48 protein-coding genes, 2 tRNA genes and 1 pseudogene (2 of these 51 only partly in view) are annotated in these 57,671 nt (G+C 57.7%); 26 read left to right on the top strand and 25 right to left on the bottom strand.

The genetic code is table 11. The features are described 5' to 3' along the window. A protein-coding gene (gene pheT, locus ABWH92_RS01115) for a phenylalanine--tRNA ligase subunit beta (protein WP_375571362.1) crosses the window boundary here: on the bottom strand, positions 1-311 show its 5' portion. 2,098 nt of this gene lie to the left of the window's left edge; the window shows 311 of its 2,409 coding nt (coding positions 1-311); its start codon is at positions 309-311; its stop codon lies beyond the left edge, outside the window. A gap of 144 nt (positions 312-455) precedes the next feature. On the opposite strand from pheT, the gene fmt reads away from it, so the two are divergent. Further along, positions 456-1,382: a methionyl-tRNA formyltransferase gene (gene fmt / locus ABWH92_RS01110; RefSeq protein ID WP_375571360.1), complete on the top strand. Its 927-nt coding sequence runs from the start codon at positions 456-458 to the stop codon at positions 1,380-1,382. A 57-nt stretch (positions 1,383-1,439) separates the two neighbouring features. After that, a complete protein-coding gene (truA, locus tag ABWH92_RS01105) occupies positions 1,440-2,177 on the top strand; it encodes a tRNA pseudouridine(38-40) synthase TruA (protein ID WP_375571358.1) in 738 nt (245 codons plus the stop codon). A 6-nt stretch (positions 2,178-2,183) separates the two neighbouring features. Here truA and ABWH92_RS01100 read toward each other — a convergent pair whose 3' ends face one another. From ABWH92_RS01100 to ABWH92_RS01090, 3 genes are all read right to left on the bottom strand, one after another. Then, entirely contained in the window at positions 2,184-2,762 is a 579-nt protein-coding gene (locus ABWH92_RS01100; RefSeq protein WP_375571357.1) for a dihydrofolate reductase family protein, read from the bottom strand. An 88-nt stretch (positions 2,763-2,850) separates the two neighbouring features. Next, positions 2,851-3,249 carry a hypothetical protein gene (locus ABWH92_RS01095; RefSeq protein WP_375571356.1) on the bottom strand — a complete coding sequence of 133 codons (399 nt, stop codon included), beginning with the start codon at positions 3,247-3,249 and terminating at the stop codon, positions 2,851-2,853. A gap of 3 nt (positions 3,250-3,252) precedes the next feature. After that, positions 3,253-3,609, bottom strand: a complete 357-nt coding sequence (locus ABWH92_RS01090) for a VOC family protein (protein ID WP_375571354.1) — start codon at positions 3,607-3,609, stop codon at positions 3,253-3,255. Positions 3,610-3,703: 94 nt separating this feature from the next. On the opposite strand from ABWH92_RS01090, the gene ABWH92_RS01085 reads away from it, so the two are divergent. Next, positions 3,704-4,147 (top strand): winged helix-turn-helix transcriptional regulator, encoded by a 444-nt coding sequence (locus tag ABWH92_RS01085; RefSeq protein WP_375571352.1) that lies wholly within the window; start codon positions 3,704-3,706, stop codon positions 4,145-4,147. Between the two features lie 552 nt (positions 4,148-4,699). Here the strand turns inward: ABWH92_RS01085 and ABWH92_RS01080 are convergent. From ABWH92_RS01080 to argB, 7 genes are all read right to left on the bottom strand, one after another. Then, positions 4,700-4,843 carry a hypothetical protein gene (locus ABWH92_RS01080; RefSeq protein WP_375571350.1) on the bottom strand — a complete coding sequence of 48 codons (144 nt, stop codon included), beginning with the start codon at positions 4,841-4,843 and terminating at the stop codon, positions 4,700-4,702. A gap of 127 nt (positions 4,844-4,970) precedes the next feature. Next, complete coding sequence (dapE, locus tag ABWH92_RS01075; RefSeq protein ID WP_375571348.1) at positions 4,971-6,167, bottom strand: succinyl-diaminopimelate desuccinylase; 1,197 nt, start codon at positions 6,165-6,167, stop codon at positions 4,971-4,973. Continuing rightward, the gene (locus ABWH92_RS01070; protein ID WP_375571346.1) at positions 6,164-6,640 is read right to left on the bottom strand and encodes a DUF805 domain-containing protein; all 477 of its coding nucleotides are present in this window, start codon (positions 6,638-6,640) and stop codon (positions 6,164-6,166) included. The genes dapE and ABWH92_RS01070 overlap by 4 nt, the downstream gene beginning before the upstream one ends. A 116-nt stretch (positions 6,641-6,756) precedes the next feature. Continuing rightward, entirely contained in the window at positions 6,757-7,179 is a 423-nt protein-coding gene (locus tag ABWH92_RS01065) for a DUF805 domain-containing protein (RefSeq protein ID WP_375571344.1), read from the bottom strand. A gap of 18 nt (positions 7,180-7,197) precedes the next feature. Continuing rightward, positions 7,198-8,049: a 2,3,4,5-tetrahydropyridine-2,6-dicarboxylate N-succinyltransferase gene (dapD, locus tag ABWH92_RS01060; RefSeq protein WP_375574302.1), complete on the bottom strand. Its 852-nt coding sequence runs from the start codon at positions 8,047-8,049 to the stop codon at positions 7,198-7,200. A 38-nt stretch (positions 8,050-8,087) separates the two neighbouring features. Beyond that, positions 8,088-8,810 (bottom strand): pyrimidine 5'-nucleotidase, encoded by a 723-nt coding sequence (locus ABWH92_RS01055; RefSeq protein ID WP_375571343.1) that lies wholly within the window; start codon positions 8,808-8,810, stop codon positions 8,088-8,090. A gap of 14 nt (positions 8,811-8,824) precedes the next feature. Further along, the gene (argB, locus tag ABWH92_RS01050; RefSeq protein ID WP_375574301.1) at positions 8,825-9,739 is read right to left on the bottom strand and encodes an acetylglutamate kinase; all 915 of its coding nucleotides are present in this window, start codon (positions 9,737-9,739) and stop codon (positions 8,825-8,827) included. Positions 9,740-9,898: 159 nt separating this feature from the next. Here argB and ABWH92_RS01045 point away from each other — a divergent pair, with 159 nt between their 5' ends. Beyond that, positions 9,899-10,363 (top strand): thiol-disulfide oxidoreductase DCC family protein, encoded by a 465-nt coding sequence (locus ABWH92_RS01045; protein WP_375571341.1) that lies wholly within the window; start codon positions 9,899-9,901, stop codon positions 10,361-10,363. Positions 10,364-10,366: 3 nt separating this feature from the next. Further along, complete coding sequence (locus tag ABWH92_RS01040; protein WP_375571339.1) at positions 10,367-10,957, top strand: DUF4166 domain-containing protein; 591 nt, start codon at positions 10,367-10,369, stop codon at positions 10,955-10,957. Here ABWH92_RS01040 and yihA read toward each other — a convergent pair. From yihA to rpmH, 4 genes are read right to left on the bottom strand one after another with little or no spacing between them, the layout of a single operon-like run. Then, the gene (gene yihA / locus ABWH92_RS01035) at positions 10,891-11,631 is read right to left on the bottom strand and encodes a ribosome biogenesis GTP-binding protein YihA/YsxC (RefSeq protein WP_375571337.1); all 741 of its coding nucleotides are present in this window, start codon (positions 11,629-11,631) and stop codon (positions 10,891-10,893) included. The genes ABWH92_RS01040 and yihA overlap by 67 nt on opposite strands. 8 nt (positions 11,632-11,639) lie before the next feature. Continuing rightward, positions 11,640-13,466 (bottom strand): membrane protein insertase YidC, encoded by a 1,827-nt coding sequence (gene yidC / locus ABWH92_RS01030; RefSeq protein ID WP_375571335.1) that lies wholly within the window; start codon positions 13,464-13,466, stop codon positions 11,640-11,642. A 35-nt stretch (positions 13,467-13,501) separates the two neighbouring features. Beyond that, the gene (gene rnpA / locus ABWH92_RS01025; RefSeq protein ID WP_375571333.1) at positions 13,502-13,900 is read right to left on the bottom strand and encodes a ribonuclease P protein component; all 399 of its coding nucleotides are present in this window, start codon (positions 13,898-13,900) and stop codon (positions 13,502-13,504) included. A 26-nt stretch (positions 13,901-13,926) separates the two neighbouring features. Continuing rightward, positions 13,927-14,061: a 50S ribosomal protein L34 gene (gene rpmH, locus ABWH92_RS01020; RefSeq protein WP_375571331.1), complete on the bottom strand. Its 135-nt coding sequence runs from the start codon at positions 14,059-14,061 to the stop codon at positions 13,927-13,929. A gap of 402 nt (positions 14,062-14,463) precedes the next feature. Here rpmH and ABWH92_RS01015 point away from each other — a divergent pair, with 402 nt between their 5' ends. From ABWH92_RS01015 to ABWH92_RS01000, 4 genes are all read left to right on the top strand, one after another. Continuing rightward, positions 14,464-15,288 (top strand): TVP38/TMEM64 family protein, encoded by an 825-nt coding sequence (locus ABWH92_RS01015; protein ID WP_375571330.1) that lies wholly within the window; start codon positions 14,464-14,466, stop codon positions 15,286-15,288. A 66-nt stretch (positions 15,289-15,354) separates the two neighbouring features. Next, positions 15,355-16,860, top strand: a complete 1,506-nt coding sequence (locus tag ABWH92_RS01010; RefSeq protein WP_375571328.1) for a dihydrolipoyl dehydrogenase family protein — start codon at positions 15,355-15,357, stop codon at positions 16,858-16,860. A 17-nt stretch (positions 16,861-16,877) separates the two neighbouring features. After that, the gene (locus ABWH92_RS01005) at positions 16,878-18,377 is read left to right on the top strand and encodes a sensor histidine kinase (protein ID WP_375571326.1); all 1,500 of its coding nucleotides are present in this window, start codon (positions 16,878-16,880) and stop codon (positions 18,375-18,377) included. Positions 18,378-18,475: 98 nt separating this feature from the next. After that, a tRNA-Arg gene (locus tag ABWH92_RS01000) sits at positions 18,476-18,552 on the top strand. A 125-nt stretch (positions 18,553-18,677) separates the two neighbouring features. On the opposite strand, the gene ABWH92_RS00995 is transcribed toward ABWH92_RS01000, so the two are convergent. The 4 genes from ABWH92_RS00995 to ABWH92_RS00980 form a co-directional block, all read right to left on the bottom strand. After that, positions 18,678-20,855 (bottom strand): putative bifunctional diguanylate cyclase/phosphodiesterase, encoded by a 2,178-nt coding sequence (locus tag ABWH92_RS00995; protein WP_375571324.1) that lies wholly within the window; start codon positions 20,853-20,855, stop codon positions 18,678-18,680. Between the two features lie 290 nt (positions 20,856-21,145). Then, positions 21,146-22,432 (bottom strand): NAD(P)/FAD-dependent oxidoreductase, encoded by a 1,287-nt coding sequence (locus ABWH92_RS00990; RefSeq protein WP_375571323.1) that lies wholly within the window; start codon positions 22,430-22,432, stop codon positions 21,146-21,148. Between the two features lie 4 nt (positions 22,433-22,436). Then, positions 22,437-23,825, bottom strand: coding sequence for an aspartate aminotransferase family protein (locus ABWH92_RS00985; protein ID WP_375571321.1), 1,389 nt, complete (start codon positions 23,823-23,825; stop codon positions 22,437-22,439). After that, complete coding sequence (locus ABWH92_RS00980; RefSeq protein ID WP_375571319.1) at positions 23,825-25,255, bottom strand: glutamine synthetase family protein; 1,431 nt, start codon at positions 25,253-25,255, stop codon at positions 23,825-23,827. Before ABWH92_RS00980 ends, ABWH92_RS00985 begins: the two co-directional genes overlap by 1 nt. Before the next feature lie 206 nt (positions 25,256-25,461). Between ABWH92_RS00980 and ABWH92_RS00975 the strand changes: the two genes are divergently transcribed. The 6 genes and pseudogenes from ABWH92_RS00975 (at position 25,462) to ABWH92_RS00950 (ending at position 31,912) form a co-directional block, all read left to right on the top strand. Then, entirely contained in the window at positions 25,462-26,751 is a 1,290-nt protein-coding gene (locus ABWH92_RS00975) for a glutamine synthetase family protein (RefSeq protein WP_375571317.1), read from the top strand. A gap of 180 nt (positions 26,752-26,931) precedes the next feature. Then, positions 26,932-28,030 (top strand): annotated as a pseudogene (locus ABWH92_RS00970) (polyamine ABC transporter substrate-binding protein). A 60-nt stretch (positions 28,031-28,090) separates the two neighbouring features. Then, the gene (locus ABWH92_RS00965; protein ID WP_375571315.1) at positions 28,091-29,266 is read left to right on the top strand and encodes an ABC transporter ATP-binding protein; all 1,176 of its coding nucleotides are present in this window, start codon (positions 28,091-28,093) and stop codon (positions 29,264-29,266) included. Next, positions 29,263-30,192 carry an ABC transporter permease subunit gene (locus ABWH92_RS00960; RefSeq protein ID WP_375571313.1) on the top strand — a complete coding sequence of 310 codons (930 nt, stop codon included), beginning with the start codon at positions 29,263-29,265 and terminating at the stop codon, positions 30,190-30,192. Before ABWH92_RS00965 ends, ABWH92_RS00960 begins: the two co-directional genes overlap by 4 nt. Continuing rightward, positions 30,189-31,112: an agmatinase gene (speB, locus tag ABWH92_RS00955; protein ID WP_375571311.1), complete on the top strand. Its 924-nt coding sequence runs from the start codon at positions 30,189-30,191 to the stop codon at positions 31,110-31,112. Before ABWH92_RS00960 ends, speB begins: the two co-directional genes overlap by 4 nt. Next, positions 31,109-31,912: an ABC transporter permease gene (locus tag ABWH92_RS00950; RefSeq protein ID WP_375571309.1), complete on the top strand. Its 804-nt coding sequence runs from the start codon at positions 31,109-31,111 to the stop codon at positions 31,910-31,912. The genes speB and ABWH92_RS00950 overlap by 4 nt, the downstream gene beginning before the upstream one ends. Here the strand turns inward: ABWH92_RS00950 and ABWH92_RS00945 are convergent. Beyond that, positions 31,909-33,738 (bottom strand): AsmA family protein, encoded by a 1,830-nt coding sequence (locus ABWH92_RS00945; protein ID WP_375571307.1) that lies wholly within the window; start codon positions 33,736-33,738, stop codon positions 31,909-31,911. The two genes, ABWH92_RS00950 and ABWH92_RS00945, sit on opposite strands and share 4 nt — an antisense overlap. Before the next feature lie 246 nt (positions 33,739-33,984). On the opposite strand from ABWH92_RS00945, the gene ABWH92_RS00940 reads away from it, so the two are divergent. Next, complete coding sequence (locus ABWH92_RS00940) at positions 33,985-35,715, top strand: ABC transporter permease (protein ID WP_375571305.1); 1,731 nt, start codon at positions 33,985-33,987, stop codon at positions 35,713-35,715. A 13-nt stretch (positions 35,716-35,728) separates the two neighbouring features. Here the strand turns inward: ABWH92_RS00940 and ABWH92_RS00935 are convergent, their stop codons facing one another. The 3 genes from ABWH92_RS00935 to ABWH92_RS00925 form a co-directional block, all read right to left on the bottom strand. After that, complete coding sequence (locus ABWH92_RS00935) at positions 35,729-36,934, bottom strand: MAPEG family protein (protein WP_375571303.1); 1,206 nt, start codon at positions 36,932-36,934, stop codon at positions 35,729-35,731. Between the two features lie 313 nt (positions 36,935-37,247). Beyond that, positions 37,248-38,318, bottom strand: a complete 1,071-nt coding sequence (locus ABWH92_RS00930) for an extracellular solute-binding protein (RefSeq protein ID WP_375571301.1) — start codon at positions 38,316-38,318, stop codon at positions 37,248-37,250. 340 nt (positions 38,319-38,658) lie between these two features. Further along, on the bottom strand, positions 38,659-42,207 hold the full coding sequence (locus tag ABWH92_RS00925) for a PAS domain-containing sensor histidine kinase (RefSeq protein WP_375571299.1): 3,549 nt from the start codon (positions 42,205-42,207) through the stop codon (positions 38,659-38,661). A gap of 240 nt (positions 42,208-42,447) precedes the next feature. Here ABWH92_RS00925 and ABWH92_RS00920 point away from each other — a divergent pair, with 240 nt between their 5' ends. The 10 genes from ABWH92_RS00920 (at position 42,448) to ABWH92_RS00875 (ending at position 54,559) form a co-directional block, all read left to right on the top strand. After that, positions 42,448-42,828, top strand: coding sequence for a phasin family protein (locus tag ABWH92_RS00920; protein ID WP_375571297.1), 381 nt, complete (start codon positions 42,448-42,450; stop codon positions 42,826-42,828). A 192-nt stretch (positions 42,829-43,020) separates the two neighbouring features. Continuing rightward, positions 43,021-43,527 (top strand): phasin, encoded by a 507-nt coding sequence (locus ABWH92_RS00915; protein ID WP_375571295.1) that lies wholly within the window; start codon positions 43,021-43,023, stop codon positions 43,525-43,527. 197 nt (positions 43,528-43,724) lie between these two features. Further along, positions 43,725-43,801, top strand: a tRNA-His gene (locus tag ABWH92_RS00910). A 213-nt stretch (positions 43,802-44,014) separates the two neighbouring features. Then, on the top strand, positions 44,015-44,992 hold the full coding sequence (locus ABWH92_RS00905; RefSeq protein ID WP_375571293.1) for a TAXI family TRAP transporter solute-binding subunit: 978 nt from the start codon (positions 44,015-44,017) through the stop codon (positions 44,990-44,992). Positions 44,993-45,144: 152 nt separating this feature from the next. Further along, a complete protein-coding gene (locus tag ABWH92_RS00900) occupies positions 45,145-47,799 on the top strand; it encodes a TRAP transporter permease (RefSeq protein ID WP_375571291.1) in 2,655 nt (884 codons plus the stop codon). Between the two features lie 20 nt (positions 47,800-47,819). Beyond that, the gene (locus ABWH92_RS00895; RefSeq protein WP_375571289.1) at positions 47,820-48,254 is read left to right on the top strand and encodes a universal stress protein; all 435 of its coding nucleotides are present in this window, start codon (positions 47,820-47,822) and stop codon (positions 48,252-48,254) included. Positions 48,255-48,389: 135 nt separating this feature from the next. Beyond that, positions 48,390-49,724 carry an aspartate aminotransferase family protein gene (locus ABWH92_RS00890; protein ID WP_375571287.1) on the top strand — a complete coding sequence of 445 codons (1,335 nt, stop codon included), beginning with the start codon at positions 48,390-48,392 and terminating at the stop codon, positions 49,722-49,724. A 134-nt stretch (positions 49,725-49,858) separates the two neighbouring features. Continuing rightward, positions 49,859-53,350 (top strand): pyruvate carboxylase, encoded by a 3,492-nt coding sequence (gene pyc, locus ABWH92_RS00885; protein ID WP_375571285.1) that lies wholly within the window; start codon positions 49,859-49,861, stop codon positions 53,348-53,350. A 149-nt stretch (positions 53,351-53,499) separates the two neighbouring features. Continuing rightward, positions 53,500-54,246: an AzlC family ABC transporter permease gene (locus ABWH92_RS00880; protein WP_375571283.1), complete on the top strand. Its 747-nt coding sequence runs from the start codon at positions 53,500-53,502 to the stop codon at positions 54,244-54,246. Further along, the gene (locus ABWH92_RS00875) at positions 54,239-54,559 is read left to right on the top strand and encodes an AzlD family protein (RefSeq protein ID WP_375571281.1); all 321 of its coding nucleotides are present in this window, start codon (positions 54,239-54,241) and stop codon (positions 54,557-54,559) included. The genes ABWH92_RS00880 and ABWH92_RS00875 overlap by 8 nt, the downstream gene beginning before the upstream one ends. Here the strand turns inward: ABWH92_RS00875 and ABWH92_RS00870 are convergent. Both ABWH92_RS00870 and ABWH92_RS00865 read right to left on the bottom strand, forming a co-directional pair. Then, a complete protein-coding gene (locus ABWH92_RS00870) occupies positions 54,551-56,185 on the bottom strand; it encodes an AAA family ATPase (protein ID WP_375571279.1) in 1,635 nt (544 codons plus the stop codon). The genes ABWH92_RS00875 and ABWH92_RS00870 overlap by 9 nt on opposite strands. A 169-nt stretch (positions 56,186-56,354) precedes the next feature. Beyond that, on the bottom strand, positions 56,355-57,671 hold the 3' portion of the coding sequence (locus tag ABWH92_RS00865; protein WP_375571277.1) for a bifunctional acetate--CoA ligase family protein/GNAT family N-acetyltransferase. The gene runs 1,428 nt beyond the window's last position; only the last 1,317 of its 2,745 coding nucleotides appear in the window; the start codon falls outside the window, past its right edge; its stop codon occupies positions 56,355-56,357.

Raw genomic sequence — 57,671 nt, 5'->3', positions numbered from 1 at the left:
GTCACGTCGATGCCCGGCACATAGGCACCTGGAGGCGCAAAAACGCCTGTCAGGCCTTCGCGCGCGTTGGGCGCGCCACACACCACCTGCACCAGGTCGCCGGACCCGGTGTCAACGTCAAGCACGCGCAACCGATCAGCATCGGGGTGCTGCTTGGCGCTCACCACCTTGGCGATCACAAAGGGCGCATAAAGCGCGCGGTCATCCACGTCTTCGACCTCAAGGCCGATGCGTGTGAGGGTGTCGACAATGGTGGCCAGATCGGCGTCGGTCTCAAGGTGATCCTTGAGCCAGGAAAGCGTGAACTTCATGGCGTAACAATATCCGCAAAGACGGGTGAAAATGCTGCTGTGCGAAATCGCATGGATCGTCGCGCCTTGCAATGCTTGGGGCGAGAGCGACGCGAACGCACCAGCGAAACTTGCAATGCTTGGCGCTTAAGCTACACCACGCCCATGCTGAAACTTCTCTTCATGGGAACGCCGGATTTCGCCGTTCCAACATTGCTGGAACTGGTTGGACAGGGCCACGAGATCATCGCTTGCTACACGCGTGCCCCCGCACCCGCCGGACGGGGCATGGAGCTGCGCCGCTCGCCTGTGCACGAACAGGCTGAGGCGCTGGGTATCCCCGTGCTGCACCCCCAAAGCCTGAAAAGTGATGAGGAAAAGGACCGTTTTGCCGACCTTGGTGCCGATGCGGCGGTGGTGGTTGCGTATGGCATGATCTTGCCCAAGGCCGTTCTCGAAGCGCCAGAACATGGTTGCTACAATCTGCATGCCTCGCTGTTGCCGCGCTGGCGGGGCGCTGCGCCAATCAATCGGGCCGTTATGGAAGGCGATGCTGAAACCGGCGTGATGGTGATGAAGATGGCCAGAGGCCTCGACACTGGCCCGGTCGCGATGGCCGAGCGGCTGACCATCACCGACACCATGACGGCGCAAGATGTGCATGACAGGCTAGCCCGGCTTGGGGCGGACTTGATGGGCCGGGCGATGGCGGCTCTCTCACGCGGGTCTCTGCAACTGACCGAGCAGGACGAGGACAGCGCCACCTACGCCGCTAAGATTGAGAAAGCCGAAGCGAAGATCGATTGGTCGCGCCCGGCGTTCAACGTTCTGCGGCACATTCACGGGCTTTCGCCTTTTCCTGGTGCTTGGACGGAGTTTGAGGCCAAGGGCAAGCGTGAGCGTTTAAAGGTGCTGCGGGTGGAACCGGCCAATGGATCCGGCACGCCTGGAACGCTGCTCGATGACCATGGCGTGGCGTGTGGTGACGGCGCCATCAAATTGATCGAGGTGCAACGCGCGGGCAAGAAGCCGATGGATGTGGCGACGTTTTTGAACGGGGCGGGGCTCAAGCCCGGTGATCAGTTGGGATGAGCCAACACCCAAGCGGTCGGGCCGAAGGCGCGCAGCGGCGTGTCCAACGAGAAAGCGATGCCTAGATACAAGCTTCTCATCGAATATGATGGCGGTCCCTATGCCGGGTTCCAACGCCAGGATGGCCCGCCCACTGTGCAAGGCGTTCTGGAAGCTGCGGTCACAGCCTTTTCCGGCGAAGAGGTCACGCTGAAAGCAGCTGGACGCACTGATACCGGCGTTCACGCCACAGGCCAGGTGATCCATGTCGATCTGCAAAAAGATTGGCCGGCCGACACGGTGCGCGATGCGATGAACGCCCATATGCGAGAAGAAAAGGTCGCCGTGCTGACTGCCGAAGAGGTCGGTGAAGACTTCGATGCCCGCTTCTCTGCCACCAAACGCCACTATCGCTATACGATCTTGAACCGTCGCCCCCAACCGGTGCTGGAGCGGGGCTATGTTTGGGGGGTGTCCAAGCCCTTGGATGAAGTCATGATGCAAGCAGCTGCCGACCGGCTGATCGGCCATCATGATTTTACAACCTTTCGCTCCGTGCAGTGCCAGGCCAACAGCCCGATGCGCACGCTCGATGTGCTGAATGTCCGGCGCGAAGGCGAGCATGTGGTGATCGAGGCGGCTGCTCGCTCTTTCTTGCACAACCAGGTGCGCTCATTGGTTGGGGCTCTGAAGCAGGCAGGGGAGGGCAGGCTCACCCCCGATGATGTTGAGGCCATGCTCAACGCGCGCGACCGTCATGCGTGTGCGCCCGTCGCGCCACCTGACGGGTTGGTGTTTACGAGGGTGGACTATTAGGCCCAGTTACGCCGTTCGATAGATGGTCATAACGACACCATTGGCACAGGCTTCAGATTTGATGAGGCGCAGACTGTCCAGTGGAGCACCGGTTTCGAAGACCCGCTTGCCAGCGCCGACGACCGCCGGAAAGGTCCACAAACGAAACTCGTCGATGAGCTGATGGCTGAGCAGGGTCTGAATCAGCTCAGCGCTGCCATGCACTTGGAGGAGAGGGCCTTCTTGCGCCTTGAGGGCTTTGATTTCAGCCGCCACATCGCCATGGATAAGGTGCGAGTTGGTCCAGCTCAAACTGGGCGATCCGTTCGAGACAACATATTTGCGAGCGGCGTTCATACGATCTGCTGCCGGATCGTTTTCGACGGTGCTCCAATGGCCTGCAAACTGATCATACGTCTTGCGTCCGAACAGCATGTCGTACGGTGCTGCCATCGCCTCGCGACCCACTTGAGCCATCACCTCTTCGAAGTAGGGCGCGGCCCAACCGCCTTTGTCAAAGCCACCTGAACGATCCTCATCAGGCATCATCGGCGCCTGCATCACGCCATCCAAGGTTTGAAACGTCAGGATCGCGAGGTCTCTCATGGTCTCTCTCTCAAAAAGGGTATCGTTCTCATCAGAATATCACTTCGATGGCTGGTTGAGGATTTCAACTGGCTGGATGACCAACTGTTCATCCCAGTCTGCGGTGAATGAGGCCCATCAGCACACCAGAAACCACGAACTGCACCAAGCTAGCGCTGCCCTCGACCGAAATCCAACCAAGCAGAGACGGCACGGCGTATTTCGATGGTTCCACGAGCGCGATGTAGCTGCCTAAGAACACGCCGAAGGCAAGTGCAACCACCAGCCCATCACGAACAGTGGTTCCCTTTGGGCTTATCTTGTCGAGTGCCACCGACATGATAGCGCCCTGCACCAGCATCACCGAAAGGCCAAGGATGAGGATCGGGTGAGGGCGCATGAACGCGATTGTGGCGAAATGCTCGGCGTTGATGACAGAGTGGGAAAACCCTTGCACGCCGAAGGAGACGATCAGGAACGCAAGGATCGACAAAGCGTGCTTGGCCACAGGTCACATGCCTTCGCCACGCTTCCACAACGCCAACGGTGCGCCGCCTGGGTCCGTGATGAAACTTGCCGTGCCCGCTGGTCCTTTTTGGTTCTCTGCAATCACCGTCGCACCATTGGCTTCGGCGGCTTTGGTCTCAGCCTCTAGATCATCGACCTCGATGTACGGCACCCATCCACGGACACCTGCCATCGCATCACATGTTGCTGAAAAGGGCAGGCCGTCGGGCGACGCGCCGTCGGTGAGAAAGGTCATCGGGCCGATATCCTTATCGGTCCAACCAAATGTTCGGGTCAGAAAGTCGGTTGTTTTGGTGCGATCAGGTCCGATGTTGTCGAACCATACAAACGGTGCTGCCATAAGGCCTCTCCATTTCACTTGTTTTTTGCAAGTGAATTGCTAGGCCAACAACTTGCCAATTGCAAGTGGAAAGTCAGCGCCTATATCTCGGCACATGACACAAGCAGACAAAAAAGCCTGGGTTGGCTGCCCAGCGCGGTATGCGGCGGGCATCTTTGGTGACAAATGGTGCTTTGTGCTGCTGCGCGATGTGCTGCTGCACGGCAAGCGGTACTACGGTGAGTTTCTGGCTTCAGACGAACGCATTGCCACCAATGTACTGGCGAACCGACTGACGCGTCTTGAAGACACCGGCATGCTCAGCCGCCATGTTGACCCGAAGAAAAAGAGCAAGGTGTTCTACCGCCCCACTCAAAAGGCCCGCGCGCTGTTGCCAGCCTTTCTGGGCATGCTGGTCTGGTCGACCGAGTATGATGAGCACACCGAAGCGCCGGAGTCCTTCGCCAAAGCCTTCCGCGACGACCCCAAAGCGACGATTGCCTGGTATGAGGCTGAAATCGACCGCGTGGATGGGCAGATTATGACGCAAAGCGCATAGCGCTGCGGGACAACCTCATCTTTCTTGCTCTGTGCCTATGCACAGCCGCCCCTGCTTTGGCTCTGTTCGCTGCGCGAACAACCGCGGGGCTTATCCCCGCCTCCATTTTCGTCCGGCATGATCGCCTTGCCTTCCATCACACCTAGGGAGGCTTGGGGTCGTTCCCCAGGCCGGTGGAAGGGCGAGCGCTCATCGTTGGTTTGGGGGTAACGGCCCATAGCTTCATGAGGGCGAAACCGGATGTGGTCTGGTCTGCGAGCAAAGGCTTGGACAACACGTGGCGGGTCGAGAGTGAAAGCGGTTGTGCGCCAAGCACAGAGCGTCACTCAAAAGTGGATTGGTTGGTACGCTTAGTGCGTAGCTTCCAAGACATGGCCAAAAGCCCCCGCATCATTTGTGGCTCGGCGGGGTGGGGAAACCTATGGCCGTCGTTTGTGCGCCTGGGGTGGAGAAAAAGCTAACTCACCCCGGATCCTCCGGATAAGCCAAAAAACGTCTCGTACGGGGTGCCATGCGGCATCGAATTTGTTTCTACAGTCATAAGGCGATGCTTCACGGCACCCCGTCTTCCTGCAGTGCTTTGTTTGAAAACAAGTCAGTCCTGCCATCGATCAGCCCACACTGCTCTCCTAAAGAGCGGTGGTTTTGGTGTTTCTCCAGCAACCACCAGACCTTGCCGGTGATTGGTTGATCCATCCATGTCCCACCCCTTACCGCTCCCAAAGGGGGGATCAAAGAGCCGGGAGCAATATGCCCTCTCTCCGCGCTGGGGAGGGATCGATGGTGGGGTTGTTGACCACAAATGGAGTCTTAAGGAGCGGATCTAACGCTCGAAAAAACGCTCCAGCACTTGGCCGTAAATGTCTGTCAGCGCTTCAAGATGGGCAATCTCAACATGCTCATCCACCTGATGCATGGTCTGGCCGACAAGACCAAACTCCACCACCGGGCAGTAGTCCTTGATGAAGCGTGCATCGGATGTGCCGCCAGATGTTGAGAGTTTTGGCGTGATGCCGGTTGCAGCTTCGATGGCATCCACCAAGCTATCCACGAACGCGCCTGGTGGCGTGTAAAACGCCTCGCTCGCATCTTGCTTAACGGCAAGCTCATAGCTGCAACCTTGCCAGTCAACGGCGTCCAGTCGGCCACGCAGCTCAGCCTCCAGGCTGGCTTTGGTCCAGGTCGAGTTAAAGCGCACATTCACCCGTGCGCTGGCGCGCTGCGGAATCACATTGGTTGCTGGATTGCCGGTGTCGATGGTGACCGGTTCAAGATTGGAAGGCTGGAAAAGATCGGTGCCCTCATCCAGTGGCGCTTTCAGTGCAGCGAGCGCGTTCACCAGAGGCGTCAGCGGGTTGGCGGCCAAATGCGGGTAAGCGACATGCCCTTGAACGCCTTCAACCGTGATCGTGGCGGTGAGCGACCCACGCCGCCCAACTTTGATCATCTCGCCCATAGTTTCTGGATTGGTCGGCTCGCCCAGAAGGCAGGCGTCGATCCGCTCACCCTTTTGGTCGATGTGCTTCATCAGCGGGTCGGTGCCGTTGACGGCGGGGCCTTCCTCATCACCGGTCAGGATAAAGGACAACCGTCCACCGAAGTCTGGCCCATGGGCGTCAAGAAATCGGGCGCTGGCGGCGATCATCGCTGCAACGCCGCCTTTCATATCCACCGCGCCACGCCCATACAGCTTGCCGCCCTCGATCATCGCGGCAAACGGGTCATGCGACCAATCGTTGGCATCGCCTTCCGGCACAACATCCAAATGGCCAGCAAAGGCAAAATGCTTGGCGTTCGTACCACTTACAGAACCGATGGCCGAAAAGAGGTTGGCAATATCGGGGGTATCAGGGGCGGAAAAAACCGGCTGGTCATTGTCTAAACCAAGGCCGGCCAGCATCGCTGCCACACCATCCAGAGCGCTGGCACTTTCAGGCGTGACACTTGGATAGCGGATCAAGGCCTGAAGAACGGCCACTGGATCGCGAACATCCAAGTTAGCCTCATCAGGCGTGCTCATTCCTTGTCCCCATCATCCGGCATGGTTGGTGGTGGTTGGGTGGGGCGCGCATCGCGCTGCCAACCAAACTTGTTGGGACCCTCATCGCCTTTGCGGATACCCAGCCACAGCGACATGATGATCGCCACCGGTGGAATGATCAGGCCAAGCGCGAAGAAGCCTGTCATGTTCAGATCGTGCAAGCGCTTGATGGACACCAAGATCGAGCAGATGGAGGACATCGTATAAATGAACGACGCCACCGGACTTGGCGTCAGAACTACACTGCCGGTGTCAGGGTCGACGACGAACAGCCCGCTCGCGCCTACCAGTGCGGCCAAGAACAAAACCGACAACCAGTACACTTGGCGGCCGACGCGCCCATCAAAACGAAAGAACAGCCAGAAAAATGTGTGCCAATCCACCGGTCCAGCTGGACCTGAAGGTGGCTGTTGTGAAGCGTTGGAGGGCGGCAAAGGCGGCGGGTTGGCCAAAGGGTTGGTCCTGCGAAGAAGAGAGCTGGTGAACAGGATCGCTCACCTGTCTCTCTAGATGTTTGGAAGAGCGCCCGCTTTCAAGGGTAAATCGCAAAGAGCCTCAGGTTGCGACCCTAGTTGTGGCTCGATGCGCTGTGTTCGCTGGTGCGCAGATAACGCTCTTCCTCGCGCGGATCGGGGCCAAAGCGATTGAGGCCGCGCGTTCCTGGCAGAAAGAGCAATGAAAAGTAGGCGTAGAGGTTCACGATCGGGACCATGCCCAGCAGAACAAACCAGCCAGATTTGTCGCGGTCATGCCAGCGTTTTATCCCCATGGCCAGGCACGGCCATAGAATGACAACGCCAGCCAATCCAAGAAACAAGGGAGCTGGCTCCAAAGTGTACTCACCCGGCGTGCCGGTGGGGATCATCTCAACGTCGCGGAACACAAAGTCAGCGCTGAGGCCAAGCGCGAGGATGATCATCACCACAAGGATGCCAAACCAATAGTCACGGCGCCGAAAACGACCTTTGGGCGACAGGAAGTAGGTGAACATGGAAAAGCGTCTCTGGTGTTAGTCGCGCAGCAGCTCGTTGATGCCGGTTTTGGAACGGGTTTTCTCATCAACCTGTTTGACGATCACCGCGCAGTAGAGGTTCGGTGCGGGCTGCCCATTGCCCATCGGCGTTGCACTCGGCATCGATCCAGCCACCACCACCGAATAAGGGGGAACTTCACCATAGGTGATTTCGCCGGTCATGCGGTTCACGATGCGTGTCGATTGGCCAATGAACACGCCCATACCAAGCACGGAACCTTCACGCACAATACAGCCTTCAACCACCTCAGAACGTGCGCCGATGAAACAATTGTCTTCAATGATCGTTGGCCCTGCCTGCATGGGCTCCAGCACCCCGCCAATGCCTACACCGCCTGAGAGATGCACGTTCTTGCCGATCTGAGCGCACGAGCCGACCGTTGCCCAGCCATCGACCATGGTGCCTTCATCCACATAGGCGCCCAGATTGACGAAGGAGGGCATCAGCACCACACCGGGAGCAATGAAAGCTGAACGTCTTGCCACTGCGCCTGGCACAGCGCGGAAGGCAGCTTTTTCAAAGTCCATGGCGCCCCAGCCATCAAATTTGGATGGAACCTTGTCCCACCAAACAGCATCGCCCGGCGCGCCCTTGATGACTTCCATCGGCGTCAAACGGAAGGAGAGCAACACCGCCTTTTTCAGCCATTGATGCACGGTCCACGTGCCGTCCTCGCCACGGGTCGCAACGCGCGCTTTGCCCTTGTCGAGCAAATCCAATGCTGCATCGACAGCATCGCGAACCTCACCACGTGTGTTCACATCGATCGTGTCCCGCTCGTCAAAGGCCTTGGTGACGGTGGCTTCAATGGCGGCGTGGTCGGTCATGGCATGGTGCATGGGGGAGGGTCCTTCCAAAAGGTCGGTCAGTGTGAAATGGCGGCGCGGATATCTTCAAGAAAGTCCGCAAGATGGTCGGTGACGTAGAGCACATGATTATCATCGCGGCCCTCCAGCTCCCAGTCCTCGTGAAAAACCTCACGGGTGCCACGCGGCACGATCAAGGTGGTCAGCATACCGCGCTCATGCGGCACTTTGAGGTTGCGCGAGAGGTCCTCGAACATGGCCGCTTTGGCGGGGTCAATGCCGGTGAGCTCAAGAAATTTGTCATAGGTCGAGCCGTTTGGCTTCGGGATAAGGTCGGCTGAGACGATATCGAAAATGTGCTGGAACTCGGTGGAGACGCCAAGCCGGTCAAGCACAGCCTCGGCATGCTTCACAGTCCCGTTGGTGAACACATATTTGTGGCCCGGCAGCGCCTCAATCATGGTGTTGAGCTTGGGGTCTGGTTCGAGCACCGAGTGATCAATGTCGTGCACATAGTCGAGGAAATCGTCCGGCGTGATGCCCTGCTCAATCATCAGACCACGCATCGTGGTGCCATAGGTTCTATAATAGCTCTTCTGAACTTTGCGCGCCTCGCCCTTTTCCAAATCCATCAGTTTGGAAAGGTAGGAGGTCATCTTCTCGTCGATCTGCGCAAACAGGTTCGAGTGATGCGGGTAAAGCGTGTTATCGAGATCAAAGATCCAGTTCTCAACGCGTGCAAACGCCTCAAGACCACTATGTTGTTCGTGTTCGGTTACCATAGTGGCTCAGCTTTCTATCGGGTGATCAGCGTGCCTGCGCCGTGGGCTGTGAAGAGTTCCAACAGCACGCAGTGCGGCACCTTGCCATTGAGAATAACAACGCCCTCTACGCCTTGCTCCACAGCCTGAATGCAGGTCTCAACTTTTGGGATCATACCGCCTGCGATCGTCCCATCGGCTATCAGAGTGCGCGCCTTCGCGATGGTGAGTTCGGGGATGAGGTTTTTCTCAGCATCCAACACGCCGTCGACATCGGTGAGGAACAAAAGCCGGGTTGCGTTCAGCGCGCCCGCCACAGCGCCAGCAAAGGTATCAGCGTTGACGTTGTAGGTCTTGCCATCAGCACCTGAGGCCACCGGTGCGATGACCGGTATCAGCGCTTCTTGCGTGACCATATCGAGCACGGACGGATTGACCGTTTCTGGTTCACCGACAAAGCCAAGATCGACCACTTTCTCGATGTTGGAATCGGTATCGCGCGTGGTGCGGGTGAGTTTCTTCACCGTCACCATCTGCCCGTCTTTGCCGCAGAGCCCGATGGCCTTGCCGCCAGCCGAGGTGATTTCTTGTACGATCTGTTTGTTGATGGAGCCGGCGAGAACCATCTCGACCACCTCGATGGTCTGTTCGTCCGTGACACGCAGACCACTTTCAAACCGGCTTTCAATGCCTAGCTTGTCGAGCATGGAGGCGATCTGCGGTCCACCGCCATGCACCACGATCGGCTTGATGCCCGATTGTTTCAGCAGGGCGATATCGCGAGCAAACGCGGCAGACAGTTCCGCATCGCCCATGGCGTGCCCACCATACTTCACCACAATGGTTTGATCTGTGTAGCGCTGCATGAAGGGCAGAGCCTGGCTGATCAGCCGGGCTTGGCGCACAGGCTTGGGTTCCAGCGGCACGTTGGGATCATCGTCAAAGGGCATGAAAAAGGCTTGAGGCTTCAGATCAGAGAAAGGCGAGTGGAGGAAGGACACTGTGTAGCGCCAAAGGTCAAGCTTTCCTAACAATCTGCGTCACCACGCCAGGTCGACTGCGACAACGTCATGCATCACTGTCGTATCGGTCTGGAGGTATGGCACACCATGACATCGCTTACGGTCCGCGAGGATTATTCCTACCGCGCCGATCCTGACGTTCCTGACTTTGACGACAGCGATCCGATCACCTTCATGGATGGCGAATGCGTTCTTTGCACTTTTGGAGCTAGACTCATTGCTCGGTTCGATCGCGATGATCGTTTCAAAATTTGTCGGGTACAGACACCGCTAGGACGGTCAATTCTTACACACTACGGCCTTTCTGTGGGTGACCCAGAAAGTTGGCTCCTGTTGGTCAACGGCAAAGCCTACACGTCATTGGACGCCATGATCCGCGCTGGGCGCTTGGTTGGAGGCATTGGGTGGCTCCTGCAGCCGCTGCGCCTGTTGCCGCGAGCGGTTCAGGATTGGCTGTATCTGCGGTTGGCGCGAAATCGCTATGCCCTGTTTGGGCGCACCGATATGTGTGCAGTGCCTGACCCTCGGCTTCGCGCTAAGTTGATGGACTAAGCCTTGGGCAGCCCTACACTCTTCCGTGCAGCTCTGGGTGATCGATGGCAAGAAATTCACCCGGCAGTCCAAGCCCTGCACAAAGACGGCCCAAAGGCCTCGTTCTCGGGCAAGGCGACGATCAAACGTGGCCGTGGGGTGATCGCAGGACTTGTCTGTTGGGTGTTCGGTTTCCCGCCGGTTGGCGATGACATACCCGTACAAGTCTCCAAAATGCGGTTTCAAACCCGCGAGCAATGGTCGCGACGCTTTGGTGAGCACGTGTTTCGCTCAACCTGCCTGTCATCGAAAAGGCCGTATCATGTTCGTGAGCGTGTCGGGCTGATGACATTTGAGCAGGAGCTGCTGCCCGTCCAAGGCGGTATGCAGCTCGCGTTGCGGCGAGGCTGGTTTTTGGTGTTACCAGTGCCTTCCCCACTGCTGCCCTCGGTGGACGCTCATGAGGGTGTCGACGATGGCCGCTTCACCTTTGATATTCGTCTAGCAACGCCGTCCTGGTTCCCAGGCGGCACGGCCTTGCTGGTGCACTACAAAGGGTGGCTGGTTCCTGAGGATGAGTTGCCTGCGCCGTCATCCACACCCGCCTCAAACTGAAGGGCACCCAGATCATTCAAAAGGCGGGCAATGAAGCCGCGCAGCGTGTCGATGCCCTGCTTCTTTTCGCTGCTGGTCACGGCGATAAAGGGATAGGCCGCGGGGCGTCGCTGGATGCCATCCAGTACGCTTTGCTTCACCCGTTCGATCTGGCCGGGTTTCAGCTTGTCGGTCTTGGTGAGCACGATCTGATAGCTCACCGCCGTCTCATCGAGCATTTTCAGGATGTCGAGGTCGTTCTTCTTCAGCCCATGGCGAGAATCGATCAGCACGAACACCCGTGCCAGTTCCACGCGGCCTTGCAGGTAGCGGCGGATGAGCTTGTTCCATTTTTCCACCGCATCAAGCGGTGCTTTGGCAAAGCCATAGCCAGGCATATCAACGATACGGAAGGGCATACCGTCAGCGGAGAACAGGTTCAGTTCCTGCGTTCGCCCTGGCGTGTTGGAGGTTCGCGCCAAACCCTTTTGGTTGACCAGCGCGTTGAGAAGGGAGGATTTGCCAACATTGGAGCGGCCGGCAAAAGCAATCTCAATTCGCCCATCGACCGGAAGGCCGGAGGCGGCAACCACGCCTTTTTCAAACAGCCACTCGCGGGCAAACAGCTGATCGCCCGCGTCCAGCAATCCTTCTGACAGGCCAATCGCCTCCAGATCAGCCTCATGCGCAGCCATGACGGCGGCTATTCAGCTGGCTGCTTGGCGGGTTTCTTGCCGAACATGGCTTTCAGATTATCCCAAAGCTCAATCTTCACCCCATGGCGTTTCATGATGAACGCCTGCTGGATGACCGACAGGAAGTTGTTCCACGTCCAGTAGATCACAAGACCGGCAGGGAAGGTGGCCAGCATGAACGTGAACACCACCGGCATCCAGGTGAAAATCATCGCCTGGGTCGGGTCCGTCGGCGTTGGGTTCAGCTTCATCTGAATGAACATCGTGATGCCCATCAGGATCGGCCAGACGCCCAGCCCGAGCAGCGGACCAATCAGCGGCACCAGCGTTGGGTCGTAAGGCAACAACCCAAACAGGTTGAACAGAGATGTCGGGTCAGCGGCGGAGAGATCCTGGATCCACCCGAAGAACGGCGCGTGACGCATCTCAATGGTAACGAAGAGCACCTTGTAGAGCGCGAAGAACACTGGGATCTGGATGAGCACCGGCCAACAGCCAGCGACCGGGTTGATCTTCTCTTTCTTATAGAGCTCCATCATGTGCTTCTGGAGCTCTGGCTTGTCGTCCTTATAGCGGTCCTGAATCTCTTTAAGCTGCGGCTGGACCTTCTTCATCTTCGACATCGATGCGTAAGACTTGTTGGCTAGCGGCAGGAAGACCAGCTTGATGGCAACGGTGATGAGAAGGATTGCAACGCCAAAATTGCCAAAGATGCCAAACAGCCATTTGATGGCGAAGAACATGGGCTTGGTGAGGAAGTAGAACCAACCCCAGTCGATCAGCAGCTCAAAGCGCTCAATACCCAGATCCGCTTCGTAGCCATCCACGATGGCCACTTCCTTGGCGCCGGCAAACAGCTGGTTCTCAATGCCAATGCTGGTGCCTGGAGCAACCTCAAAACCGCCGCCCAAATAGGCCGCAATAAAGCTCTCGCCGGTCAGGATTTGATCCATGCGGAACTCACCGCGATAGCTTTCAAGACCCGATGGGATAAGCGTTGCCGCCCAATACTTATCGGTGATGCCAAGCCAGCCACCTGACACATCGCGATACTGCGTGGTGCCATCATCGCGAACATCATCGTAGTCGAGCTCGGCCAGACCGTCTTCGCCAAAGAAACCGATCAGGCCTTCGTGCAGAATGAACATCCGGCTGGTGCGTGGCTCACCGTGGCGGGCGACCAGGCCGTAGGGATAAAGCAGAACACCGGCTTCGGTTGTGTTTTCCACCTCTTGGCGGACGGTGAACATATAGTCCTCATCCACCGATATGACCCGGCGGAAGATGATGCCCTCGCCATTGTCATAGACCAGCGTAACCGGCGTCGTGGCTGTCAGCGTGTCATTGCCTTCCACCTGCCACATCGTATCTGCGCCTGGCAGCGTGGCGGCGCCACCAGCACCCTGTGCCCAGCCGAACTCAGCGTAGAAGGGGTCTTCCGACCCTGATGGCGAAAACAGCACAACGGTGTCGGAGTCTTCATCCAGCGTTTCGCGATATTCCACCAGGTGAATGTCGTCGATCCGTGCACCCTGCAGGGCAATGGTGCCGGTAATGTGCGAGGTTTCGATCTGAATGCGGTCTGTTCCAGCAATGATCGACTCGCGATCAAGCGTGGTTGGAACCAGTGAACCGCCGGGACTCACTTGCACCGCGCCGGCAACACCTGGGGCGCTCTCATCCACAATCACTGGCGATCCGCTTGCATCGACGCCGGTTTGCGCTTCAAGCGCAGCGCGTTCCGCTTCCATCTGCGGACCGACATACAGATACTGCCACGCCACCAAGATGCCGAGCGACAAAGCGATGGCGAGAATGTAATTGCGGTTTTCCATGGACTACCCGGCGTTATCTGCTGTGTTGGCCGCGCTTAGGCTGCGCGTGCGTGGACCTTGTTCAGCCCGCTTTGAAGGGCGCTCGTCAATGCGTCAAACGGCGCGCTCTCTGCGCGCGCCCGTGCGATGAGGACATAATCATATCCGGCCTGAAAACCTAGACCCGCTGGCGAAGTTATAGCACTTTTCAGACGTCGTTTGATGCGGTTTCTCACCACAGCATTACCCACTTTGCGCGTGACGGTGATGCCAACACGAGGGGGATGCGTATCGTCGCGATGTCTCGCTTGAAGCACAAAGGGCGCACAATGCGCCCGTTTTCCGCGTTTGGCGGCAAGATAGTCACTGCGCCGGTTCAGCTTGAGCAACGTCGTTTCCCGATCGCGCCCTGCCGTTCCTGGAAACACCAAGCTGGTCGCGGTGATGCCATGCATATGTCACCACCCACCCAGACTATTGTTTAAGCGCTCAAGCGCTTACGGCCGCGAGAACGGCGTGCTGCCAAAACCTTACGACCACCTTTGGTCGCCAAGCGCGCACGGAAACCGTGACGGCGTTTGCGCACGAGTTTGGAAGGTTGATAGGTACGTTTCATCGGTCGAACTCTTCACGTTGAGCATCAGCGCCCGCATCAGCATGCGCCAAGAAGCTTCTAAAATTGCTGAAGTGCTGGCGTGCGTTCGTAAGGCCAGAGCCGCAAGCACCAGAACAAGCCGCGCTTATACGGGCGGCTTTGAGGAAAAGTCAATTGATAGGGCGCATAATGACGTTGGTTGCCGCCATGAAATGAGCACAACAGGCAACCTCGCGCCAAGCTCGCGGTGAACTCACGCCGCATCACGCCGCAATTGCCCAGTATAACGGGCGTTCACAAGGCCGTGTGATCATGCGCGAGGCCGATGATTTGGAAAGGTTGCGCTGCTATGTGCCCCTTCAACGCACCAACGCGATCCCCTCATGCCCTGACCCAAAAGGGCCGTTCAAAGGAAACATCATCATGGCCCCGCCATCTGCACAGGACGCTGTAATGACAGGTCAACCTACCCCCCAAACCCCGAAGGCGTCTTCGCCTTTTGTCAGCTTGCTCAAACGCTTTGGACCGCTGGTCGTCATCGCAGCGGCAATGGCTGCCGCTTTCGCCTTTGGTTTGGACGACCATCTCAGCCTGTCCGGCCTTATCCAGCAGCGCGAGATGTTGGCCGGTTTCATCAATGACAACTTGCTGCTGTCAGTTGTTGGGTTCGGCGTGCTCTATGCCCTTGCGGTTGCTTTGAGCTTTCCAGCAGCCAGCCTTTTGACCATAGCGGCCGGCTTCCTTTTCGGTTGGTTCTTCGGTGGCCTTACCGTTGTGGTCGCCGCGACCGTCGGAGCGACAGCTCTGTTCATGGCGGCACGTACCGCCTTTGGTCAGGCGATTGCCGAAAAGGCCGGACCGACACTGAAAAAGCTTCTGGAAGGTTTCAAGAAAGACGGTTTCAACTATCTGCTTTTCCTGCGCTTAACGCCGATCTTTCCCTTCACTTTGGTCAACATTGCGCCTGCGCTGGCGAACTTGCCGCTGCGCTCATACGTCCTGGCAACCTTCTTTGGTATCGCGCCAGGGACATTTGCCTATGCGTTTGTCGGCTCCGGCCTTGATAGTGTGATCATGGCCCAGGAAGCTGCGAACCCCGGTTGCGCTGCCGCTGGCACCTGCTCCATTGACCTTGCCTCGTTGGTCACAACGGAGATCATCATTGCCTTTGCTGCACTTGGTGCCGTTGCCCTTATTCCACCAGTGATGAAAGCCATTCGCGCACGCCGTGTGAACAAAGCCGCCTAAGCGTACTTTCCATCGCCATTCACGCCCAAACGGGGTAGTCCTAAGAGGCTGCCCGAAGGAACCACCATGTCCAGTTCTGCCCCCCAAAACGCTCCCTCGCTCGAACCCGCGCCGCCGGGTGATGCTCCGCAAACGCTGACCCCCGATGTTGTTGTCATCGGAGGCGGCTCTGGTGGGCTGACAACCGCTGCTGTGATGGCAAGCTTTGGCGTGCCGGTCGTGTTGATTGAAAAGCACAAGATGGGTGGCGATTGCCTGAACGTTGGCTGTGTACCCTCAAAGGCCATCTTGGCTGCCGCCAAGCACGCCCATGCCATCATGGAGGGGCCGAAGTTCGGCATCCATGCGAAGGGCAAAAAGGGCGCGCCGTTCGATGTCGATTTCTCCACCGTCCACGACCACATCAAAGACGTGATTGGCACCATTGCACCAGTGGACTCCGTTGAACGCTACGAGGGCCTGGGTGTCACGGTGCTGGGTGGTGAAGCCCGTTTCACCGGTCCGCAAACCGTTCAAGTTGGCAACACAACCGTCAAAGCACGCCGCGTGGTGATTGCCACCGGGTCACGGCCTGCTGTGCCGCCGATCCCCGGTCTTGATACCGTGCCTTACCTTACCAACGAAGTGATCTTCGACCGTAAGGAACTGCCCGAGCATCTCATCATCGTTGGCGCGGGCCCCATCGGCCTAGAATTGGCGCAGGCCCACAACAGGCTCGGCGCTAAGGTGACCGTACTGGAAGGCTTCAAAGTCCTTGGCCGAGAGGATCGTGAGGCGGCCGAGCTGGTGAAATCCACACTGGAAGGTGAGGGTGTTGCTATCCACGAGCATGCCATGGTGACGGGTGTTGCCAAGGACGGCGATGGCGTTGCCGTCACCATTGAGGTTGGCGAGGGTGACAGCAAAGAAACGCAAACCATCAATGGCTCGCACATCATGGTCGCGGCTGGACGTGCGGTGAATGTTGAAGGCCTCGATCTTGAGAAGGCTGGCATTGACTATGACCGTCGCGGCATCAAAGTGGATGCGGGCATGCGCACCACCAACAAGAAAGTCTACGCTATAGGCGATGTGGCTGGTGGTCTTCAGTTCACCCATGTGGCTGGCTATCACGGCGCGCTTATCGCCCGGAACATCCTCTTCCGCCTGCCAATCAAACAGAACGCCACCATATTACCGAAGACGACCTACACCGACCCTGAAGTGGCTTCCGTTGGCGCGACCGAGGAAGAGCTGAAGGGGATGCCGGGACTGCGTGTTCTGCGTTGGGCTTTCCACGAAAATGATCGAGCGATTGCCGAACGCACGACAGAAGGCTTCATCAAAGTGTTCACCACCAAGCGCGGGAAAATTCTCGGTGCAGTGATCGTTGGACCAAAAGCCGGTGAAATCATTGCGCTCTGGGGTCTTGCCATTGCCAAAGGCATGAAGATCTCCGACATCACCTCCTGGGTGGCCGCTTATCCCACCTTGTCAGAGGTCGGACGCCGGGCAGCGGTGGAGTACTACAAGGGTGCAACAGAGAACCCGACCCTGCGCAAGGTGATCACCTTCTTGCAGCGCTTCGGATAGGCTGCATAGTACCCATCATGCGCGACCCAGGCACCACCGTTACGCCCATCAAACAGACCCGCACCCGCAAGGGCGCGGGGCTTTCAGCCAAGCTCCTCGTTTTGACGATCCTGTTCGTCATGCTCGCCGAGGTACTGATTTTTGTGCCCTCCATTGCCAACTTCCGAAACACTTGGCTCCAGGATCGTCTTGCCGATGCTGAGTTGGCTGTAGCGGCGCTCGATCCGGTGGCGTTTGGTTATGGATTTGGTGCCGAAACCGGCGATGCAATGATGCAGCAGGTGCTGCTGGAAACGCTGGAAGCCCACGAACTGGTGTTGGTCACTCGCACCGGTCGGCAGGTGCTGGCGCAACGCGCCGGGATCGACGGCAGCCTGGTCGCCAACATGGCCATCGATGTGGATGTGACCACCAGCAACCCTTTGCGGTCAATCTGGGAAGCGTTTGAAACGCTGGCCGGTGGGGATAATGTTCTGCGCATTCATGGCGGGCCAGAGCCGGCCACCGGGCGCTATGTCGAGGTGGTGGTCGAAGAGTATTATCTGCGCGATGCGATGCTCGATTTCTCGCGCAACATCATCATGCTCTCCATCGTCATCTCCTTGATCACGGCGGGGCTGGTCTATCTCAGCCTCAATGCGCTTTTCGTCAAACCACTGCGGCGCCTTGATGAGGCGATGGCAACCTTTGCCGATGCGCCGGAAGACCCTGATGCCATGATCTCACCCTCCAACCGGCGTGACGAGCTGGGCAACGCTGAAGTGCGCTTGGCGGCCATGCAATCGGACGTGCGCACCATGCTCACCGAACGGCGTCGGCTTGCCGATGTTGGGCTGGCGGTTTCGAAGATCAATCATGACCTACGTAACCTCTTGTCCAGCGCCCATCTGCTCTCTGAGCGCCTTGATATGATCGCTGACCCGCATGTGCAGCGCGTGGCACCAAAAATTGTCCGCGCCATCGACCGGGCCGTTTCCTTTTGCGAGGCAACGCTGGCTTACGGTCAGGTGCGCGAGGAGGCTCCGGAGCGCTCGACCTTCACGTTGGCCAATCTAGTTGATGAGGCAGCCGAATTTGCCGGTCTTACCAATCATCGCACATTGGCTTTCTCGAACGACGTTGATGCCTCGCTTGCAACGCGTGTGGGTCAGGAGAACCTGTTCCGTATTCTCCTTAACCTCATGCGCAATGGCCGCCATGCGCTGGAAGCGGTGGGAGAAACAGAAACTCAGCTTCGGCTTTCGGTGAGTGCTGCCTTTATGGGCGAGACATTGACAATCACCGTTGCTGACACAGGACCAGGGATCCCTGAGGCTGTGCGCGAGAAACTGTTCCAGCCCTTTCATGGCGATGCCGGTCGCCGCGGTTCGACGGGTCTTGGCCTTGCCATCGCCAAGGAGCTGGCTGAGGCAGATGGCGGCACAATCACACTGGTTGATCCGAGCGAAACGGAGGAAAGTTCAGGTGCCGTTTTCACCATAACCTTGCCCGACGCGCGGGTTGATGATGGCACGTGAAGAAGGCTGCCAATCGCGCCTTGCAATTGCGTGAGCGGTGGGCTAAGCGTGCGCGCCTTGAAGGTGATCAGCGCGATACGGCGCGATCCTCAAGTGATGCACCGGTAGCTCAGCTGGATAGAGCACCAGACTACGAATCTGGGGGTCGGGAGTTCGAATCTTCCCCGGTGCGCCACAGCCATTCATTTGCAATTGGTCGAACGAGCCTCAGGTGTTTGCGGAGCAAATGCCGAGAACGATCCTTCCGCGTTCAAAGCCTCCTCATCGATGCGCGCCGTCTTTTTCAATCAGCTTAGCGCATCAGTGCGGCACGCCTAGCATCGCTTCCCAGCGTTGTGGGTGACCGAACAGATAGCCTTGAAACAGATTGCAGCCTTCGCGCTTAAGCGCATCGCGTTGTTCGTTGGTTTCAACACCTTCTGCAACAACTGCTGCGCCAAGATCGATACCAAGTGAGGTCACCGCACGCACCACAGCGGCGCTGATCGGATCATCGACCATGCGTTGAACGAACGATTGGTCGATCTTGATCTTGTCAAACCGGAAACGTTGCAAATAGCTCAGGCTGGCATGTCCGGTACCAAAGTCATCAAGCGCGAGCCGCAACCCCATGTCGCGTAACGCGTTGAGCGCCTCAAGCGTGCGTTGATCATCCGACATGATCACCGTTTCGGTGATTTCCAGTTCCAATTGATCGGGCTTGATATCGAAGCGATCCATCGCTGCTTGGACGCGCTCGACAAATCCGCAGTCGCGCAATTGCAATGGCGACAAATTCATGGCGATGCGCATACCAGGAGGCAGATAGGCGGCCGCTTCCACGGTTTTGTGCAGCACCCAGTCCCCAAGCCCAACCATCAGGCTGGACTCCTCAGCCAGCGGCACGAATCGAGCCGGTGAAACCTTGCCGCGTGTGGGGTGATCCCAACGCAGCAGCGCCTCATAGACCATCGGTTCGCCCGTTTCACCATCCACCACCGGTTGAAGGTGCAGCTCAAAAGCCCCGGTTTCGATAGCGCTACGTAGATCGTCTTCCAGGGCGCGCCGTTCTTGCAGCGCCTCACCCATGGCGCTGGTGTAAATGGCGTAGGTTCGCCGGCCGCTTTTCTTCGCCTCGTAGAGCGCCACATCGGCATCGCGAAGCATGCCCGCTGGCTCTTGTCCGTTGTAGGCGGCAACGCCGACGCTCACGCCCACCTTCACCTGGTTCTCACCGATCAAGAATGGCTGGTTCAAAGTCGCAACAATGCGGCTTGCCAGTGCCACGATATCGGAGCTTTGCCGCACCCCATACTGCAAGATTGTGAACTCATCACCGCCAAAACGGGCCAAAATGTCACCCGCTTTGATCGAAGCGCGCAGACGCTTGCCCACTTCGATCAACAGTCGGTCGCCGGCTTCGTGGCCAAGCGTGTCATTGACATCCTTAAAGTGATCAAGGTCCAGGCAGTGCACCGCGACACTTGATGCTGTGTGCGGGCGCAGCAGAGCCTCGCGTAGCTGCTTCAACAGCATGAAACGATTGGGAAGACCGGTCAGATGGTCATGGTGGGCGAGGTGGTTGATCTCTTCTTCGGCGGCAACCCTGTCGGTCGCATCCACCACGGTGCCTTCATAGAACAGTGGGGTGCCGGACGGGTCGTAGACGATCCAGGCATTTTCGGAAATCCAAATGCGCTCGCGCGTTTTGTGGCGATAAATCTCAGAAACGAAATCAGTCACACGCCCATGGGCTGCCAGTTCGCGCTGAAAGTCTTCCCTGCGAGTTGGGTCGACATACCATTCAGCAGCGATGTTGTTGACAGCAGGAAGCATCTCCTCCTCGCTGTCATAGCCGTTAAGCTGAACCAGCACAGGGTTGGCGCGCAACTGTTTGCCATCAAAGCTGGAGCGATAGATGCCAATAACCGCGTTGTTGAAGAGGCTTCGATATTCCTCTTCAGCGATCCGCAAAAGGCGGCCTTGTTCGCAGAGGTCGCTCGCCTCGCAAAGGATTAGCATCCAGCCACCATCGTCGAGGCAACGCACATCAAGCAGAACCCCACCGCGACCTGGCATATGGGCTGAAAAATGGACGTCTTGCTGTTCTATGGACGGATTGGCGATGAAGTCCTTAAGTGCACTCTCACTGATGGAGTCGTTGCCAGGCTCCATCTGGCCAAGGCAGGCCTGCAACGGTTTGCCAATCAGGCTATGGCGTGGTCGATCAACATCCAGTCCAAGCATCCCACCGGCTGTGGAGTTGATAGCGCGCACAAGGCCGTCAGCATCCAAAAGCACGACGCCATCGCTCAAACCGTCCAAGAGGTCGATGGAAAGGCTGGCTGGCTGACCGGTTGGCGCGTCGGTTGAAGGATGCCGAAGAACATCCATCGCAAGCGATGTGCTGGCCTCATAGCAATCACTGACGGCCGAGAGCAGGCGTGCCACATCAACCGCACCTTGCGGTCCTGTCGCATCGCGCAGCTGTTGCTTCACAAGCGGATGCAGTGCTCCGTTGCTATCGTCAGTCTCACGTGATGCCCTAGCGTGATGGCTCACCATAATTGGCGATCAACTCCAACATCTCATTCTATACATTGGCAGGGTTCACTCGCGCCTTTTTCACGGCGCCGTGTCTTAGTTGACGTTAAGTCCACTGCCTTTAACAACTGGTTTATTGGCGTTCGTTTTGTTGAAGAAGTGTTGACGAGATGTCATCAATTCTAAGCAACAAACGTTTGCCCCTGTACATCCACAAGATACTGTTGTTGGTCTGCTGAAAGGGATTAGCCGATACGATCCATCAGTGCGAAGTAACTCATCGCCAAGAAGAGGATGGGGCCTCGCAAAGTTGTGCCTCCAGGAAACGTCGGACAGGGCAAACGTTCCATCAGATCAAGCAAAGCAGGATCGTGGGAGAGCGCGTCCGCAACGATCTTGCCGGCAAACGGCGCGTTGATGACCCCTTGACCGGAAAAACCCGCTGCAACCGTCACCCGCGGCGCCAAACGGCGAATGAGCGGTAAGCGGTTTTGCGTGATCGCCAATGTGCCGCCCCAGGCGTGGTCGATCTCCACATCGGCCAGATCGGGATACACCTCTGCCAGATGCGGGCGAACGAAGGCCTCAATGTCGTTTGGGAAGGCTTTGGAGAACTTTTCTCCACCGCCGAACAGAAGTCGCCCATCTGGGGTGGGTCGCCAGTAGCGCACAACAAACCGTGTATCCGAGGCGGCATCACCATGGGGTAGAATACCGCCATCTGCCCAAGCACCAATGGGTTTGGTCGCCACGATGAAGTTGGTGATTGGCAGAACGCGCGCATCGCTGTCTTTGTGCAAGCCGCGCATATAGCCATTGCCGGTCAGCACCACATGCTGTGCCCGTACAGTGCCTCGGTTGGTTTGAACCTCGACGCGCAGATCACTTGCATCGAGCCCAGTCACCTGTGTGCCGTCATGGATCGTCGCGCCGCCCTTCTCCGCCGCCTCAGCGAGCGCGGTGACGAAGGCCAGTGGGTGAATATGCCCACCCTGACTGTCGCGGATGGCGCCAACATGCCCACCCGTCCCCAAAGCTGTCTGCGTTTCGGCAGCATCCAAAACCTGCGCAGGTTCCACGCCGAACCGTTCATGGGCATAGGTGTTGTAGGCGACCTCTTCATCGAGATCCTTCGTCTTCCGGCACGCGGTTATGAGCCCGTGGGTTCGATCACAAGGAATGCTGCTCTCGTCGATCAATGCATCTATGTGGTTGAGCGCCGCTTCACCCGCATCGCGGATTTGGACGGCGAAGGTCTCGCCAATGGTTTCGGCAAACCATTGAAGATCCTGGCGGAAGCCGGGGTGAAGCTGCCCCCCATTGCGGCCCGATGCGCCCCAGCCCACGCGTTCGGCATCCAGCAGGATGACTCTCTGTCCAGCCTTCGATAGATGATAGGCAGCTGACACGCCAGCAAATCCGGCGCCAACAATGCAGACATCGCAAGCTGTATCACCGCTGAGCGGCTCTCGAACGCGATTCAGCGCGCCTGGAAGGCTTGCAGCGTACCAGCTTGGAGCATGCGCACCCACACGCTCACCAGAGGTTTCGGCGCTTTAGCTCTGCGCCTGTTTCATCCAGAACTTTGCCCACGGTGGCCCCCATCCACTCCAGTTCATCGGGCGTGATCACCAAGGGTGGTGAAAGGATCATGCTGTCGCGCACTGCTCGCATCACAAGTCCGTGCTGGAAGCTGATATCGCGGCAGATCGTCCCGACATCACCATAGTTGGCAAACCGATCCCGAGAGTCCTTGTTGGGCACCAACTCGATAGCTCCAAGCAGGCCTTTCGTACGTGCCTCACCCACCAAGGGATGATCGGCCAATGAGGCGAACATCTTTGCAAATCCGGGCGCTGCGACATCGCGCACATGCTCCACCACGCCTTCGTCCTGCATGATCTGCAAATTGGCGATCGCAGCCGCCGCGCAGGCCGGGTGACCGGAATAGGTGTAGCCGTGAAAGAACTCACTGCCTGTGTGCTCCAGCACGTCGGCAACGCGATCATGCACCAACACACCGCCCATCGGCAGGTAACCCGAGGTCATGCCTTTGGCGACCGCAATAAGATCGGGTTCGATGTTGTAGACGGTGGAACCAAACCATTCGCCGAGGCGCCCAAAGCCCGAGATCACTTCATCGGCAATCAGCAGAATGTCGCGGTCGGCGAGGATGCGTTTCACCTCTGGCCAATAGGTCTCGGGCGGGATGATGACGCCACCAGCGCCTTGGATGGGCTCAGCCATAAAGGCAGCGATCTTATCCTCGCCAATCCGATCAATCGCCTCTTCGAGCTTGCGCGCTGCGGCGATGCCAAACTCATCCGGCGACATGTCGCCGCCCTCATCAAACCAATAAGGTTGGTCGATATGGTGGATGCCTGGGATCGGCAGGTCGCCTTGGGCGTGCATGGCCTTCATGCCGCCCAGACTTGTCCCTGCCACCGTTGAGCCATGGTAGGCGTTCCAGCGGGTGATAATGGTCTTTTTGTTGGGCTTACCTTTGATATCCCAGAAATAGCGTACCAGCCTTAGAACCGTGTCGTTCGCCTCCGACCCCGATGAGACGTAGAACATCTGATTGTAGGGGTCTGGCGCGAGTTTTGCGATCATCTCTGACAGGGCGATCACTGGCGGATGGGTCGTCTTGAAGAAGGTGTTGTAGTAGGAAAGTTCGCGCATCTGCGCTGCCACAGCATCAGCGATCTCTGTGCGACCATGGCCGATTTGCACATTCCAGAGGCCCGCCATGCCATCCATAATACGCTTGCCATCACTATCCGTTAGCCAGACGCCATCACCTTTGACGATGACGCGAGAACCTTCCTGGCGCAGTGAGCCGTGATCGGTGAACGGGTGCAGATGGTGACTGGCGTCGAGCGCTTGTAGCGCGTCCGTTGGGTAGGTGTTGGATAGTTCGCTCATCACACACTCAGCAAAAGATGCTCGCGCTCCCAAGGGGAAATCACGCGCATAAAGGTTTCATATTCGCCCTCTTTGATCGCCTTGTAGGTGTAGATGAAGGTGCGCCCGATCAGGTCCACAAGTTCTTCTTCCTCTGTCAGACGCTCCAAAGCCTCATTCAGCGACCGTGGCAGTCCGTAGGGCAGATCATGGCCTTCCTCTTCAATGGGATCATCGGGCGCAAGACCTTTCACCATGCCAAGATACCCACAGGCCAAGGAGGCAGCGATGGCCAGATAGGGGTTGCAGTCAGACCCAGGCGCACGGTTCTCAAGACGGCGCGCTGCTGGCGATGAGCTGGGTACACGCAGGCCAACCGTGCGGTTGTCATGACCCCAATGCAGATTGATGGGTGGTGAGCCCAGAGCACCGCGGGCTAAGCGCCGGTAGCTGTTCACGTAGGGCGCCAAGATCGCCATTACGTGCGGAAGATAGGCCTGTTGGCCGGCAATAAAGCCGCCAAAGAGGTCCGTGGTCTTGCCTTCAGTATTAGAAAAGACATTGCGGCCGGTTTCTTTGTCGACCACAGATTGGTGAATGTGCATGGCCGAACCCGGCTCGCTCGACATCGGCTTGGCCATAAAGGTGGCGTACATATCATGGCGCAGTGCGGCCTCGCGGATCGTCCGCTTGAAGAGAAACACCTGATCAGCGAGCGTTACAGGATCGCCATGGCGCAGATTGATCTCCATCTGCGCTTTGCCCTCTTCGTGGATCAGCGTGTCGATCTCTAGATCCTGCTTCTCGGAGAACTCGTAGATGTCATCGATGAAATCATCGAACTCGTTGAGCGCTGAGATCGAATAGCTTTGACGACCGGTCTCTGGCCGACCGGACCGACCGATTGGCGGTTCCAGGGGGTAATCCGGATCAGTGTTGGGTTTAACCAGATAGAACTCCACCTCGGGAGCAACGATGGGCGACCAGCCCTTGTCGGCGTAAAGCTGCACGATGCGCTTGAGCACCTGGCGCGGCGCGCTGGAAAAGGGTTCGCCGCTGCGCTCATAGGTGTCGTGGATCAACTGCGCAGTGGGGTCGCTCTCCCAGGGCACGACACTAAGCGTGGAATAGTCCGGCTGAAACACCAAGTCGCCATCACGCGGGTCATAGCGGAAATACTGGTTCTCTTCAGGGTAGTCACCAGCGATGGTCTGACGGAACAGGGCTGACGGCATCGTCATCGCAGCAGAGGAGAAAAACTTCGCAACCGGCATCATCTTGCCGCGTGCAACGCCTGACTGATCGGGCACGATGCATTCAATGTCCTCAATACCACGTTCCTGGAGCCAAGCCAAAGCTTCGGCGGCATCACGCACACCTCGTTCAGCCCGAATGGGGGCATCCTCAGGAAGCGGAAGAGGGGTGGTGTGTTGATGCTGAGGTTCGTGCATGGAGGATCCAGTCTTTGCTATCAAAGGGATAGACCTGTTCGTTCGAAGCCTCAAGCAGTTCGCGCGGTCGTCGCCTGCGACGGAGCCAAGGTCAAAGCGGTCGTCGCCTGCGACGGAGCTATGCGCCAGGCACACCCTCGACAGCATCGCCCAAAACCCGCACAACTGCCCACCAATCTCCGTTGCGTAGTCCTGTTGTCCAACCCATGACCCAATCCATCGAAGTTTTTTTGTGCGACCCTAACGCCGTGTTGCGCGGCAAGTGGTTGCCTGGTTCTGCCTTGTCAAAGCTCGACAAGGGCGTGGCGTTCCCCTTCTCATTGCTTGGCTGTGATGTTTGGGGCCGTGAGGTTCACGAGACAGGCCTGCACATCGATTCCGGTGACAAGGACGCGCTGTGCCTGCCCGTCAAGGGTCGCACGGTGAACGTGCCCTGGGCAGATCAACCAACGCAACAGGCCATGCTGACCATGCACCATGCGGACGGAGCACCCTTTATGGGCGATCCGCGGCATGTGCTCGCTGCGCAGGTTGAGAAGCTCAAAGCACGCGGCCTCACGGCCAATGTTGCCGTTGAGCTGGAGTTCTACGTCTATGAACGCAGCGCTGACTCCGGTCGCCCGCGTCCTGCCGGCTCGCTGACGCCAGGGCCTGATCATCAGGACATGTACGCCCTGCGTGACCTTGATCGGCAGCGACCGCTCATGGATGCGATCCAGCAAGCCTGCGCTGAGCAGAACTTGCCCGTCGATGCGTTTGTGTCCGAGGCGGCGCCCGGCCAATACGAGGTGAACCTCAAGCACCGTGACCCGCTTGGTGCTGCCGATGACGCGGTGATGTTGAAGCGGCTCATCATACAGATCGCGCACAAGCAAGGCACTGATGTCACCTTCATGGCCAAGCCGTTTGCCGATCATCCTGGCAACGGCTTGCATGTCCATGTGAGCCTTGCTGACACGCAAGGTTCGATCTTCGCTGATCAAAATTCAGGACCATCTAAGCTCCGCCATGCAGTCCAGGGTCTGCTTTCAACCATGGAAGAAGCGCAGCTTGGCTTTGCGCACACCTACAATGGGTTTCGCCGCATGCAGCTTGGTTCCTATGCTCCAGCCAGCTTGAGCTGGGGAGAGAACAACCGTTCTGTCGCCATTCGCCTGCCTGAAGCCGACCCTGCCGCGCGCCGTCTGGAGCATCGCTTGGCTGGAGCTGATGCCAACCCTTACATCGTCACCGCTCTGGTGCTGGCGGGCATGGTGAAAGGCATGGATGAGGGCATCAATCCACCCGCAGCGGTGGAAGGCAATGCCTACACCGATGCATCGCTGACCCACCTCTCGTCTTTTATGGATGATGCTCTTGAGAGGTTTGATGCCAGCGCTTTTGTGCGCGATGCCTTGGGCTCCGAGTTCTGCCGCATCTACACGGCGGTGAAGCGGGCCGAGTACGCCACGTTTGCTGGGCACATCACAAACTTGGAACACCAAATCTTTCTTTGAGGGCGTTTGCGCTGCCTGGTCTTTGAGCATGTCGCCTGATTGTTCAGCGACGCGCCGTTGCGCCCCGTTTTCCGCTTGTCGGTTCGCAAAAACCACAATAGCTTTGCCTCAAGGCCACCAAGAAATCACGAAGAAAACCGTGGCTGCAGTGACGCTTCAAATCAGGGAGACGCATCCACCATGCGCCGTAATCCATTCCTTTTCACCGCGCTGACGGGCGCTCTTGTTGTTTCCACGGTGGGGGCTGTGCAGGCCGAAGAACTGCGCATTCTCAACTGGTCAGACTACATTGATGAAAGCATCATCCAGCAGTTCGAAAGTGAAACTGGCATTGATGTCACCTACGATGTTTTTGACTCCAATGAGGTGCTCGAAACACGCCTCTTGGCCGGTCAAAGCGGCTACGACATTGTGGTGCCAACCGCAGATTTTCTCTCGCGGCAGATTCAAGCCGGGGTTTTTCAGCCGCTCAACAAGGATGAACTGTCCAACCTTGGCAATGTCTGGCCGGCCATCGCCGAGCGTTTGGAAGTCTACGATCCCGACAACACCTATTCGATCAATTATATGTGGGGCACCACCGGCATTGGCTTGAATGTCGACATGGTGGCCGAGCGCCTCGGCGAAGACTTCGCCTATGATACGTGGGACCTGGTGTTCGATCCTGAAATCGCCGGTCAGTTGCAGGACTGCGGAATTTACTGGCTTGACGCACCCACCGAGATGATCCCCGCAGCGCTGAACTATCTGGGCTATGATCCAGAACTCCCGCGATCCGGATCAGATCGGAGAAGCGACCGAGCTGATGGTCAGTCTGCGCGACACGGTGCAGCGCTTCCACAATTCAGAAAACATCAACGCGCTCGCCAACGGTGACATTTGCGTCGCCATCGGTTGGTCAGGCGACATGCTGATCGCCCGCGACCGGGCGGCTGAGGCAGAAAACGGCGTGAATGTTGACTACACCATCCCGCGCGAAGGCGCGTTGATGTGGTTCGACCAGATGGCCATTCCTGCTGACGCGCCAAACCCTGAAGCGGCCCATCAGTTCTTGAACTTCATCCTTCAGCCCGAACCAATCGCCGCAGCCACGAACTATGTGTTTTACGCCAATGGCAACCTGGCGAGCCAAGAGTTCGTTCTGGAAGAGATTTTGGAGGATCCGGCGATCTATCCCGATGAGGGAACCACGGCCAGCCTTTACACCCTGCCAGCCTACGATCCGCGCACACAGCGCATCGTGACCCGCAGCTGGACCACGGTCAAAACCGGCCAGTAACACCGAAAGCCCCGCTGTCCTTCTGGACGGCGGGGCTTTTGTCACATGGGGGATGAAGCGATGGCCAAAACAATGGGGCCGGTGCGGCGCGATTTCGCGCCCTGGGACGACCCGCTGGCGGAGCCTCTCATTCGCTTTGAACACATCACCAAGCGGTTTGGTGATTTCACCGCCATCGATGATGTTTCCTTGGATATCTATGAGCGCGAGTTTTTTGCGCTGCTTGGACCGTCTGGCTGCGGTAAGACCACACTGATGCGCATGCTCGCGGGGTTTGAGGCGCCGACCGAGGGGCGCATTCTTCTTGACGGCGAAGATATCTCCGCCGTCCCACCGCACAAGCGCCCTGTGAACATGATGTTCCAGTCCTACGCCCTGTTCCCGCACATGAATGTGGCCGACAACATTGCCTTCGGCTTGAAACAGGATGGCTTGCCCAAAGCAGAAATCACTGCGCGGGTCGATGAGATGTTGGCGCTGGTGAAGCTTGAACCTTTTACCAAACGCAAGCCTGATCAACTTTCCGGCGGTCAGCGACAGCGTGTTGCTTTGGCGCGTTCACTCGCCAAGCGACCCAAAGTGTTGCTGCTTGACGAACCTTTGGGTGCGCTCGACAAAAAGCTGCGTGAGGAAACCCAGTTTGAACTGATGGATCTTCAAGAGAAGCTCGGCATGACCTTCCTCATCGTCACCCATGATCAGGAAGAGGCTATGACGGTGGCCGACCGGATTGCGGTGATGAACCTTGGAGAGTTCGAGCAGATCGCCCCGCCGTCGCAGATTTATGAAGAGCCGCGTTCGCGTTACGTCGCTGGCTTCATTGGCGATATCAACATCTTAGAAGGCACGGTCAGCACCCACTTAGAGGGCGCGACCTTTTCGGGCTCCGATCTGGACGATGACGTGGCCATCGAAGGGGAGGGGCTTGTTTCCGGGCCAGCCGCCCTGGCCATCCGGCCTGAGAAGCTGCGCATTGCGCTTGATGAACCGAACGATGCTGAGGGCGTGGCCAAGGTTTCTGGTCGGGTCTGGGACATCGGCTATCTGGGCGATGTGTCGATCTTTCATGTGCGCCTCTCCGATGAGATTTGCGAAGGCGAACCATCCGATCCCAACGTGCCCGTGATACGCGCAACCATCGCCAACACCACGCGGTTGGTGGAGCGACCCATCGCCTGGAACGACAAGGTTTGGCTATCCTGGGACAAGAGCGCAGGCGTGGTGCTCACCCAATGAGTGTCGGGCAGGGCTCAGCAGGCCGCAATTGGGGGCGGTTCTTTGTTATTGCAATCCCCTATCTCTGGCTGCTTGTCTTCTTTCTCGCCCCGTTTGCCATCGTGCTTCGGATTTCCTTTTCCGAAGTCGCCATCGCAATGCCGCCTTACCTGCCGGTGTTTGATCTGGCAGAAGGGCTGGACGCCTTCTGGCAGGACCTGCAGCGCCTCTCGATAGACAATTACACCTGGCTCGCCGGTGATCCGCTTTACATCAATGCGTACAAATCCAGTCTCTGGATCGCGGCTGTCTCAACGGTTCTGACGCTGCTTATTGGCTTTCCAATCGCCTACGGCATGGCGCGGGCGCCGCACGGTGCGCGACCTATCTTGCTGATGCTGATCATCTTGCCGTTCTGGACCAGCTTTCTGATCCGCGTGTACGCTTGGATCGGCATCTTGAAGCCAGAAGGGCTGCTAACACTGGTGGCGCAAACTCTAGGGTTGATCGACGGTGATGAACAGCTGCGCATTCTCAGCACCAACACCGCTGTCTATATTGGCATTGTCTATTCCTACCTACCGTTCATGGTGCTGCCGCTCTACGCCGCGCTGGAACGCATGGACGGGTCTCTGCTTGAAGCGGCGCAAGACCTTGGCTGCCCGCCGCTCAAAGCCTTCTGGGTTGTTACTGTTCCGCTAGCCATTCCTGGCATCATAGCAGGGTGCTTTCTGGTCTTTATCCCAGCCGTTGGCGAGTTCGTGATCCCCGATCTTCTGGGCGGCTCCGACACGCTGATGATTGGTCGCACGCTTTGGGCAGAGTTCTTCTCTAACCGCGATTGGCCTGTGTCGTCGGCTGTCGCCGTGATCCTGCTTCTGGTGCTGATCGTGCCCATTGTGGCCTTTCAGCACTTTCAGCAGAAGCAACAGGAGGCCGCGCGATGAGCGGTTACCAACCACCTGCCGACCTCCCAACCTTTGGCAGCGGGCTCTCTTTCATCGACGCACCCATGGGCAACCGGGACGCAGATTTCGTGGTTGCAGGTGCTCCAATGGATTGGGCCACGACCAACAGGGCGGGAACGCGCGAGGGGCCAAACGCCATCCGGGCCATCTCACGTATGCTCATCGATGGCGCCCATCCCGAACTGGGCGTTGATCCAAAGACCCTTGATATCTCAGATCTCGGTAACTTCGATGTGCGCATCGGGGATATCGCTCAAAGCCATGCAATGATTGAGCAACAGGCGACAGGCCTTAAACATCTGTGCACGCTTGGTGGAGATCATTCGATTGCGCTGCCGCTGCTACGCGCCGCTGCGAGAAAGCACGGGCCGCTTGGACTGGTTCAGTTCGATGCGCACACTGACACCTGGGAAGACAATTTTGGGCAGCACCTAGCCCACGGTACACCGTTCTATCATGCCCTCGCAGAGGGTCTGATCGATTCCAACCGTATCATTCAGATCGGCATTCGCGCGCCCATGGGCGCCAGCCTTTTGCAGGCAGCACGCGACACCGGCATGACCATTTTGTCCGCTGAAGATGTTCATGAGATGGGGACGTCTGAGGTGGCAAAGACCATCCTCAAAGTGGTTGGCAACGATCCCGCCTATCTGACGTTCGATGTGGATGCACTTGATCCTGCTTTTGCGCCTGGAACGGGCACGCCGGAGATGGGCGGCCTCCACAGTTGGCAAGTGAGGGCCATCATGCGTCGCCTCTTGCCGGTGAACTTTATTGGCATGGATGTGGTGGAAGTCTCGCCGCCCTTTGACCATGCTGAGACGACATCACTTATCGCTGCGACAGTGGTGTGGGACTATCTTTGCCTTCAAGCCGCCAAGGCGGAGGGCAGAGCATGAACCGCAAGATGTCTTGGTTTAATGTGACCTCGCTGACGTTCGGCTTTGCGTTTCTCTATCTGCCGATCCTGATTCTCATCATCTACTCGTTCAACGAGTCGCGTCTTGTCACCGTATGGGGTGGATTCTCCACCCGCTGGTATGGCGAGTTGTTCCAGAATGAAGGGCTGATGGACGCTGCCTGGGTGACAGCACGCGTGGCCTTTGTTTCAGCCACCATCGCCACCATCTTTGGCACTATGGCTGCGATCGTGCTCGTGCGACTGGGCAGATTCAAAGGCCGCACGCTTTTCAATGGCATGATCTACGCGCCTTTGGTGATGCCGGAAGTGATCACCGGGCTTTCGCTCCTTTTGCTGTTTGTCGCCATGGGCTTTGCCCGCGGGTTCTGGACGGTGGTGATCGCGCACATCACCTTTTCCATGTGCTACGTTGCAGTTGTCGTTCAGTCGCGGCTCATTACCTTTGATGAAAGTTTGGAAGAGGCCGCCCAAGATCTTGGCTGCCCACCAGGCAAAAGCTTCTTTCTCATCACCTTGCCTGTCATCCTACCGGCGGTTCTGGCCGGGTGGATGCTGGCCTTCACGCTGTCGCTTGATGATTTGGTGATTGCGAGCTTCGCAACAGGGCCGGGTGCGACCACTCTACCGATCAAGATTTACTCACAGATCAGGCTGGGTGTAACGCCTGAGATCAACGCGATCTGTACGATCCTGATTGCACTGGTCGCGCTTGGTATCATCACGGCATCACTTGCCTCCAAACATCGCATGATGCGTGCAGGGCAAGAAGCCAACTAACGATCCAGTGCGCGCAGATCGGGCAGGATCAGCGGCGCAGTCCATGTGCCGCGCACATCAAATGGCACAACCAGTGTTTCATCACTGCTGGTGATCGCTGTCGCGCCTGAAAGGGTCAGTGTTCGATTGGCGATCTCACTTTGTCCACCCAATGTCGCGCTCACGCGCTCGGCCGTCATGGTCACATCACGGGCTTGAAGGTAGCCATCGCGAGCCGACACGTTCGCGGAAAAGGTTTCCAACGCCGTTTGGCCACCAAATGCGAACGAAGAAAAGTCAAAGCTTCCATCGGCAAAGCTCTCTGCCAAAGTGTTGAGGTCGATGCCATTGATAACGGCATTGGCCACCTCAAAACGAGCATCACCGGTCAGTGTTTCCAGCAACTGCGCAACAGTCTGCCCTTCGCCCGATGTCATGGCTTGGAAGGTGAGGGCGCCTGCCAGCCGAGGTTCATCTTGGACGGCGGCAAGCAAGGGTGTCAGCTCCAGATTGTCCGCCGAGAGATCAAGCGATGCGGCGAATGCATCATCTGCCTGAGCGAGCGACAGACTGCCACGCACTGCACCGCCATAGGCAATGCTTTCGGCGATACCAAGCACCATCTGATCCTCAGAAAGCAGAACGGAACCGGCTGTCTCGCCCAAGATCATGCGTGACGTCAGCACCTCACGGGTCGCAAAGCGAACATCGATGTTGACCCCACTGGCAAACACGTTCGGTACAGGCATAAAGCGCCAATCGCCCGGCGCTTCGGCTGTTGTGGTGGGGCGAACCGTGTCGAGATAGGCGGTAAGGTCCAGCCGATCAAAATCGAGCGTTCCCTGAATGGAAGGTCGGATGACATCCGCCAGCGAGTCGCCGTATCCATCCAAATCGAGTGTCAAAACTCCTTCTGCGTCATTGCCGTCAAGGCTGAGTGCAGCCTCGGTAAGGTCTACCGAAAGGCCTACCAAGTTCATGTCTGCATCAAGACGAAACGCTCCGAACGTTGAGCCTGGTCCAACGTTGGCGCCCAACCAGTTGGCCGCTCGCCGCAAAGACGGTGTGGAGAGCGCCAGTGACCCGCTCGCTTGCCAGGGAAGCCCACTTTCTCCGGCAGCGCCAGGCGACAGGGTGCCATCAAACTGTAAACGCAGCGGTGCGCCTTGGATCGACAACACAACGCCGCTGGTCGAACCAGGTTGCGCCAGTGCTGCGGGTTGATCGAGCGATGCCCCAATCTCCACGACTTCGCCGCGCCAAATGGCCGATCCGTTGATTTCGGCCCGGGTAGAACTGGTCGGCCAGCTGAGCGACAGGTTGGCGCCAGAGATTGTCTCATCGATCCCGCGCATCTCATCGATCAGCTGTAACGTACCGTCTGTGATGCGAAACTGGCCGAGCTGAAGGCCGGCACCAGCGACCCTGTTGGGCTCCAAAGCGGTGACAAGATTGCTGCCTTCCAACTGCCAGTTGGATTGCCCATCATCATTGCGCAAAAACCGGATTGTTGGGCGTGTCATTTCAAAGGAAGAAAGCTCAATACGCCCAAAGAGCAGTGCAACGGGTCGCACGGCACCGCGCAGTGTTTCGGTGACGATCAGCGCATTCTCTGTACCGGGCAGGTCGCCCTCGATCACGACATCGGAGAGTTCCACCGAAAGGTTGGGGAACACCTGTAAGGCTTGGTCGCCGCGCAGAGTCACCGCTCGTCCGGTCAACTCAGAGATTTGACTGGCAACCTGCTCACGCACCATCTGGGATGACATCAAGGAGGGGAGCGCCAAGACCAAAGCGCCTAGGCCTAAAGCCAGGACGGCAAATCCAATAAGAATGCGGCGGATCATGAAAGCTGCTTTCTTGGCAAATCGCGGCGACACTGCGGCGTGGCAAAACCACCCATGCGCAATGCCATGCTTGGCATGCAAAACCAAGCATCTGGGCGGGCCGTTGCCAAATCATCTGCCAACCGGTCGCGAAATGTTGCCGTTGGTCAGCAACATTTCGCTTGCGCCGTTCATCCCGTTCGGTACATCTCTGCCTGACTATGGACCGCAGGGCGGCATGGTCGTTTCTGCTTTTGGATGGATGGTTTGGCCTCTTCCTCGCATATCGATGACATGGATAGCGACCGCGCACCGCAGCGCGGTAGCAAAGGTGCGCGTCTGCTTGGTGAGAACCCGCGCCTTGCGCTCGCCGTGACGCTGGCCACTGGCCTGCTGGCTATTCCATTGATCGTGATCGTGCTCTCTTTCCTGCAGCCCAATGCAGGATCGACACTGGCAGGTTTGGCCCAAACAGTTCTGCCTCGCTACACTCTGAACTCAGCGCTGCTCGCCTTGTTCGTAGGAGTTGGGGTGGCGGTGATCGGTACGGGTACGGCGTGGCTTGTCACGGCCTGTCAGTTCCCAGGACGGCGCGCTTTTGAGTGGCTTCTCATTCTACCGCTCGCAGTGCCTGCCTATGTTATGGGCTACGCATACACTGAGTTCCTCTCTCACCCAGGTGCCGTCCAAACACTGCTGCGCGACGTCACGGGTTGGGGGCCGCGCGACTATTGGTTCCCGCGCGTCAGGTCCTTAGAAGGCGCGGCGGTGATGTTCACCTTTGTTCTCTATCCATATGTGTATTTGCTCGCCCGCACGGCTTTCTTGACGCAGTCGGTCTCAGCATTTGAAGCCGCCCGTGTCCTCGGCCATTCGCCTTGGCAGGCGTTCGTGCGGATCGCCCTGCCCATGGCACGGCCAGCGATTGTCATTGGCGTGGCATTGGCCTTGATGGAAACGTTGGCCGACTATGGCACCGTTGCCCATTTCGCTGTGCCGACCTTCACCACTGGCATTTATCGGTCTTGGTTCTCGATGGGCGATCGTGTGGCGGCAGCTCAGCTAGCCGGTGCCTTGCTGACCTTTGTTTTTGTATTGATTTGGATTGAGCGGCTTCAGCGCGGCAAGGCGCGCTATCAAAGCGCGCGCGCCACTCTGCCTATTCAGCGATTTGTCTTGAAGGGGTGGCGCGGTGTCGGCGCGGTGGTTTTCTGTGCGCTCCCGCTGACCATTGGTTTTCTTCTGCCTATCGTTCTGCTCATCGAACTGATGCTGGATGATGGCCATGCGCTGTTCGGTGCGCGCTATCTCGGCTTCATCCGCAACTCTTTTCTGCTGGCCGGTCTTGCCGCGCTGATCACCGTTGCGGTTGCAATAGCCCTTCCAAGTGTCCACCGATTGGCCAAAGCGCCAATCCTGTCGTTCGTCACGCGCTTCGCAGCCATGGGCTATGCGATCCCTGGCTCTATCATCGCGGTCGGTATCCTCATCCCAATGGCAGGTTTCGACAACACGCTGGATGCTTTCATGCGCGAGCGCTTTGGCGTCTCGACCGGTTTGCTTTTAACCGGAACCATCATCGGACTTCTGTTTGCTTACACAGTGCGGTTTCTGGCCGTTGCACTGGCCCCCGTGGAAAGCGCGTATGAACGTATTACGCCGCGCATGGACGATGCCGCTCGTGTTCTTGGTGCGCGCAAGGCGCGCGTCTTCACCAGCATTCATGCCCCCCTGCTGAAGGGGGGTATCCTGACCGGCGCGCTGATTGTGTTTGTCGATGTGATGAAGGAACTGCCTGCAACGCTCATCCTGCGGCCCTTCAACTTTGAGACGCTGGCGACACAAGCTTTTCGGCTGGCATCTGACGAGCGGTTGTCCGAAGCGGCCACGCCGTCGCTTGTGATCGTTGCTGTTGGGTTGATCCCAGTGTTTCTCATCAGCCGCCAAATCCGGCGGCTGAGAGATGACTCCAAAGTGATGGATCAGATGCCTGGCTGACCCCAGTGGTCAGTCAGAAGGATAGACGGACGATCTCTACGCAGATCACCAAGATCGCGATATATCCTGATGTGAAAAGCACCGGTCGCAACGGCATCCGTGCCCAGCCCATGATCATTCCGATGGCGTGGGCAAGGCGCAAGCCAACAAAGGCAACAGCTGACATTTGGATGGCAAGGCTGGTGATGCCCAACATATGGGCGATCAGAATGACACCGGCAAAAGGAACATACTGCTCCACCAGGTTGAGGTGAGCGCGGTTGGCGCGCTGCACCCAGTCGGGGAACTGAGTGTGGTCTGGCGGTCTCGCAAAGGGATCAGCACCGGCGATGGGGTGCATGTTCACCCCAACAATGTAGGGGATCCAAAGGCTTGCAACCAACAAGGTTGCTGCCAGCAGCATTGTCAGTTCAACGCTCATGCTGTGTCTCCCGTCAAATCGGAGTAGCGGACCGTTTTGCCAGTTTCCAGCCAGGTTTTGAGTTCCCGCCAGCGTGCGATTCCACCCGTCGGCCACATCACTCTGATCATCGGGCAGATTGTAGTGCTCCAGGGTCAGCTTGCAGAAAGCCTGTTGCGGCTCGATCAAGTAGACAAATCGAGAGGTTGCCATGGTTTCATCAGGTCCCCGCCAATGTGGCTCAAACGTGCTGTCGATCCGCGTTTTGGGTTCCAAGTGTGTTTCGGTGCATATGAGCATCAAAGCATCGTCAGGCATGCGGTAGATGAGCTGATTGCCTTCACGCACACAGCTTCCAGGCAAGAAGTTATAGGCTTGATTGGACCCAGCATCGGTGAGCGCATCCCACAACGCATCCTGCGTTGTGTGGATGTAGGTGCTCATCACAAAGTCAGGTTTCTCTTCAGATGTTCCATCAGACATGGCGGTGTCCCTCTCCAATTGCGCCTTCAGGGCCAACATCCCTCGGGCGGCAGGCTTCATAAGCAGCGGCTCCATCCACCGGTCCATGACCTCCTGGAGCGGCACCACGTTGAGATAGTGGTGTTTGAAACGGCCCGACTTGCGGGTCACCACCAGGGATGCGTCCTCCAAAACCTTCAAATGCTTCATGATCCCAAAGCGGGTCATTGAAACATGGCGTGCCATTGCTGCTTCCAAAGCGCCGAGCGTTTGCCCGTCGCTGCGGTGCAGTTCGTCAAGAAGCAAACGACGGGTGTCGTCGCTCAAGGCTTTAAAGATCGCATCCACGTCCGCCATTAAGTGCCTTTTTAGTCACGTGTCAATATAGTCACCTATAAAAGGTGACGAATCGGGCACATATTAGTGCGGCAGTGGCCTTGGCTCCACCGTATCGGCAAAATCGAGGGGCAAATCTGTGGGGGAAGCGTGAGCGCATAAAGCGAAAAAAAACGGCCAGCACCTTGGTGCTGGCCGCTCTTGATGGCGGGGGACCCTTGGGATCGGATGGGGGATCGGGGGCCCCATGCGAGGAAAGTACAGGGTTCTTGGTCGCTGATTTCCGCCCGGACAAGCGGTCTTGCGAGTACCCCGCCAGCAAGCTCGTTAAGGCTTAAGGATAGCCAACACGGTTGTAGATCTCCTGCGCCAGCGCTTGGTTTTCACCGAGCACGGACAGGTTCTGTGTGTCTTGGCGGAAGAGACCAAGGCTTGCCACTGACGGGCTCAGTGCGGTGCCCATCACAGCTGGGTACTCATCGTTACCAGCTGAGAAGTACTCTTGGGCTTGGTCAGATGCGAGATACTCCAGGAACAAAGCAGCGTTCTCAGGGTTCGGAGCGTTGGCTGCGATACCAGCACCAGAGATGTTGACGTGCGTGCCAATATCTTCCTGGTTCGGGAACACCCAACCGATCTGATCAACCGTTTCTTGGTCTTCAAAGCCCTCAACGGGATTGCCTTCAGCCAGGCGGCGCAGAATACGGCCGAAATAGTAGGTGTTGCCGACCACGATATCGCATTCACCAGACACCAGCGCGCGGATCTGTGCGGTGTCATTACCTTCCGGTTCGCGAGCCATGTTGCCATAGAAAGCGGTTGCCCACTCTTCGGCAGCTTCTTCGCCCAGATGCTCGATCAGACCTGCCATCAGAGACAGCATGTAGATGTTGCCTGAAGAGCGAGCGCACACCATGCCTTCATACTGAGGGTCGGCGAGGTCTTGGTAGGTTGCTGGTGGGTTTTCGACGTCGTTTGTGTCGTAGAAGATCACGCGGGCACGCTGAGAGAAGCCATACCAGTGGCCGTCTGGGTGCTGAAGGTAAGACGGTACGCGTGCTTCGAGCGTATCCGACTCATAGGGCTGGAAAAGGCCGAGCTCATCAGCACGGTAGAGGCGGCCTGCATCGACAGTCATGAGAATGTCAGCAGGGCTGTTGGCACCTTCTGAATCCATACGCTGGATCAGTTCGTCTGCGCTGGCTTCAATACGGTTGATGGTGATGCCGGTCATCTCTTCAAAGTCGCTGTAGAGACGTTCATCGGTGTCGTAGTGGCGTGAGGAGTAAAGGTTCAACTCGCCATCTGCAAAGGCCGGTGCGACAGCGAAGGGCACCGACACTGCCAGCGCGGTGAGCGCAGCAATGCTTGTACGGGTTGCAAGGCGAAGCGTTCGGTTCGTCATTCTTTTCTCCGGGTCGGGCGCAACAGAGGCGCGCCTATCTGTAGGGAAGGGTCTGGTCTCGAAGACCGCACGCGAACGCTAAGCGCGGTTAAAGTTGCGGGTCAATATAAACTTCAGAAAAAACGCAAGATTATGCGACTTTGTCGCATTTAGTTTTGAAGCAGTCTAAACTACATCCCAAAAAACACGGCTATCACATTGGAATTGTTATAAATAAAAGGAGGTTCGGTTGAGGGCTTCAACCTGATGTAACTGACATTCAGCCGGTCTATGGCGAAGCAATGGCCAACGTTGGTGCGAACGCGGCATGGATTCTTGCTTGAAATGTAGCTCTAGAAAGCTACTCGGCCAGAACCCGTTGAGAGGGAAAGGTCATCATCGCCAATGTGCCTTCGCCCGGCGTTGACTCCAGTCCAAACTGTGCGCGGTTGGCTTCAACCAGCGCTTTGGTGAGCGGTAGGCCAAGGCCCGTTCCGGTGATCACCTGGTTCAGCGTCGTCGGTACTTGACGGAACGGCTCAAGCGCCAGTTCCACATCAGCCGCATCCATCCCGCGACCGGTGTCACGGACACGTAGGCTAACTTCACCGGAGGGTTCGTAAAGCGTGGACACGATGATTTGCCCGCCTGGATCGGTGAACTTGATGGCGTTGGACATGAGGTTGAGCACCACTTGGCGCACCGAGCGAATGTCCGCCACCACTTTGGGCAAGCTCAGCGGCAAGGATGTGCGCACAATAATGCGACCCTGATTGGCCTGTGGCTGCATGATGGCAAGGCACTGCTGCACCACATCGTTGAGGTCCACCTCGCCAAACGATAGTTCCATCTTGCCCGCTTCGATCTTTGAAAGATCAAGCAGATCATTCAGCAAGCTCATCAGGTGCTCGCCAGAGGTGTGAATGTCGCGCAGATATTGGCGGTAGCGTTCAGACCCCACAGGGCCGAAGCGTTCTTCCAACATGACTTCGGAGAAGCCGATCACCGCATTGAGCGGTGTGCGAATCTCATGGCTAACGCGTGCCAAAAAGTCGGATTTGTGTGCGCTGGCCTCTTCGGCAGCTTTGCGCGCTTCCACCAGATCGGTTTCCGCTTGTTTGAAAGGTGAAAGATCGCGCAACACAGTACAGTAAACCGCCGGCTCATCGTCCGTCAGACGGCCAAGTGTCATAAACACCGGCACCAAGCCGCCTTGCGATGTGATGCATTCCAACTCGCGGCCTTCATTAAACAGCGACAAGCGTCCCTGGCTCGCCATGTCATCAAGATAGTCCAGCGCGGTTTGACGGCTATCTTCTGGAAAGAGCAGGCGGAAGGGTTGGCCAATCAAATCATCAGCAGCATAGCCCACCAGCGCTTGTGCAGCTTGGTTTAGGTCTTTGATTTCGCCGTCGCCATCCAACGTCACCACGCCGTCGCTGGCCAGATCAATGATCGCTTCCAACTCACCAATACGGGCGCGCACCAAAGGCAGCGCGCCATTGCTGGCGTTCGCCCCTGGGATCACTTCGTCTGCAACACTGGCAGCGCCTGCCGCCAGCAAAGACGCATCTTGCGAGGCTTCCTGTGCTTCACTGTCGGCGGGCGTGTGCTCACGCAGCGACATCAAAGCAGCTGCCTGCCCCTCCCATTGCACGCTTTGCAAGCGCCCTGTCACAGGAACGGGCGTGCCGTTGGGTTGAAGCAGCGTCATCGCGCCGTTATCGGCGTTGGTCATGCCTTCAGCAAAAAGCGCTTCGATGCCATCCATGGCTTTCAAGGCTTGAAGGCTGCTCAGGCCAGCAAGATCAAGGGCAGCGCGATTGGCGTACAAAACAGCTTCGTCAGAGTAGATGATGATGCCGAGCGGCAGTCGGTCGAGCACCATGCGCTCGGCGTTGGGTTCGCTACGCGTGAAAGGAAGAACCTGTGCACTGGTCTCCCGCGAAGATGCGTCGGTTTCACCATTGCCATCATTGAGAGCAGCGATGTCATCATCACCCCTGGCCAAGTGAACAATGTCACCGGCTCGCGATGGACCAGAGGAGCTTGCCTCTGACTCATCAAGCGCCTTCGGACCATCATCCTCGCTGTCGCGCCCAGTGATGCGAGCTCCCAAACGGCGGGCGATCTCTTGGAATGTCAGGTGTTCAGGGCGGCTGAGGTCATCCTCATCCGCCGATGGCTCTGAACGTGTGGTTGGCGTGGACGGCTCGTCATTGGCTTCTAACGGCGTTTCCTGGCTGGCCGGTTCGCTCATGTGTTCGGCGTCGGTCTCGTCATCCTGAGACTCGCTGACAACACCACCGGCCACACCACCAGCCAATCCCGCAGCGACACCGGCTGCCACAGCTTTCATGGCGCTTACCGTTTCAGCCGGGAAGTCTTCCGGTTCGTGTCCCTCAGGCTCCGAAGGCGCGAACACATCGGCTGCGGTTTGATCGGGCTGCGGTGCTGATACTGGCTCTGATGCCCAAAGACCGGCGGTCTCTGCCTCAGACTGCTCCAACGCGTCATCAAGTGCCACGATCGGCGTTGGTGAGGCGTTTGATGGACTTGGCGTTCCGCTCCACAGACCAGCAATGGCCGCCTCATCGGCTTCCAGCCTATCATCCAACGCATGTACGGGTTGCTCAGATGCTGAAGCTGATGGGTTCAGCGGACGCGCCAAGCCACCAGCGATACCAGCGGCCATTGCCGAGGCTGCTGCGGCGACGGTGGCGCCACCTGGAACTTGGGCTGCTACGGCCATCGGTGCGGTTTCAGCTTGTGGTGCCGGCTCGCGCGTGAAGAGACCCGCCGCATTGGCAGCGTTCTCGTCCAATGGAGCAGCATCAAGTGCTGCAACAGGAGCTGTTGCCTCATACTCTGCTGCTGCCGCCGGCGCAGTCTCGGCGTCACTGGCCTTAGACAGCTCGATCGCTTTTCCCGTGAGCGCAGTGCCAAAAACGCGCAGCGCGCCATCATCCTCATCGAATGCTGAAAGACGGACAGGCACGACCAAATCATGATCGCTCACCGGCCACATCACCTCATGCTCGCTGAACCGGCGGCGCTCATCCACACCGTGAAAAATAGCGGCGGGCAGATCACCAAGGCGTGCTAGTAGGGCTTCACTTGCCACCTCGCCATCGCGAAGGGCGCTTTGGGCGCCAACTGCATCCTCCAAACCGCTGGAAAGACCCTCGATGCGCCCTGAGGTTCCGACCATGAAGGAGAAGCGGTGGGGTCGCGACCGGGGGTTAAAAACAAACCCTGGGGCGTGATCATCGCTTTGTTGATCATCACTTGGTTGATCAGTCTGGGCTACGTTGGGGGTGCTCGGCGCATCCAAAGAAGGCGCTGGCATTTGTGTGGTGGTTTCCACAGGCAAAAGTGCAGGTGTTGCATCGAAGCTTGGACTTGAAATGTCCAATGTGAAGTCTGGTGCATCATCTTGTGTCGCGCGCAGATCGTCTTCATCGGAAGTTGTCAGCGCCTCCGATGATGATGCCTCGCCAGCCACAACATCATCGGCCGCTGTTTCTGTAACCGGTGCCGTGCGCGGGCGACTTGCATTACCAAGAGCAAGGACAGCGACTGTCTCACCCAGCATCACCGGGCGACAGGTCGCAACCAACGTCTCTTGATGCCCACCGGCGTTAACCCGCAAGATTTCGATCCGCCCACGCCCGGATAGGCCAACCTGCGTTCGAGCGACAGCTTGAAGTGATCGTGTCGCAGGCGCCGACGGCGCGACCTGTTGGTCGTCCAATTCGGTCAGCTCCAGTGATGCCAAACCAGCGTCGTTGGCCCACAAGAGGCTCGCCCCGTCACCGGCCCACACCCAGGCTGGGCGTGTGTCATGCGGGTCGACAAGCTGCGCAGCTTGGGCGCGAAGCTCACTGAGGGCCGGGTTGGTCGGGCTCATGGAACCTGGATTTCACCTGTTGGGCAAAGGGCCAATTTTTACACTTTATTCATAATGGTGAAGTCCGCCTGCTGTCCACGCACCTTCGTCATCGCGGGAAAACGATCCCAAACAAGGTAAACGCGCCCAATGTCCCAACCAAATCGCCAAGCGTTAGCACTTCTGCGGGGATGCGGTGAGGGATCAGATTGGTTACAACAGACGGACCCTTTCAAGGATAGGCCGAAAACGGAGCCAGCCATGACCACGCCCCCAAAACTTGAAGTCCCCGAAGCCATGCGTGATTTCGCCGACCAAAGCGTCGCGCAAGCCCGCAAAGCGTTCGACACTTTCATGGACAATGCCCAATCAGCTGTCGGCAAGATGGAAGAGGGCGCTTCCAACGCCCAAGCCACTGGCGCAGACTTGCAAAAAGACGCGATGGCTTTTGCTGAAGATCAGGTGAGCAGTGCCTTCGATCTGGCCCAGAAAATGGTCCGTGCGAAAGACGCTCAGGAGTTGGTCGAGCTTCAGTCGACGTATATGCGTCAGCAAATGGAAGCCATGTCGCGTCAGACCAAAGACATGGGTGACAAGATGACGGCCGTCGCGAAAGACGCTGCCGATAGCATGAAGCCATAACAGGGCCAGCCTGCTCCATCACCCAGTCCAAAGGGCGCCTCGGCGCCCTTTTTTGTGCGATGCAAAAGAAATATTGCAATGCACAAAACTCGATGCTATATACCCTTCAACGCTGGAAACAATTCAATGCCCGGCGCGTTGAGGACCCAACAGTGCGGTCCACCCTTGTGAAGAGCCGAAAGGATGTGACCCATGGCCACTGCAAAGAAACCTGCTGCTGCAAAGACTGCCCAAGCTCAAGTCGCTGAAGTGATGGAAACCATCGAAAACAATGTGACCGAGCTGTTCCCAATGACAACCGGCGACGTGCCGGAAGCTTTCCGCGATATGGCTGAAAAAGGCGTTGCTCAAGCACGCGAAAACTACGCCAAAGTGAAAGCTGCTGCTGAAGAAGCAACTGACGTTCTGGAAGAGTCGTTCGAAACCGCGCGTGCCAACACGCTCGACCTGTCGACTGCAACAATGGACGCCGCCAAAGCCAACATCGATGCTGGCTTTGCTTTCATGAAAGACTTCATGGCTGTCAAAAGCGTGTCTGAAGCTGTTGAACTGCAAACCGCCTTTGCTCGCGAGCGCTTCGACGCTTCGACTGCGCAAGCCAAAGACATGCAGGCCAAAGTGACGAAAATGACCGAAGAAGCTTCCAAGCCAGTCAAAGATGCCATGGCCAAATCCATGGAAGCTTTCAAAGCTGCTTAATCGCTTCTTGCTTTGTCAGGCCGGGCCATAAGTTCCCTGTGTAGGTGCCTCGTCTGACGTTTTGAAAACCCGGTTTGTGGATCATTTCCGCAAGCCGGGTTTTTGCATTGCATGGACCAACAGATCATCTTGCATTCAGTGCATGATCGGACTACACAGCCGCTCTCGCCCGTGCATAATGTGCACGCTGGCCATGTGCAGCAGTAGCTCAGCTGGTTAGAGCGCCGGTTTGTGGAGCCGGAGGCCGGTGGTTCGACCCCACCCTGCTGTACCATTCCTCTCGTAAGTTACCGTAAGGTCATTTTTGACCGTTGCTTGAAAAGTGTGCAGTGCACACAAAGGGTTGCTGGTTTTCCGGCTCGGTAACCCATTGCGTCTTCACGTGCATTGGGTCTAGGTTCGACGCTTGGATCGCTACTGGCGTCCAAGCAAGCGCGCAAGAGCCCGAAGAGGCCAGCCGCGCCCGTTACTTTCGAGGGAGATCTACATGAAACTTAAGACAACTGCGCTCACGTCCATGGCTTTGGCTGCGGGCTTGGCGCTTGGAACCGGAAGCGCGTTCGCTCAGCAGCAGTTCTTCTCCATTGGCACCGGTGGCGTCACCGGCGTGTACTACCCAACCGGTGGTGCAATTTGCCGTTTGGTGAACCAGAATCGTCGCGACCACGGTCTGCGCTGCTCGGTGGAATCGACCGGTGGGTCCATCTACAACATCAACACTGTTCGCGCTGGCGAATTGGAGTTTGGTGTTGCCCAGTCCGATTGGCAGTACCACGCATTTAACGGCACCTCACGCTTTGATGAAGCTGGTGCTTTTGAAGGCTTGCGCGCTGTGTTTTCCGTTCACCCAGAGCCATTCACGCTTATCGTTCCTGGCGATTCTGACATCCAGTCTTTCCAAGACTTGGTTGGCAAGCGCGTGAATGTTGGCAACCCAGGCTCAGGCCAGCGTGCCACGATGGAAGTCGTTATGGGTGCTTACGGCATCGAGATGGATGACTTCGCGGTTGCGACCGAGTTCCAGGGTTCTGAGATGGCCCAGGCGCTTTGCAACGGGCAGATCGATGCCATGATCTACACAGTGGGTCACCCTGCTGCTGCGATCACTGAGGTGTCCACCACATGTGATGCGCGTTTGGTCAATGTGACCGGTCCGGAAATCGATCAGCTGATCGAAGAAAACTCCTACTACCGTACAGCAAGCATTCCTGCTGGCATGTATCGCGGCACGGACGAAGACATCACCACATTCGGTGTTGGCGCGACCTTCGTGACGTCGGCCGATGTTTCAGAAGAAGTCGTCTACACCACGGTGAAAGCTGTGTTCGACAACTTCTCTGACTTCACCGGATTGCATCCGGCATTTGCCAATCTGACCGAAGAGGCGATGATCTCCGACGGTCTCTCGGCACCGCTTCACGACGGTGCGGCTCGCTACTACCGCGAGCGCGGTTGGATCGAATAAGCCAACAATCGAAGGCCGGGCAGCATTTTGCCCGGCCTTTTCAGTTTTGCACGAGGGCAGATGACACGCGCAAAGCGGCATCTGGTGCACAGTGACCCGTAGCAGGTGAAAACACCGCACGGGCTGAGTGAATGCAGGGGATACATGCGACCATGACCAGCCAAGATACCACGCCGAATCCGCAAGGATCGCCGCAGGACGCGCCGAAACCAAAGATCGACGTTGATGAAATCGTTGCAGAAGCTGACTCCGGTTCGCGCGCTGTTCCCGGCACAGTCGGCTTTATCATTGCGGCGACCGCTTTCATCTGGTCGTGCTTTCAACTGTTCATCGCCTCGGATTTGCCAATCTGGTTGACCCAGACGACGGGCATCAACTTCGTTTTCAACAATGTTGAAGCGCGCAACGTGCATCTGGCCTTCGCGCTGATTCTCGTTTCTTTTGCCTACCCGCTCTACAAAGGCGCACCGAAAAACGCTGTGCCTTGGTACGATTGGCTGCTCGCGGCAGCTGGGGCTGCAGCCTGTCTCTACCTCATCTTAGTCAAGGAATCGCTGGTTATGCGGGCCGGCCTACCCACCGTTTGGGATTTGACCTTCTCGGTGATTGGCATGTCCTGTCTTGCTATCGGCGTTTATCGCTCACTTGGCCTGCCAATGCTTGTCGTCGCTGGCGTGTTCCTCACCTACACCTTCTTTGGCAACCAGCCCTGGATGCCCGACGTCATCCAATGGCGCGGCGCTTCTTTCGGTAAGGCCATGTGGCACTATTGGATGCAGACCGAAGGCGTGTTCGGTGTTGCTTTGGCTGTCTCAACGACGATGATCTTTTTGTTCGTGCTGTTCGGTTCGCTGCTGGAGCGGGCTGGCGCGGGGTACTATTTCATCAAGCTGGCGTTCGCCTTGCTGGGCCATTTGCGCGGCGGACCAGCCAAAGCCGCTGTGTTGTCCTCAGCGGCTTCTGGTCTCTACTCCGGTTCGTCCATCGCCAATGTGGTCACCACCGGCACGTTCACGATCCCACTGATGAAAAAAACTGGCTTCAAACCGGAAAAAGCCGGTGCTGTGGAGGTGGCATCCTCCACCAATGGCCAGCTCACGCCACCAGTCATGGGAGCGGCAGCGTTCCTCATAGCCGAGTTCACCGGCATCTCTTACACCGACATTTTGAAACACGCGCTGGTTCCAGCGCTGATCTCTTACATCGCCCTCATTTACATTGTGCACCTAGAGGCGTTGAAGCTTGGCCTGAAGGGCATGCAAAAACCGCCATCAACGGTGACGGTCGCGCAGAAGCTTATTGGCTTTCTCACAGGATTCTTAGGTTTGGCAGCGCTCGGCGCGGTGGTGTATTTTGGCCTCGGCTGGATCAAAGTCGCCTTCCCAGGTTTCGGATTCTGGACGGGTGTGGCGCTGTTCCTTGCTGCCTACCTTTTCTTGATCAGCGTGGCGGCCAAGCGGCCTGATTTGGAAGTTGACGACCCTAACGCAGAAATGACCGAGCTTCCCCGGCCCGGCGATGTTGCGATAACCGGCTACTACTTCCTGCTGCCAATCGTCGTGCTGCTTTGGTGCATCCTGATTGAGCGTTTGTCCCCGGCCTTCTCGGCTTACTGGGCCACGCTGTCGATGATCTTTGTTGTTGTCACCCAGCACCCACTGAAAGCCATGTTCCGTGGTGCCAGCGACCAAGCGGATGAATGGCGCCGCGGCGTTGAGGACTTTGTCCAGGGCATGATTGCTGGTGCGCGCAATATGATCCCCATCGCCGTTGCAACTGGTGTTGCCGGTGTCATCATCGGCACCGTTTCGCTAACGGGCGCACACCAGGTCGTCGGCGACTTTGTCGAGTTCCTGTCTGGTGGCAGTTTGATCCTGATGCTTCTGCTTGTTGCCGTCATGAGCCTGTTGCTTGGCCTCGGCTTGCCCACAACCGCCAACTACATCGTGGTTTCCTCGCTTATGGCGCCGGTGATCGTTTCGGTTGGTGCCTCGCAAGGGCTGGTGGTTCCGTTGATCGCGGTGCACCTGTTCGTGTTCTATTTCGGTATTCTTGCCGATGACACGCCGCCGGTTGGTCTTGCTGCCTTTGCCGCCTCAGCCATTTCGGGTGGCGACCCGATCAAGACCGGCCTGCAAGGCTTCGCCTACGATATTCGCACAGCCTTGCTCCCGTTCTTGTTCATCTTCAACACAGAGTTGTTGCTGATCGACGTAACGCTGGCCAAGGCGGTGTTCGTCTTCATTGTTGGCGTGATAGCGATGATGCTTTTTGCAGCCGCGACGCAAGGTTACTTCTTTGCCAGGAGCAGGTGGTGGGAGACGATTGCTCTACTTCTTGTCGCCTTCACCTTGTTCCGGCCCGGCTATTGGCTCGATCAGGTCGATCCCCGCTACGAGTTCCGACCGGGCACCGAACTGATCGAAATCGCTGAAAGCATGCCTGCTGATGCGCGTTTGCGTGTTGAGATACGTGGGCCGGACTTCGACAATCTCGATGAGATCACACAGACAACCGTGCTGCTTGATCTTGGAGAAGAAGGCCCGGGTGCAGAGCGTTTGGAGCGCCAAGGCATTCTGGTCGTCAATGAAGGCGATGAAGCTGTGCTGGAAGAGCCCTTCGCTGGCACACCCTTCTTCACCACATTCCAGATGTTTGAGTTCTACGGCGATGAATTTGTCACAGTGGACAATGTCCAGCTGGAGCGTGAGCGTCTCCCCAAAGAGGTGTTTTACATTCCCGCCCTCTTGTTATTGGGATTTGTTGTCATGATGCAGCGTCGTCGCCAGACGGTTCCAGCGTTCTAAGTTCGGGAAGGAGAAAACCTATGTATGATCGTTTGCTCGTACCCGTCGATCTGGGTGACACCAGCAGCCTTGATAACGCGCTGCCAGTGGCTGCGGCCTTGGCAACGGGGCCCAATGCTGAAGTGCATGTTCTCACGGTGGTGCCAACCTCAGGCATGGCGGTCGTTGGGTCCTATCTTCCTGAGGATTACGCCGAAAAGGCCAGCGACGGCGCCAAGGAAATGTTGGCCAAGGCCCTCGAAGAGAAGCGGGCTCTCTGTGAGCCTGTGACGCTGAAGGGTCATGTGACCCGAGGATCGGTCTATCAGGAGATCATCCACACCGCCGATGCGCTCAACTGCGACGCCATCGTTATGACAGCGCACAGTCCGGACTTGAAAGACTATTTGCTTGGCCCGAATGCTGCACGCGTGGTGCGACACGCCAAGCAAAGTGTGATGGTGATCCGAGGCTAATGCCTCCATGTCATGGCCGGGCTTGACCCGGCCATCCAACGCCTTAGACAGTGCGCGCCTTGAAACCGGATAGCCCGGTTGGCAGCGAGACACTCGGCTCGTGGCCCCACGACGATGACGAGTGAGCCCATCACCATGAAATCCCGCTACGTTTTCCCACGCCATACCAAAGCCGACTTGCCAATTGCAGTTGGAGGCGATGGCCCGTTTCTGATTGATGCGGACGGCAAGCGCTATCTGGACGCCTGCGGCGGCGCGGCTGTTTCCTGCCTTGGCCATTCTGATGAAAAACTGAAAGCTGCTGTTCATGAGCAGGTGGACAAGCTTGCCTACGCGCACACCAGCTTCTTCACCACTGACCCGTCCGAAGAGTTGGCTGAGCGTTTGGCAGAGCTTTCGCCCGGTGATTTGAACCGGGTTTACTTCGTCTCAGGTGGATCAGAAGCGATGGAGTCAGCACTGAAGCTCGCCCGCCAGTTCCATATGGAGAACGGGCAGCTGGAGCGTGCCAAGATCATCGCGCGTTGGCAAAGCTATCATGGCAATACGCTGGGTGCTCTGTCCGCCGGCGGCAACCGTTGGCGTCGCGCCCAGTTTGAGCCCATGCTTTCCCCGGCCATGCACCATGTAAGCCAGTGCAATGCCTATCGCAGTCAAGCCGCTGGTGAGAGCGATGAAGCCTACACGGATCGGCTCGCGCAGGAACTGGATGACACCATCCAGAACTTGGGGTCGGAAACCGTTGCCGCTTTTGTGGCTGAACCCGTTGTTGGCGCCACCATGGGCGCCGTGCCACCAGTGGCAGGGTACTTCCGCAAGATGCACGCTGTCTGCAAAAAGCATGGCGTTCTTCTCATTCTCGATGAGGTCATGTGCGGCATGGGCCGGACCGGCACGCTGTTTGCTTGCGAACAGGAGGGTGTAGCGCCCGATATGATCGCCATCGCCAAGGGGTTGGGTGCCGGCGTGCAGCCCATCGGTGCTCTGCTTGTGTCTGACCGTATCTACGACACCATTGAAACGGGTTCCGGGTTCTTCCAGCATGGCCACACCTACCTTGGCCATCCTATGGCCTGCGCCGTTGGCAATGCGGTTCTTGATCGGTTGGTTGGTGATGATGTGCTGGCTCGGGTTGCGCCCATAGGAGAACAATTGCGCCAAGCGCTCACGGCACGTTTCGGCAACCATCCCAATGTCGGTGACATCAGGGGCAGGGGGCTTTTCCTTGGTCTGGAATTGGTGGCTGACCGCGGCACCAAAGAGCCGTTTGATCCAAAGCTTGGCCTCGCAGGCAAGATCAAGAAACGCGCCATGGCCGAAGGCTTGATGTGCTACCCTATGGGAGGAACAATCGATGGAGAGCGTGGCGATCACGTGCTTTTGGCCCCGCCCTTCATCATCGAGGATGAGCACATCGCGATGATCGTGGACCGGTTGGAAACCGCGATCACAGCAAGCTTGCCACAGTAAGGGCGGGCAACGCCCAGCCATCAGGCGCCATTGGGTCAAAGAACAGGCACTTGCAGGGCCTTCTGCCTACTGTACGTGCGCGTTCGCCGTGCTAGTCAGGGGCCAACTGTTCTTTGCCGTTTGGAATTACCTCTATGACACGCCCCAGCTCGCACACGCCAGGTCCTATCAAACGCCTGATGGCCGCCAACCGTTCGGAGATCGCGATCCGTATCTTCCGCGCTGCCAACGAGTTGGAGCTTGAGACGGTTGCCGTCTATGCCGAAGAGGACAAGCTGGCCCTGCACCGCTTCAAGGCCGATGAAGCGTACTTGATCGGACGCGGTGCACACTTGGACGAGCCGCTCGGGCCTATCGACGCTTATCTCTCCATTGAAGAGATCATTCGTGTCGCCAAGGAAACCGGCGTTGATGCCATCCATCCTGGCTACGGTTTTCTCTCTGAAAGCCCCGAATTCGTCGACGCCTGCAACGAAGCGGGCATCATTTTTGTCGGCCCCACCTCTGACACGATGCGCCGTTTGGGCAATAAGGTTTCGGCCCGCAATCTGGCCATCGAAGCCGGCGTGCCGGTCATGCCAGCAACTGACCCATTGCCAGACGACATGGCGGAGGTCGCCAGACTGGCCGAAGAGATCGGCTACCCGGTGATGCTCAAGGCGTCTTGGGGCGGTGGCGGACGTGGCATGCGCGTTATCCGAACGCCGGAAGACCTGCAACGCGAAGTACCGATTGCCAAGAAAGAGGCGCGCTCAGCCTTTGGCAAGGACGAAGTTTATCTGGAAAAACTCGTTGAGCGCGCACGCCATGTCGAGGTGCAAATCCTTGGCGATTCCCATGGCAATCTGGTGCATTTGTTTGAGCGTGATTGCACCGTGCAGCGTCGCCACCAGAAGATTATTGAGCGGGCGCCAGCGCCCTACCTGGATGAAAATCAACGCAAAGAACTAGCAGGCTACGCCACAGCCATCGGCAACACCGTTGGTTATCGCGGTGCGGGCACCGTTGAGTTCTTGATGGATGCTGACACCGGCGCTTTCTACTTTATCGAGGTGAACCCGCGCGTTCAGGTCGAACACACAGTGACCGAAGAGGTGACTGGCATCGACATCGTGAAGGCGCAAATCCATGTGGCCGAAGGGTACGCAATTGGCGACCCCGTCTCGGGCATCCCGGTGCAAGACGAGATCACGCTCCACGGCCATGCCATGCAGTGCCGGATCACCACTGAAGATCCCGACCAAAACTTCATTCCTGACTATGGTCGCATCACCGCTTATCGCGGGGCGACCGGCTTTGGCATCCGGCTTGATGGCGGCACCGCCTATTCGGGCGCCGTGATCACCCGCTTTTATGATCCGTTGTTGGAAAAGGTGACCGCTTGGGCGCCGATCCCTGAAGAGACGCGCAAGCGCATGGACAGGGCGCTGCGCGAGTTCCGCATTCGCGGTGTCGCAACCAATCTGACGTTCCTGGAAAATGTCATCGGCCACCCAAGCTTCATCGATGGCAGCTACACCACGCGCTTTGTCGATGAAACGCCGGAGCTTTTTGAAGCGGTGAAACGGCAGGATCGTGCAACCAAGCTGCTGACTTACATCGCCGACGTTTCGGTCAACGGACATCCCGAAACCAAGGACCGCCCAAAACCGCCTGCTGATGCTGGCCCACCGCACCTGCCAGCGTTCGCCGGTGATCCAAAACCCGGTACCAAACAGATTCTGGATGAGCGCGGGCCTGATGGATTTGCGCGCTGGATGAAGGATCAGACCCGTGTTCTGGTGACCGACACGACCATGCGCGACGGCCATCAGAGCCTGCTGGCCACCCGCATGCGTTCCTTCGATATCGCCTCGCTTGCGCCGGTCTACGCCCGCGCTTTGCCGGAACTTCTGTCCCTGGAATGCTGGGGCGGCGCGACCTTCGATGTGGCCATGCGCTTCCTGACCGAAGACCCTTGGGAGCGCCTGGCGGAAATCCGTGAGGGCGCACCCAACATCTTGACCCAGATGCTGCTGCGCGGCTCCAATGGTGTTGGCTACACCAACTATCCCGACAATGTCGTGCGCCAATTCGTGTTTGAGGCAGCCAATGGCGGCATGGACCTTTTCCGCGTTTTTGATTGCCTCAACTGGGTGGAAAACATGCGCGTGTCCATGGATGCGGTGCGCGAAGCCGGCAAGCTCTGCGAGGGCGTGCTGTGCTACACCGGCGACATCCATGATCCATCGCGCGCGAAATACTCGCTCGCCTACTATGTCGATCTCGCCAAACAGCTGGAAGCTGCAGGCGCCCACATCATCGGCATCAAAGACATGGCAGGGCTTCTGAAGCCTGCTGCAGCGACAGAACTGATCAAGGCTTTGAAGGACGCCACTGACCTGCCGCTCCATCTGCACACACATGACACATCCGGCATCTCTGGCGCGTCTGTCCTGGCTGCTGTCGATGCCGGTGTTGACGCGGTGGACGCCGCCATGGATGCGATGTCAGGCATGACCTCGCAGCCTGCTCTTGGGTCGATTGTGGCAGCGCTGGAAGGCACCGAACGCGCGACTGGCCTTGATACAGACGCCATCCGCAAGATTTCTTTCGCCTGGGAAGATATTCGCCGCCAATACACCGCCTTTGAGAGCGATCTCAAAGCTCCGGCCTCGGAGGTCTATCTCCACGAGATGCCAGGTGGTCAGTTCACCAATCTGAAGGAGCAAGCAAGATCGCTTGGGCTTGCCAACCGTTGGCATGAGGTCGCCAAGACCTATGCTGAGGTCAACCAGATGTTCGGCGATATCGTGAAGGTAACGCCGTCCTCAAAGGTCGTCGGCGATATGGCATTGATGATGGTGAGTCAGGGTATCACTGCCGATGAAGTGATGGACCCCGACAAGGACATTGCGTTTCCAGAAAGCGTTGTGGCCATGATGCGCGGTGATCTTGGCCAACCCCCAGGCGGCTGGCCAGAAGTCATTCAGGCGAAGGTGCTCAAGGGTGATACGCCTTACACTGAGCGTCCGGGTGCACGCCTTGAGGCTGCCGACTTAGATGCTGAACGGTCAAGTATCGCTGGCACACTCGAGCGTGACATCTCAGATCAAGAGCTTGCGTCCTATCTGATGTATCCGAAGGTTTTCACCGAGTTCGCACGTATTGCTGACACCTATGGCCCGGTCGGCGTTCTGCCAACGCCTGTCTATTTTTATGGCTTGAAGCCCGAAGACGAAATTGCCATCGAGCTTGAAAAAGGCAAAACACTGATCGTTCGCTGCCTGGGAACCTCTGAGCCCGATGAAACGGGTATGGTGCGGGTGTTCTTCGAGCTCAATGGTCAGCCGCGCACTATCAAGGTGCCTGATCGCAGCCATGGCGCCACTGGCGCTGGCGCCCGGCGCAAGGCCGATCCTGATAGCGATGCCCACATTGCAGCACCCGTGCCTGGCGTTATCTCCACGGTTTCCATCAAGACAGGCGATGCTGTGAAAGCGGGCGATCCACTGCTTGGTGTGGAAGCGATGAAGATGGAAACGGTCATCCATGCCGACCGCGATGGAACCGTGTCAGAACTCCTCGTGGCCTCCGGCGATAGCGTTGATGCCAAAGACCTTTTGATCGTACTAGGCGAGAGCTGATGGTCGCAAGGCACTTAAGGTCTCATGGCCGGGCTTGACCTGGCCATCCATCCAACAGGTTTCCCTCCGCTCATGCCTCGCTCAAAAGAGCTGGATGGCCGGGTCAAGCCCGGCTGACGTGTCGGCGGTACGATGTCCTATGAGTATACATGAAGTCTGATCCATCCGCTTCACATCAACCATCTCCAGCCCCCTTCAGCATGGATGGGTTTTGGCTCGGTTTTCGCCGTGCGGTCCTAACCACGCCAGGCATTTTACTGTTCGGCATGGGTTTTGGCGCTGCGGCGGCCGTTAAGGGCTTAACGTTCCTCGACGCATTTTTCTTCCAGTCCTTGGTGTTGGCAGGTGCTTCACAATATGTCGCGCTGGAACTTTGGACGGACCCGCTCACTTGGACGACGGCCTTTGCTATGGCCGCTGTCGTGTTCACCGTGAACTTGCGCATGATGCTGCTTGGCGCTGCTCTCCGTCCGTGGATGGGCGGCCTGCCAGGCTACAAGTCTTACCCAGCACTGGCCATCATGACCGACCCGGCCTGGATCATTGCCATTCGCTATCACCGTGAGGGCGGTCAGGATTGGGGCGTCTATGTGGGTGCCTGCGTGTTCCTCTATCTCACATGGATCATCTCGGTGGTGCCCGGCTACTATCTGGTCGACGCGTTGGAAGACCCCACCCGCTTTGGTGTTGATCTGGTTATGCCAATCTTCTTCATCACCATGCTGGTGCCTGTGTGGCGGGGACGCATGGACGCCGCCCCGTGGGCTGTGGCGATCCTCGTTGCTTTGACGGTCAAGGCCATCGTTCCAGGCTATTGGTTTGTGCTCGCTGGTGGCCTGTCAGCTGCCTTTGTCGCTGCTGCCCTGTTCAAGGATGAGGAGGAGGTCGATGGATAGCCTCTTCACAGAGGGCGCATGGCTCGCGATCGGCGCGATGGTGGTGATGACACTGTTGGCCAAGATGATGGGCTTTTGGGTGCTGGGGCGCGTACCGCTTACACCGCGTTTGCGTCGTGGTCTGGAGGCGCTTCCGGGCGGGGTCATTCTTGCCACCATCGTGCCCATCACACTGGAAAGCGGCCCCGCAGGCTTGCTAGGTATCGGTGTCGCAACACTGGTTATGGCTGCGACCAAAAAAGACTGGTTGGCGGTCGGTCTTGGACTTGCGTCAGTGGCTGGCTATCGCGCGTTTTTGGAACCGCTAGTTTAGCCGGTCCACAAGTGGACGCACGGCGCCCAACACGTCATCAACGCTCCCGCGCGCATCCACGCGCGGCCATTCCACATCGAACAGATCATAGTCTTCTTGTAGGCGGGCGACGTTGGCATCGGCATCTGATGGGTCATTGCGACGATTGCCTATCCGCTCCAATCGAACAGCCAGCGGTGCATCAAGCCAAACACCAGCAAAGTGACACTCAACACCACGTGCGATGGCTTCAAAGGCCTCCCGCTCATCAGCCTGGGCGCAAACCGCATCCACAATCACAGAATGCCCTGATGCTAGGGCTTTTTGAGCCAACGACCGCAGTGTGCTGAAAACCTGTTGGGTTACCGAATGGGTATAAGCGCTGGCAGACAGACGTTCGTGCCAGGTCACGCCCATAATGGTCTTGCGCACAATGTCTGAGCGCAAAAGGATCGCCCCAGGTGTGCGTCCGATGGCAGCCGCAAGCGCTTGCGATATGGTCGACTTGCCTGTGCCTGACAGACCGCCGACCACCGTCAGTGACACATCGCGCGGTTCAAGCACATCGGCAGCGTAGTCAAAGAAGCGTCTTGCATCGGCTTCCATGGCAGGGCGTTCGGCTTCATCAAGATGTTGGGCGCCCATGGCGCAGATCTTGGCACGCAATGCAGCACGAATGGAAAGAAACAAGGGCAGAGCGGCCATCGCCTCGAAGTCGCTGGGTTCATCGCGCAACGCCAGATACCGATTAAGAACACGATTGGCCGCTAGGCGCTGACCGCTTTCATCAAGGTCCATCAGCAGAAAGGCGAGGTCGTACAGCACGTCGCCGGTTGCGATGGTCTCATCGAACTCCACGGCATCAAACATCCGTATGCCCACCGGAAGCCGTACCAAGTTGCGCAGATGAAGATCGCCATGACAGCGGCGGATCGCCTGCGCCTCACCACGCGTCGCCAAGATCGGGCCAACCCGGCGCCATTCAGCAAGCGTGCGTTTGGTAAGAGTTGCTGTCTCTTGCAAGCCAAACAGTTTGTGCGCTTCGTGAAAGGCTTGATCGTTCTGTTCGATGTACGCGCTAAGGTCTGACACCCAGTCGTCTGCTCGGCGGATCGGGGCACGCTCTTGAAAGGCAAGTGCCGCATCAACGGCCCCGTCAAGGTCAGTCTGAGTCAGTTGGCCGGACTTCGCCAACCGGTCAAAGGTCATATCATTGTCAAAACGGCGCATGGCGACCGCCCACTCGATGGCTTCGCCTTGCCCGTTGATCGCCAGATGACCCAACTTGTCACGCGTGATCGCGACCGTATCCAGATAGATTTCAGGAGCGTTTGGCCTATTGATCGTAATCTCGGCGCGGCAGGCTTCTTCTCGCCGTGCAAGCGTAGAAAAATCCATGAACGGAAAGCACACAGCACGCTTGATCTTGTAGGCTCGATCACCGGCCAAAAACACGGCCGCCCCGTGCGTATCGATACGCTCAACACCATCAACGGTGCCATGGGTGGCCTGCTTGTAGCTTGTAGGATCGGACATAAACCGCATCACAGCGCTTTGATCACCCACCACGTGCGTCAGCGTGGCCGAAGCGGGTGCGCTCTGGCGAAAAGCGGATGGCCCGCTCTTGGTGCTCAGTGTAGCTGTCATGCCCGGCTCCCTGGGTGGCTCTCGGTGGCCAGCCCTGTTGAAGCGCCGGTCAGCAAAACGTTGCCAACCCGGCAATGTATGCATTGCAATATCGCGTGTTTTTAAGCCGCGCGTCAGTCGCAACAACACGGACGGGGGTTGCGCGAACCCTTAGCCGGTGGCGGTTCCACTAGCTGGCAGCTTCGAGCATGGCTTGATCGACACCTTCAAGATCAGCCAGTTCCAGTTTGGCTTGCATGATTTCGGGCTCATCTGGGTCTCGCCGGATGGAAAAACCAAGGGCGCGGCACATTTCCAGCATAGTCGTGTTTTCAGCCAGCACTTGCCCTTCAATATGCTTGAAACGTTCCGCTTGGCCGTATTCGATCACCAATTGCATGAGCGCCCATCCAAGCCCCTGGCCTTTCAGGTCGGAGCGCAAAAGGATCGCATACTCTCCCGTTTCGCGCTCGGCATCAGCGTGCAGGCGCACAACGCCGATCAACTCACCGTTGGCATCAAACGCACAAAAAGCCATGTCGCGCGCATAGTCGATCTGGGTAAGGCGAGCGATGAATTTATGGCTGAAGTCGCGCACATAAGAGAAGAAGCGCAGGCGCAAGTCCTCTTTGGTCGTTTTGGAGAAGAACAGCTCAAACGCGGGCTCGTCCTCAGGACGAACCGGTCGCACGAAAACCACCTCTCCGCTTTTCAGTTCCAGTCGCCGTTCCCAATTGCGCGGGTAGGGACGGATCGTGAAGCGTGGATTGGTGTCGAAGGTCAGGTCGCCAACCTCGCTGGGTGCCACCTCCATGCGCGCGTCCAGAACCACCAGCCCATTTGGCGTGGCAAGCAGTGGGTTGAGATCGAGGCTTCGAATCTGAGGCACGTCAGCGCTGAGCTGCGATAGCCGCACCAGCGCCTGCGCCACGGCCTCTTCGTCCACGCCAGCGCGACCGCGGAACCCTCGCATCAGTTTTGAAACCCGCGTTTGTTCAATAACTTGGCGCGCCAACCGCATATCAAGCGGCGGCATGCCGAGCGCTTTGTCATTCACCGCTTCAACAGCAATGCCGCCACGCCCAAACACAATCACAGGACCAAAGACTGGATCATCGGCCAGACCGAGATAAAGCTCCAATCCCGCCGAAACATCGGCCATGGGCTGCACGATCACACCGTCAATCCGAGCGCTTGGCGCGCGAGCGCTCACTTTTTCGGTCAGCGCATCAAAACCTTCGCGTACTTGCAGGCTGTGGGTTAGATCGAGCACCACGCCGCCAACATCAGACTTGTGCGGAATGTCCGGTGAATCGATTTTGAGCGCCAGCGCGCGGTGCTGTGCCAGCATGTTCTGTGCGGCTGTTGCCGCTTTCTCAGCGCTTGATGCGCGCACCGGCGCGGCGTAGCCAAAGCCGTAGCTTGCCAGGATGTCGCCTATTTCATCGGTGTTGAGCCATGTACGCCCCTCTGAAATGGCAGCCATACAAAGCGCACGCGCCCGATC

It is taken from the genome of Ahrensia marina, assembly GCF_042140245.1.
In the GTDB taxonomy this organism is placed as follows: Bacteria; Pseudomonadota; Alphaproteobacteria; order Rhizobiales; family MH13; genus MH13.
Note: the sequence above shows the minus strand (reverse complement) of the source record. Positions and strands in the feature narration are given on the sequence as shown.

Coding starts and splice junctions, on each gene's coding strand:
- ABWH92_RS01090 (WP_375571354.1), bottom strand. CDS start 3,609: ATGGCAGCACCGTTTGTATGGTTCGACAACATCGGACCTGATCGCACC.
- ABWH92_RS00880 (WP_375571283.1), top strand. CDS start 53,500: ATGAAGTCTGATCCATCCGCTTCACATCAACCATCTCCAGCCCCCTTC.
- ABWH92_RS01100 (WP_375571357.1), bottom strand. CDS start 2,762: ATGAGAGACCTCGCGATCCTGACGTTTCAAACCTTGGATGGCGTGATG.
- ABWH92_RS00895 (WP_375571289.1), top strand. CDS start 47,820: ATGTATGATCGTTTGCTCGTACCCGTCGATCTGGGTGACACCAGCAGC.
- ABWH92_RS01015 (WP_375571330.1), top strand. CDS start 14,464: ATGGCCCCGCCATCTGCACAGGACGCTGTAATGACAGGTCAACCTACC.
- ABWH92_RS00965 (WP_375571315.1), top strand. CDS start 28,091: ATGGCCAAAACAATGGGGCCGGTGCGGCGCGATTTCGCGCCCTGGGAC.
- ABWH92_RS00870 (WP_375571279.1), bottom strand. CDS start 56,185: ATGACAGCTACACTGAGCACCAAGAGCGGGCCATCCGCTTTTCGCCAG.
- ABWH92_RS01080 (WP_375571350.1), bottom strand. CDS start 4,843: ATGGATCAACCAATCACCGGCAAGGTCTGGTGGTTGCTGGAGAAACAC.
- ABWH92_RS01055 (WP_375571343.1), bottom strand. CDS start 8,810: ATGGTAACCGAACACGAACAACATAGTGGTCTTGAGGCGTTTGCACGC.
- dapE (WP_375571348.1), bottom strand. CDS start 6,167: ATGAGCACGCCTGATGAGGCTAACTTGGATGTTCGCGATCCAGTGGCC.
- ABWH92_RS00960 (WP_375571313.1), top strand. CDS start 29,263: ATGAGTGTCGGGCAGGGCTCAGCAGGCCGCAATTGGGGGCGGTTCTTT.
- rpmH (WP_375571331.1), bottom strand. CDS start 14,061: ATGAAACGTACCTATCAACCTTCCAAACTCGTGCGCAAACGCCGTCAC.
- ABWH92_RS00925 (WP_375571299.1), bottom strand. CDS start 42,207: ATGAGCCCGACCAACCCGGCCCTCAGTGAGCTTCGCGCCCAAGCTGCG.
- ABWH92_RS00875 (WP_375571281.1), top strand. CDS start 54,239: ATGGATAGCCTCTTCACAGAGGGCGCATGGCTCGCGATCGGCGCGATG.
- dapD (WP_375574302.1), bottom strand. CDS start 8,049: ATGACCGACCACGCCGCCATTGAAGCCACCGTCACCAAGGCCTTTGAC.
- ABWH92_RS00890 (WP_375571287.1), top strand. CDS start 48,390: ATGAAATCCCGCTACGTTTTCCCACGCCATACCAAAGCCGACTTGCCA.
- ABWH92_RS01045 (WP_375571341.1), top strand. CDS start 9,899: ATGACATCGCTTACGGTCCGCGAGGATTATTCCTACCGCGCCGATCCT.
- ABWH92_RS00945 (WP_375571307.1), bottom strand. CDS start 33,738: ATGATCCGCCGCATTCTTATTGGATTTGCCGTCCTGGCTTTAGGCCTA.
- ABWH92_RS01065 (WP_375571344.1), bottom strand. CDS start 7,179: ATGTTCACCTACTTCCTGTCGCCCAAAGGTCGTTTTCGGCGCCGTGAC.
- ABWH92_RS01005 (WP_375571326.1), top strand. CDS start 16,878: ATGCGCGACCCAGGCACCACCGTTACGCCCATCAAACAGACCCGCACC.
- ABWH92_RS00930 (WP_375571301.1), bottom strand. CDS start 38,318: ATGACGAACCGAACGCTTCGCCTTGCAACCCGTACAAGCATTGCTGCG.
- ABWH92_RS01085 (WP_375571352.1), top strand. CDS start 3,704: ATGACACAAGCAGACAAAAAAGCCTGGGTTGGCTGCCCAGCGCGGTAT.
- speB (WP_375571311.1), top strand. CDS start 30,189: ATGAGCGGTTACCAACCACCTGCCGACCTCCCAACCTTTGGCAGCGGG.
- ABWH92_RS00985 (WP_375571321.1), bottom strand. CDS start 23,825: ATGAGCGAACTATCCAACACCTACCCAACGGACGCGCTACAAGCGCTC.
- ABWH92_RS00905 (WP_375571293.1), top strand. CDS start 44,015: ATGAAACTTAAGACAACTGCGCTCACGTCCATGGCTTTGGCTGCGGGC.
- ABWH92_RS00950 (WP_375571309.1), top strand. CDS start 31,109: ATGAACCGCAAGATGTCTTGGTTTAATGTGACCTCGCTGACGTTCGGC.
- truA (WP_375571358.1), top strand. CDS start 1,440: ATGCCTAGATACAAGCTTCTCATCGAATATGATGGCGGTCCCTATGCC.
- ABWH92_RS00915 (WP_375571295.1), top strand. CDS start 43,021: ATGGCCACTGCAAAGAAACCTGCTGCTGCAAAGACTGCCCAAGCTCAA.
- rnpA (WP_375571333.1), bottom strand. CDS start 13,900: ATGCATGGCATCACCGCGACCAGCTTGGTGTTTCCAGGAACGGCAGGG.
- ABWH92_RS00980 (WP_375571319.1), bottom strand. CDS start 25,255: ATGCACGAACCTCAGCATCAACACACCACCCCTCTTCCGCTTCCTGAG.
- ABWH92_RS00920 (WP_375571297.1), top strand. CDS start 42,448: ATGACCACGCCCCCAAAACTTGAAGTCCCCGAAGCCATGCGTGATTTC.
- argB (WP_375574301.1), bottom strand. CDS start 9,739: ATGCCCTTTGACGATGATCCCAACGTGCCGCTGGAACCCAAGCCTGTG.
- ABWH92_RS00975 (WP_375571317.1), top strand. CDS start 25,462: ATGACCCAATCCATCGAAGTTTTTTTGTGCGACCCTAACGCCGTGTTG.
- yidC (WP_375571335.1), bottom strand. CDS start 13,466: ATGGAAAACCGCAATTACATTCTCGCCATCGCTTTGTCGCTCGGCATC.
- ABWH92_RS01010 (WP_375571328.1), top strand. CDS start 15,355: ATGTCCAGTTCTGCCCCCCAAAACGCTCCCTCGCTCGAACCCGCGCCG.
- ABWH92_RS00900 (WP_375571291.1), top strand. CDS start 45,145: ATGACCAGCCAAGATACCACGCCGAATCCGCAAGGATCGCCGCAGGAC.
- yihA (WP_375571337.1), bottom strand. CDS start 11,631: ATGGCTGCGCATGAGGCTGATCTGGAGGCGATTGGCCTGTCAGAAGGA.
- pyc (WP_375571285.1), top strand. CDS start 49,859: ATGACACGCCCCAGCTCGCACACGCCAGGTCCTATCAAACGCCTGATG.
- fmt (WP_375571360.1), top strand. CDS start 456: ATGCTGAAACTTCTCTTCATGGGAACGCCGGATTTCGCCGTTCCAACA.
- ABWH92_RS00935 (WP_375571303.1), bottom strand. CDS start 36,934: ATGGCGGACGTGGATGCGATCTTTAAAGCCTTGAGCGACGACACCCGT.